The sequence below is a fragment of the Sphingomonas sp. SAFR-052 genome (assembly GCF_051965015.1).
Taxonomy (GTDB): domain Bacteria; phylum Pseudomonadota; class Alphaproteobacteria; order Sphingomonadales; family Sphingomonadaceae; genus Sphingomonas.
In genome coordinates this window covers 395,686-436,162 of record NZ_JBQCMO010000003.1, presented here as the reverse complement: position 1 = coordinate 436,162, position 40,477 = coordinate 395,686, and the positions used below count along the sequence as shown (strand labels likewise).

The window sequence follows — 40,477 nt, the reverse complement described above, 5'->3', positions numbered from 1 at the left end:
GAACAGCAACGGGCGGGGTTAACCCCGCCCGTTGCTTCACCCGCGCTCATGCGCGACAACCACGGTCGGTCTCTGGTTGCCGCTGGTTGAAAGACTGGGGTCACGTCACGAGACGTCGACAAAGCGGCTCAAGCCAGCAACTCGCCCTTGCAACTGGGCCATCAGAAATTTGCGGTCACGCTTGCCGTGACTTGGCACCCTCGCAGCAGACTATACCCCCCCCGCCGGATACGCGCCAGCCAAAGGTGTCGGCGATCACCCATTCCCGAACAAGACGGGCATATTGGCGCGTGCTCATATGCGCCATACAGTCGTTGCGGCTCGGGAAGATGTAGTCGTTGAGTGTGCCACCGCGTCGTTCCAGCCACGCACGTATTGTTTTACGAGCCGTAGCCATGAGTTCGAACTGAACAGGAAGCTTGGTCTTGTGCTGGACGATGATGGCACGGTCATGGACACGTCCGCGAAACCAAATTACCGATGCGAACCTTGACTACATCGCAGCCGCGCCACTTGCTTTCGCTGGCGAAGCCAAACAGCGCTCGATCACGCAATCGCCGATGTTGATCGAGCCAAAAGCGAATAGCCCAAACCTGCTGCTGTTTAAGCGCCCGCTTTGCACCAACTAGGTGTTTGATCCCACGGTTTGATGGTGCGATCCTTTCACTGGAATGGAAGGAAGCCGCATGGGACAAGTTCGTCATGGGTGCGCCACGACCACGCACGCCGTCCGAGCAGCAATACAGCATGTCGCAGGCTTCGCTCGCGACGCTGGAGCCGAGAGCTGGGGATCAACCCGAAGACGGTTGCTAAGTGGCGCAAGCGGGCGACGGTTGAGGACCTGAAGACCGGGCCGAAGGCCCCTCATTCCACCACCCTGTCCAAGGAGGAGGAAGCAACGGTTGTCGCGTTCCGGCGGCACACACTGCTTCCGCTCGACGATTGCCTCTACGCGTTGCAGCCGTCGATCCCGCATCTGACGCGGTCAGCTCTGCACGCTGCCTCCAGCGACACGGCATCTCCCGTCTGCCGGACATCGAAGGCGACAAGCCGAAGCGGCAGCGTTTCAAGCGTTATCCGATTGGTTTCTTCCACATCGATATCGCCGAGGTACAGACTGCCGAAGGCAAGCTTTACCTGTTCGTCGGCATTGACCGCACCAGCAACTTCGCAGTCACTCAGCTGGTCGACAAGGCTGCCAGGCGAACTGCGTGGAAGTTCTTGGAACACCTGCTGACAGCCGTGCCCTACCGTATCCACACTATCCTAACCGACAACGGCATCCAGTTCGCCGAGCAGCCCCGCAACCGGAACACCGCCTGGTCGCGCCAGATGCGCTTCGCCATGATCTGCGAGGCCAACGACATCGAGCACCGGCTCACTAAACCGAACCATCCCTGGACGAACGGACAAGTCGAGCGGATGAACCGCACCATCAAGGAGGCGACCGTCAAACGCTTCCACTACGACAGCCACGACCAGCTGCGGACGCACCTCGCCGACTTCATGGCGGCCTACAACTTCGCCCGTCGGCTCAAGCGCTCATTGGGGTCACACCCTACGAATACATCGCCAAGATCTGGACGTCAGAGCCAGACCAGTTCATCGTCGATCCGATCCACCAGATGCCGGGACTGAACAACTAATGCGACTTCGCCGAACAGGGTTCGATAGTGGTTCGTGTCGCCTGGGAATATGTCAATAAGCCGCACGGGCCATGCGGGCGCTAATGACGTCGCCATTCACGGAATCATACGGTGACGAGTTCCCTGCGGACGATCGCCGCGCCCGCGCCCAACGCCCTCAACTTGCCTTGCGCTATGTCACGGGACAGTGGCGCCATGCCGCAGTTGGTGGCAGGAATGAGCTTGTCAGCGTCGACGAACCTAAGCGCCGCGCGCAGCGTTTGGGCAACCTGTTCAGGCGTTTCTACGACATCGGTTGCGACGTCGATCGCACCGACCATCACCTTCTTGCCGCGAATCAGCTCGATCATGTCCATGGGCACGCGCGAATTCCGGCATTCGAGCGAGATGATATCGATCTTCGACTTCCGGAGGTTTGGAAAGGTTTCCTCATACTGGCGCCATTCGGAGCCGAGCGTTTTCTTCCACTCGGTATTGGCCTTGATACCATAGCCGTAGCAGATGTGGACGGCGGTCTCGGCCGTCAGCCCCTCGGCCGCGCGCTCCAGCGCAGCGATGCCCCAGTCGTTCGCCTCGTCGAAAAACACGTTGAAGGCCGGCTCATCGAACTGGATGATGTCGACGCCGGCTGCTTGCAGCTCGCGGGCTTCCTCGTTGAGGATGCAGGCGAACTCCCATGCCAGCTTCTCGCGGCTCCGATAATGCGCGTCGTAGAGGGTATCGATCATCGTCATCGGCCCGGGCAGCGTCCACTTGATCGGCTGATCGGTCTGCGCCCGCAGGAAACGGGCGTCGTCGACGAAGACCGATTTCGGGCGCGATACGGCCCCGACGACCGTCGGCACGCTCGCATCGTAGCGGTTGCGGATGCGCACCGTCTCGCGCTTCGCGAAATCGACGCCGTCGAGATGCTCGATGAACGTCGTGACGAAGTGCTGGCGGGTCTGTTCGCCATCCCCCAGGATGTCGATACCCGCCTGCCGTTGGTCGTCGACCGCCAGGCGCAGCGCGTCCTGCTTGCCCGCGGCCAGCTCGTCGCCCTCCAGCTTCCACGGCGACCACAGGGTCTCAGGCTGGGCCAGCCAAGTGGGCTTGGGCAGGCTGCCCGCGGTCGTCGTCGGCAACAGTGTCATCATGATGCAAATACCTTCGTATCGTAGGGATCAGAGGCCACAGGTCGCGGACCAGCGCTGAAGCGCGGCACCGTGCGGCTTGATGAAATGCGCTTCGGCGAATTTGCCCTGCTCGACGGCGAGGCGGCTGCGTTCCTCGCGATCGTAGACGATGCGGGTCAGCGAATAGTCCTGATACCTCAGGCTAGGCTGATAATGCTCCGCCGCCACGGAATTGGCGTTGTAGATCTCCGGACGATAGATCTTCTGGAACGTCTCCATCGTTGCGATGGTGCTGGCGAGTTCGAGGTTGGTGTAGTCGCTGATCAGATCGCCGATGTGGTAGAAGGCGAACGGCGCGACGCTGTGTGGCGGCATGAAATAGCGCACCTTCATACCCATCTTCGCGAAATACTGATCGGTGGGCGAGAATGTATCGTTGCGATACTCGACGCCGAGGATCGGATGCACGTTGGCGGTCCGGTGATAGACCTCTTTGCTTGATACGCTAAGGCAAATGACCGGAGGCTTGCGGAAGTGATCGCGGTAGGCGCTGGACGCGATAAAGTGCTTGAATAGATTGCCGTGCAGGTCGCCGAACCCGTCCGGCACGCCGCCACCGCCGGCCTTCAGGTGATCGGGCAGGACGACGCTGAAGTCGTAATCGCGGATGTACGACGAGAAGTTGTTGCCGATCATGCCGTTTCGACGCTCGCCGCTGATCCGGTCGGTAACGGTGGTTTGCAGTATCTCGATCAGCGGAAAGGCTTCGTCGTCGGCGTCGTCCCCGAGCGTGAGCGTGGCGGAGACGATCTTCAACTCCAGCGAGTAGCGATCACCCCTGGGATTATCCCAGTGCATCAGCGCATTGAAGCGGTGGTCGATCATCATCAGCGTATTGCGCAAATTCTCCTGCCGGATGTCGCCGCGCGCCAGGTTGGCGAAGTTCGTGGTGACGCGCGTGTTGTCGGCCGGACGATACTCCTCGTCGAACGGGATACTGCTGATCGAGAATGTGAAGCCGCTATTCGTCATGACTCACCCAGGCTTTGCGAGCGGAAGGTCAGGCGAAAGCGCGCAAGGCGTGAACAGGCCCGGTAGGCAGCAGACCACGGACCGTCGCATCAAGCGCGATCCACCGGAGGCACCCCCGTCCGAGGAACGTTATGGCGTCGAAAGGCAGGTCTCCTGGCTCACGGGTCAACGCGGTGGCTCCGGCCTTCCCAGGCTCCTTGCGGGAACCCAGTGACACGAAATGGAGCCGCCACTCGCCGCTTACAGTTGCGGGGGCAGCGCCGGACTCTGCCCCACAGGACACCACCGGCTTCCCGTCTTAGCCCCATCGCCATGCCTGGGATGGGGAACCTCGACGCAATCGTTCAACACCGACGGGCGACAAATGTCAATCGAGATATAAAGATATCTTTATATGCTGCCTCGGCTCTATCCCGCTTACGCTGCCGAAAGGTACCGGTTCATTCTTATTCTGGGTGCTGCACGCGGCTGGGCGATCCGGGCAACCGAAAGCGGCCGCTGGAGTACAGAACGGACGGCGGGAGTTCGCAATGCAAACGAGCGGCTTGAACGTCCGTAGCGCTTCAGAGAACGCGGGCGCCGGATCGCGCGACGGGTAACGACCTGATTCTCCTTCCCTCCGCCGCCCACAGGGCGTTCGCAAGCGCTGCGGCGGCCGGTCCCTGCGCGCACTCGCCCGTGCCCAGGAACGGCATGCCGGGTCGATCCACGACGTCGACCACGACGCTGCGCGGCGCATCGTGGAAGCGGAGGATGGGGTAGGTGCTCCAATCGTAGTCGGTACGGCGCATGCCATCATGACCAGCCGTTTCGTAGGCGCTCCAACTGAGCGACTGGACGATGCCGCCCTCCACTTGGTTGCGGATGCCATCGGGGTTGACGGCTTCGCCGCTGTCGACCGCGGCGACGGCGCGATGAACGATCAGGCGGCCTTCGTCGGGCACACGTTCGACATCGAGAGCGACGGCGAGGTATGCACCGTGGTTCTTGTAGCGGGCGAAGGCGAAGCCGCGTCCGCGGTTTGGGGAGGGCCGATAACCGTCCCATCCGAAGCGGGCTGCCGCGCGGCGGATCACCGCCATCGCGCGCGGATCGTCGAGGTGGGCAAGACGAAAGGCAACCGGATCACGCCCGGCTGCGGCGGCGAGCTCATCCATGAAGCTTTCCAGCGCGAAGATGTTCAAGTGCGCGCCGAGCCCGCGCAGCGCGGAGACGCGGATCGGCATGTCGGGAAGGAAGTGGCTGACCACCCGGCTGTTCGGAAAGGCGTAGAGCGGGATTGCGTTGCGGTCTCCGCCGCCGTTCGGCTGCGGAATAGGTTTGGGCGGCGTGGGGGGGAAGGAAGGCGCCATTTCGCGGCCGGCGAGCAGATCGCCCGCCGCGGTTGGCCGCGTGCTGTGCGTGTTGCTCCAGACCTGATGGCCCCATGCGACGATGCGGCCGGAGGCATCGAGGCCAGCATCGAGCTGCGCGATCATTGCGGGACCGAGCGGTTCCCAGCCATGCTCCTGCTCGCGGCTCCATTGCAGGCGGACCGGCACGCCCGGCATGGCGTGGGCGACCAGCGCGGCGTCGCCAGCGACGTCGTCGGCGCCGTTATGACCGTAACATCCCGCACCTTCCCGGTGGACGCAGCGGACGCGCTCGGGCGGCATCGCCAGGAGTTCCGCGATGGATGCGCGGAGAGGCTCCACACCCTGGCTGTGCGTCCAGACGGTGAGGCGCTCGTCCTCGAACAGCGCGACGGCACAGGACGGACCGATCGCGCCGTGCATGAGGTAGGGGCGATCGTAGCGTGCCCACAAGCGCCGCACCGGCCTAGCGGTTGGATCGTCGCGTCGGTTCTCGATCGTCTGGCTTTCACGACGCATCCGCAGCAGTGCATCGGGCAGCGCACCCGGTGCGTTCGCGCCCGCGTCCGCCTCCCAACCGCTCCGTGCCGCCATGTGCAGCGCGCGTTCCAGCGGCCACTCACGCGGTCCGACGATCGCGGCGAAGCTGCCGCGGCGCACGATCCGATCGACGCCGGGCAGCCTCGCAATTGCCGACAGGTCGAAGCGCCCCTTGGTGCCCGAGCTTGGCCCACGTAGCATGCGCGCGTGAATCATGCCGGGTAGCCGCAGGTCGTGGACATAGACCGGGAGCCCGGTGAGCTTCGCGGGTAGGTCGACGCGCGGTACCGGGCGTCCGATCAGTCGGCGGGCCTCTTGACGCTTGCGCGGCACGTCCGGACGTGCGCGCACGGCGAGCGAAGTCGTGGCGGCGAGGTCGGCATAGCTCGCGCTCCGGCCCTTGCCGTCCAGCACCGCGCCATCGCGCGTGAACAGGGCGGTAACAGCCACGCCCCAGCGCGCCGCGGCCGCTTCGGCAAGGAGCAGGCGGACATTGGCGGCGGCGTTGGCGACGGCGGTACCGCTCTGCTCCAACGTCTGGCTGCCGGCAGTCACGCCCTCGTTCGGGGTCAGCCCCGTGTCGGCGGTGATGAGGTCGATGCGATCGAAAGCGACGTCGAGTTCGTCGGCGGCGAGCTGCGCGATGGCGGTTTTGATACCGGTGCCGAGCTCTGCCTTGCCGGTGAATACGGTGACGCGGCCGTCGGGTGCGATATGGATCCAGGCGTCGAGATCGGGGAACTTGGCGAGCGTGCCCGGCAGGTCCGGCGCGACCGTCGGTGGTCCGCCGCTGCCCTCGCCACCGCCCGTCTGCGCGTGCACAGCAGGCGCCAGCGCGAAGGCGACTAGCAGTCCGCCGAGCACCTCGCGACGCGACGGGGTCATGCGACAGGTTCCGCAGGGTCGACGACCCCGCCACCGCGCGCCACAGCCGCCCGGCGAACCGCGCGCAGGATGCGCATATGGGTGCCGCACCGGCACAGCGAAGGTGCCATGGCGGACCGCATTTCGTCCTCGGTTGGGGTCGTCGTACGTCGCAGCAGTCCCTCGGCACGGGCGATCATGCCCGGGATGCAGTATCCGCATTGTCCCGCCTGCTCGTGGAGGAACGCGCGTTGAACGTCCCCCGGCGCTTCGGCGGTGCCGAGCCCTTCGACGGTCGTCACGGTGCGGTCGCCGATCGAGCCGACAGGAAGGAGGCATGAGAACACCGGGCGGTCGTCGATGAGAACGGTGCACGAGCCGCATTGGCCAAGGCCGCAACCGAACTTCGCGGCGTGCAGACCCAGGTCATCGCGCAGGACGTAGAGAAGCGGGGTTGCGGGGTCGACGTCCGCTCGGGCTACACCGCCGTTAACGTTGAATTCAATCACTGGCCCTCCTCCCGCGCTTTGGCCACTTCCTTCTCGAGCTCGTTCCAAGGTGGTCCGGAGCCATGCCGTGCCTTCAGATACCCGACGATTTCGGCGATCTGCCGGTCGGTCAATGCATCGGCATAGGCGGGCATGTAGGGGCCGCTCGCCTCGACAGGCGGGCGCAGCCCCTGCAGAATGATCTGGATGGTATCGCGCGGATTGTCCTCATGGAGTGGCGTGCCGAGCGGCAGCACCGGGCGGCCTGAAACGACCATCGGTGCGCCCGGCTCATGGCAGGCCGCGCAAGCCCCTTCGTAAAGCCGGGCGCCGATGGGAAACTGTCGCTGCGCAAGCGCGCGGCGATCCGGCAGCGGCGGTTCGATCCTTGCCGCCGGGGCGTCGCGCATCCACCAGGTGTAATAGCGCGCAAGTGCCCGCACGTCCGCTGGATCCGCCCGGGCAAGGTTATAGGTCACGGGGCCCATCGGGCCCGCCGCCGCCGCGTGGTGCCGGCTCAGACCGGTGCGGAAATAGGTCTCAAGCCGCTCGGGCGTCCACTCGCGGACGGCGGGCGAGTGGGCGTTGATCGGCGGCGCATACCATCCGCCCGACCATCCTCCGTCATATGTCGCCGATCCATGCTTCTCCTGTTGCAGCAGCCCGCGCGGACTATGGCAGGCGGAGCAGTGTGCCAGCGTCTCGCCAAGGTAGCGGCCCCGGTTCCACTCGGCCGATTGCGAACGATCGGCGCGGACGGGGGCCGGTCGGAAGAACAGCAGTTTCCACCCCGCCAGCAGGGGACGGAAGCCCAGCGGCGGAAGCAGGTCGTTGGCAGGGGGCGTCGCCGATACCGCCGGGCGGGTCATTAGGAAGGCGTAGAGCGCATCCACGTCGCCATCGGTTACACCTGCATAGTGGGTGTAGGGAAAGGCGGGATACAGGTGGCTGCCGTCGCGACCGACGCCCTCCCGCATCGCCCGTGCGAAGGCGGCACGGGACCATAGGCCGATGCCGGTGTCCGGATCGGGCGTGATGTTGCTGCCGTAGATGGTGCCAAACGGCGTCTTCACCGGGTAGCCACCGGAATAGGGGCGGCCGGCCCCGGTCTGGTGACAGCTCACGCAGTTGCCGATCCGCGCGAGGTTGGTACCCCGCGCAACCAGCGTCCGGTCAAACGACCGGGGATCGGGACGGGCAATAGGTGCGATCGCGGGGCGATGGGCGACGGCGAGCAAAAGCACGAACGCCGCCACCGCGAACGCAAGCGCCACACCAGCGACTTTTAGAAGTCGGCCTCGCGTCACAGCGCGAGACTGTGATTGGCGCGGCTCACTTCGGCTCAGCGTATGTGCCGAGTAGTTCGCCGGTCGCGATCACATGCCCGGCTGCGGCGGCAAGGAGCTGGTCCCGTGTCGCACCGAGCGGCAGGTCGAGGTTGCGGTCAAGCGCTAGCACCTGAAAATGATAGTGATGCGGCTTGTCTCCCTTGGGCGGCCGCGGGCCGTACCAACCCACGGTACCACGACCGCTCGCACCCTGCATGATGCCTTCCAGCGGCCCGCCGCTAAGGCGGTCGCGTTCCTGCAATCCCTCGGGCAGGCGGGTGGTACCCGCGGGCACGTTCCAGGCGACCCAGTGGACGACCGGCTTTGCCGAACCGTCGGGGTCCTCGGCCACGATTGCGTAGGAGACTGCGTTGGGAACCTCGGACCAGTTGAGCGCGGGCGAAATGCCCAAACCGTACTCGCTGTGCTCGCGCGGGATCGCGCCATTGGCGTTGAAGCCCCCCGCGCCGACCTTGAACCTCGCCGCGCTGGTTGCCCGTGTCTCCGGACGCGTAAGCGCCAGCGGGACGTTGTTGCCGCGCGCCGCCTGCTCCAGCATCGGGCCAGGCGGCGGGGTAAGCGGTGCGGCCTGCCCGGTCGCGCCATCATAGGTGATACGATAGATCACGCCGTTGGCGTCGTCGGACAGCAGGATCGAACCGTCGCGCATCACCGCCACGCCGCATGGCCGACCATATTGGCCGGTACCGTCGCGGCTCATGAACCCGCTGAGGAAAGTTTCGACGAGGGTCGCCTGACCGTTCGCATCGAAGCGAATGCGTGCCAGTTCATAGCCGGACGCGGGCTTGCGGTTCCAGCTGCCGCGCAGCGCGACGAAGGCGTCACCAGCCACGTCCGGGCCGAAACCACCGCCCGGATGGAAGGCCATCTGCATACCCGCCGAATGGGCGACATGCATCAGTACCGGATTGGTCGATGCCGCGGCCCATTGCGCGGCAGTGAGCCCGCCGGGCGGCTCGTCCTGCGGGTTCCGTTTGCCGTCCTCGAAGACATAGGGCCAGCCATAGCGCTTCCCACGCTCGATCTTGTTGACCTCTTCACGCTGGAGGTCGTTGCCAAGCCAGTCGATCCCCTGGTCCCATCCCCATAGTTCTCCGGTTCGCGGGTGCCATCCGAACCCGATCGTGTTGCGCAGGCCCGACGCCCAGACCCGCCGTGTCTTACCGTCAAGGCTGGCACGGATCAGTGTCGCGTTCTCCTGACTGGATTCGTCGCACGCGTTACAGGTCGATCCAGCGCTGATATAGAGCATCTTGTCCGGGCCGACCGCCAGCGTGCGGTTGAGATGCTGCCCGGCGTCGGGCAGGTCGTCGATCAGCGTTTCGACGCGGCCGATGCCGCCGTCCGGCCGCAGCGGTGCTCGGAACACCTCCTTAGCCGTCATGAAGTAGAGCATGCCGTCGTGGATCGTCAGTCCGTGCAGGCCGGGTCGGTTGACGACGACGGTCGGCGCACCGTCGGCATGCCCATCTCGGTTCGCGTCCACCAGTCTGACGATGTCTGCCTCGGAACGGCGGCTCACATAGACCGAGCCGTCCGGCGCTACCGCAATGAGACGGGTGTTGCCGAGGCCGCTTGCCCAGACCACAGCGCGGTAGCCACGGGGCAGTTTCAGCGAGGCAGCAAAGTCAGGTCCCGGCGTCAAGGGCGTCAGTTCGTAAAAGTGGGCCTGCACCGGGCGCTTGTCGTTATCCTCTGGGCTGCTTTGAGCAACTGCGGGAGCCGCGACGAGGAGGAGCGCGGAAGCGAGCGGTGCGACGTTCATTATGTGCCATCCCCTTGTGTTGGGGCTACAATGCTCGAACTGCGTCGCCGGGCGCACGGGGCTGGGACGGCGCATCGCGATGAACGAATGGACGTATCCGGGAACGGTCGTAGCGCCGCTGAACGGCTTCTCATGGATCTAAGTGACGACTTCGGTACCAGTTCAGCTCAGTCAGTGCTCAGAAACAAAACGTCACCGTGAAATAGCGGAACGCTGATCGGAACGGATGTTTGAAGCGGACTGCGCCTGACACCTCGGCGCTTACACGGACGGATGCGAGAATATGGCGTTTTCGATCACCATCATCGGCATGGGCGCCTGCGGCGTTGCAGCATTTGCCGAAGCCACCATCCGGCTCGCTGCCGCGCCGATCCCAGGTGTCGAACTGCACCTTGTTTCGCGCGATCATGATGTGGGACCGGGCCTCGCGTTCGGTACGGATCAGCCCGGACATCTCCTCAACACCGAGTCCCGCCTGATGGGTCTGTACGCGAACGAGCCATGCCATTTCCGCGAATGGTTGACCGATCGCCGTCCGTTGATGCCCGATGAGGTCGAATATGCGCCCCGTGCGGAATATGGCGAGTATATACGTCAAATCCTTGAGGATGCCCATAACCGGGCGCGCGACGCCCGCATTCCGGTTCATGTCCACCTCGCCGAAGCGGTTGCGATCGACGGTAATCGAGACGCGGCACGGGTCCGTCTGAGCGATGGTACGACGATCGCGAGTCACTATACACTCCTGGCGATCGGTACGCCGAAGCCGATCCGGTTCGAGGAGCTGGACGGAACACCCGGATATTTCGATTTTCCGTGGCCTGCGCAGCGGTTGCGGGATGGTATCGATGCCGAGCAGGATGTGATCGTCCTGGGAAGCAGCCTCAGCGCGATCGACAGTTTCGCGACGCTGATGGATCAGGACCATCGTGGCAAGATCCATTTCGTGTCGAAGGATGGCATGTTGCCGCGCGTCGAGATACCTGCGCCGGAGGACACCTATCCCCGTCGGCACTTCACCCTGTCCGAGATGCACCGGCGTATTCGCGAGCGCGGACCGCGTTTTTCGATCGTCGATCTCTTTCGCCTTTTCCGACGAGAGGCGGAAGAAGCGGCGGCCGCGCAGGGCGACGTGATCGATTGGCAGGCAGAAGATCGCATCAACCGCTCCGCTGTCGATTTGCTCCCGTACGACATCGCGCGGGCGGAAGCCGGCAGGGAAATCTTCCAGCGGATCCTTACCTCCGCCCGGTTCGAAGCATCCGAGATGTGGGATTTGCTAGGCCCTCGCGACCGCGACCGTTTCACGCGCTGGCTGGCGCCGCACTTCGCGACGGCGCGGTTCACCATGCCGATGACGAACGCCTGCCGCCTTGCCGACGCGGCCGGGCGAGGCCAGTTGCAGGTACATAGCGGCGTAATCGAGACGATACGGCATCCGGATGGGGAAGGGTTCATGTCTCGCCTCGCCGATGGCAGCGCGGTATCCGCGCCGGTCGTCATCAACGCGACGGGCACTGCAATGAAGCTGAACGAGATTCCCGACGCCCTCGTGGTGCAACTGGTGGAACGGGGCTGGCTACACCCGCATCCTTCGGGTGGGATCGAAGCCCATCGCCACAGCAGCGCCGTCATCACCCATGACCGTGATGCGCCGCGCCTGTATGCGGTAGGACAACTCGTCAACGGCGTACAGCGCGATACCAACGCCGTATGGTTCAACGTGCAATGCACCGAACGGATCGTGCAGGATATCCCTCATTAAGATCGCGAGTGATCGCCCATGAACGGCGGGGTCGGCGACGTCCTGCTTCAAGTCCTGCCGCTCTACGGCGTGATCCTGCTGGCGTGGGTCGGCGGTCGCTGGATACCGGGTGCGCCGAAACTCATCTCCGGTGTGCTGGTCTATGCACTGATCCCGCTGCTGGTGGTCGACAAGGTGTTGCGGGCTGAGCCGACCGAATTGATGGTCATACCGCCGATGATGTTTGCGGTCGCCGCGCTGATGGCATTGCCGGCACGATGGCTGTCGCAGCGGATCGGCGATGCGTTCGATCCGCAGCTTCTTTCGGCCAGCTTCTCGTTCTTCAACGTGGCGTTCTTCGGCATGCCGGTTGCCAGCGCATTGTTCGGCGAAGCGGCGGTATCGACAATCATCTGCGCGTTCGTCGGTACGGCACTGTATGGTGATACGGTCGGCTATTACCTCGTCGCGCGAACCAAGGAGGGCAAGGCGAAGGCGGCGTCCAAGGCCTTGCGCATCCCGCTGTTCTACGCGTTCGTTCTCGCCGTCGTGTTGAAGGTTTCAGGCGTCCAAGCGCCCGAAAGCGTCCGCGCGCCTGCGGATATGCTGTCGACCCTCGTCTCGATCCTCGGCATGGCGGTGATCGGGTTCAATCTGGCGAAGGTGAAGGGCGGCGATACCGATGGCGCGGTACTGACGCGCATTCTCGCCCTGCGACAGGTCAGTGCGATCATCCTCGTCGCGGCTGCCCTGGCGATCGAAGCGGCGTTCGTTGGCACGCTGGGCGGACGGGAGCGTATCTTGATAGGGTTGATTTCATTGTTCCCGATCGCCGCCAACGTGTCGCTGTTCGCTTCGCTTCTCGGCACGCGCGAGAGGGAAGCCGCGACGCTGGTCGCGCTATCGAGCGTATTGGCGTTGGTCTTTGTAACTGCGACGATCGCAATATTGGGCTTGGTCGGACCAGGTGTCCAGTAAGCACGTCGTCTGAAACGATCTGTGCATATGAGCTACTGCCAGTCTTTCGGACACGAGGTTGAGCTATATGATTCTTCCCCTCGAGCACATCGCCTGGAGAGGCCTATTTGATGCTTATGACGTGAGCGAATGGCAGAAGATGGGAAGCGCGTACGCCCCCCCCGGAATGGCCGGAAGTGGGTCTTATGGACTTTGTAACGGAACGTCGCGCACCTCTGGTCGCTGCGACAGAACGGGCGCTGACGTCCGCGGAGACATCCGATGGCGGAAACCAGAATGGCCGCCCTCTATCGCATGGTACCGTCTAAGCACACCTGTCCGTTCGGCATCCGCGCCAAGCAAATGCTGGAGGCGGCCGGGTTCACGATCGACGATCGCCTGCTGCAATTGCGTAAGGAGGTCGATGTCTTCAATGCGGAGCAGGGCGTCGCGACGACGCGGCAGATGTTCATCGATGGGGAGGTGCAGCGCGACGTGGCGGGGATTCGGGCTGACGACGGCGTCGATGTAGCGGTTAAGGCGGCGGCTGGCCTCCTTGGTCAGTTTGCCGAAGGTGCTGGGGCGGAGGTCCGGGAATAGTAGTTCGCTCCGGGCGTCCTTCAGCGCGCTCACGTAGCGCTCGAAGCCGAGCGTCAGGACATGCTCGTGAATGGGGGATAATCCGCCGCGAACCCATGATCTTCACGCTCTTCTCGGGCAGGTTCGGATCGGCCTCGGTATCCATCAGGTCGTCGATGTCGATGTAGAGGATCCCGCAATCGGCCTTGACGTCCTAGACGCGCGCCTGTCCGACTTCCTCGAGCCCCGCCCCGGAGGTGAGCCCGAGCAGGAACAGATCGGAGGCGAACAACTGCGCCAGTTCGCCGGGCATAAAACTGCGGCGACCCCGCGCCACCCGGCTGAAGTCGGTGATCTTGACCCCGGTACCGACGTTCTGGGAAATCCAGCGCTGCTGATGCGCGAAGCTGAGCAGCGTCCGGATCGATCCGACGCGCTTCTTCAGCGTCGGCGGGCTGACGCGCGGCGTGCCGCTATGCGCATGGCGCACCAGGCGCTCGTTGAAGGGCAGGGTGCGGTCGGCACGGCATGGTCGCGGGCAGATCCTCCGCCTCGTCGCGATAATCCATCAGCATGGGGGTGCGGCGATGTCGGCGCGCAGGCGCTCATTGTCCTCCAAGACGCGGGCGTTCTACGCCTGGATGATAAGGAGGTCGTTGGCCGGGATGCGCTTGATCGGCGGGTCCTGATCCTTAAACACGTTGCCCAGGACCATGCCGCTGGCTTTCAGCCATTCCGCCGGCGGATACATTCGGACCACGTCGAGCCAGCAGTCGCCGGGCACGGGCTGCCCACGCTTCGCCGCCAGCGCTTCCGGACTGTCGTCCATCGGTAGCCCGGCGAGGGGAAAGTCGGTGTTGAAGACACGGCGCGCGGTGTCCTCCAGCCACCAAACGAGACCCAGCGTGGGCCAGCGTGACCATCGACCCGACGAATGCCGGTCGCGGATGAAGTCGTCGACGATGATCTTGGCTCGCTCGGGCGAGATTTCGTCGGCGACCTTCTGCGCGGCGATCCGCGCCTCGGCGGCCGCCATCTCCTGTTCGAGCTCGGCGTGGGCCAGGACGAAGAGCCGCTTGGCCTCCGCCGGATCGCGCGTCTTGAGCGAGCGGCGGACCTGACGCCGGCCCATCTCGCCCCGCAGATGCGGCGGCAGTTCCTTGTAGAGATAGTAGATGCCGGTCTGGGGATGTTTCCAGGGTGTGATCATCTGCACCATGCGCTTCTATACCCGTTCACTATACCTGCGGACGGTGAAGCTGGCGTAAATCCTGGATTTCCGCGCCTCGATGCGAGGATGGTGACCCCTACGGGAATCGAACCCGTGTTTCAGCCGTGAAAGGGCCGCGTCCTAACCGCTAGACGAAGGGGCCGTGAAGGCGTGGAGGGGCTGTTAGGGGAGGGATCGGGATCGGTCAACAGGGTTTTTCGACATTTCGTCTGATCGGCCCGGCGCCACGTGCATCCGGCCACCGCCCGTTCAATCCGCCCACGCCATGTCGTCGATGTGCAGTTCGGCGGCGGGGCGGGTTCCCCAGTCGTCTAGCTTCGCGCGGCCGGCCAGCCACAGGCGGCGGTGCGCGGGGGCGCCGAGCAGCGCCGTGCCGAGATCGGTTTCGGCCTGGCGGAAGGCCACGCCCTTGAACCGGCGGCCGTCGTCGCCGGTCAGGATCGCGCGGACATGGCCGTTGCCGACGATGTCGGCCTTGACGATGCGCACCGGTCCGGCCGCCACCCGTGGCGAAGGCCAGCCCATGCCATAGGGGCCGCCGGCCTCCAGCGCCTCGATCAGCGACGGGCTGACCCCGCCGGGCGCCAGCACCGCGTCGACCAGCAGTGCGCGGTCTTCGCGAGCACGCTCGACCGGTTCGGCCATGCGGTCGTGCAGGAAGTCGGCAAGCGCGGGGATCGCGTCCTCTGCCACCGTCACGCCCGCCGCCGCCGCATGGCCACCGCCCGCGCTGACCAACCCCAGTTCCTTCGCCGCTAGGATCGTCGCGCCCATATCGACGCCGGGGATCGATCGACCCGATCCCTTACCAACGCCATGTTCGTCGATGGCGATCACCAACACCGGCCGGCCGAGCTTTTCCTTCAGCCGCCCGGCGACGATGCCGATGACGCCCGGATGCCAGCCGCGCCCCGCCACGACCACGCAACCGCGTGAGTCCTGTGCCCGCGCCGACAGGTCGGCCTCCGCCTGCACATCGCCCTCGATCAGGCGGCGTTCCTCGTTCAGCCGATCGAGCTCGACGGCGAGCACGCGCGCCTCCTCCGGGTCCTGCGTCGTCAGCAGGCGGACGCCCAGGTCCGACTTGCCGACGCGCCCGCCGGCATTGATGCGCGGCCCCAGCGCAAAGCCGAGATCGGTGCAGGTCGGGGCGCGGGTCAGTCGCGACGCTTCGATCAGCGCGGTGAGTCCGATATTGCGGCGCTGCGCCATGACCTTCAGCCCCTGCGCAACGAACGCCCGGTTGAGCCCGCGCAACTGCGCGACATCGGCGACGGTGCCGAGCGCTACCAGATCGAGCAGGTCGAGCAGCCGCGGTTCGGCGCGGGCAGCAAAATAGCCGCGTGCACGCAAGTTCCGCAGTAAGGCTGCGCCCAACAGGAAGGCAACACCAACCGCTGCCAGATGGCCGTGCGCTGCACCTTCGCCTTCGTCCAGCCGATTGGGGTTCACCACCGCCAGCGCCGGCGGCAATTGCGTCGTGCATTGGTGATGGTCGACCACCAGCACGTCCACCCCGGCCTGTCGCGCGGCGGCCAGCGCGTCGAACGCCTGCGCGCCGCAATCTACGGTGACGATCAGCGTCGCGCCTTCGCCCGCCAGCCGCAGCATCGCCGGGGCGTTGGGGCCATAGCCCTCCAACTGCCGGTCGGGAATGTACGGGCGGGCGGTCAGCCCCAGATCGCGCAACAGCCGCACCAGCAACGCCGCCGAAGTCGCGCCATCGACGTCATAGTCGCCGAAGATCGCGACCGGCTCCCCCGCGATCACCGCATCGGCGAGGCGATCGGCGGCGCGATCCATGTCGCGAAAGATCGACGGGTCGGGCATGAACTGGCGGATGCTGGGCGTCTTGTGCGCGTCTAGCCCGTCGCGAGGACAACCGCGCGCCAGCAGGATACGGGTGACGAGGTCGTCGGCGACGAACCCTTCGTCGCACACATCGCCCTCCAGACCCCGCCAGCGCCAGGGTTGGCCGAGGATCGAGCGATGGACATTGAGCACGGAACGCATCGATGCTTGATAAGGTCGCGGACCCCGCGGGTCCAGCATCGCGGGCGCTGCATCTCCTCTGGAAATTCTCGTCCCGAGCGCGCAAAGACCGTGCCCATGAAGCGCAAGACCGGACAAGACCGCAGCATCACCGCCAATTGGCGTCCCGCAACGCAGGCCGTGCGCGGCGGTACCGCGCGCAGCGAATATGGCGAAACGTCGGAGGCGCTGTTCCTCACCTCGGGCTATGCTTATGACTGCGCAGGCGACGCCGCGGCGCGCTTTGCCGGCGAGCAACAGGGCATGACCTATTCGCGGTTGCAGAACCCGACGGTCGAGATGCTCGAGGAACGCATCGCCCTGCTGGAAGGGGCCGAGGCATGCCGTACGATGGCGAGCGGCATGGCGGCGATGACCGCGTCGCTGTTGTGCCAGTTGTCGGCGGGCGACCATCTGGTCGGTGGGCGCGCGGCGTTCGGGTCGTGCCGCTGGCTGACCGATACGCTGCTGCCGAAGTTCGGGATCGAGACCGACGTCGTCGACGCGCGCGATACGCAGGCGTTCATCGATGCCAGCCGACCCAATACCAAGGTCTGGTTCTTCGAAACGCCGGCCAATCCGACGATGGACATCGCCGACCTGACCGCGATCTGCGCGGCGGCGCGCGAACGCGGCATCGTCACCGTCGTCGACAACGCCTTTGCCAGCCCGGCGCTGCAACGGCCGATGGAGTTCGGCGCGGACGTCGTCGCCTATAGCGCGACGAAGCTGATGGAAGGTCAAGGCCGCGTGCTCGCTGGTGCGGTCTGCGGAACCAAGGCGTTCATCGACGACGTGCTGCTGCCGTTCACCCGCAACACCGGCCCGACGCTCAGCGCGTTCAATGCGTGGGTGGTGCTGAAGGGGCTGGAGACGCTCGACCTGCGGGTGATGCGCCAGTCGGAAAATGCGCTGAAGGTCGCGAGCTTTCTCGAAGCGCGCGTGCCGAAGATCAACGCGCCGGGCCTGCCCAGCCATCCGCAGCACGACCTGTGCATGCGCCAGATGAAGATGGCCGGGCCGATCTTCTCGTTCGAACTCGATGGCGGTCGCGCCCAGGCGCACGGGCTGCTCGATGCGCTGCGCCTGATCGATATCTCGAACAATATCGGCGATTCACGCTCGCTGATGACGCATCCCGCCTCCACCACCCATTCGGGCGTGGCCGAGGAGAAGCGGATCGAGATGGGCATTTCGGAGGGCATGATCCGCATCAATGTGGGTCTGGAGGATGCCGACGACCTGATCGCCGATCTGGATCAGGCATTGCGGGCGGTCGCTCTATGAAGGCGCTGTTCCCGCATGAGGCGACGACCGACGGCATCGCGGTGCGGGTATCGGCGACCTATCTGCCCGAACAGTCGCAGCCCGCACAGGGACGCTGGTTCTGGGCCTATCATATCCGGATCGAAAACGGGTCGGATCGCACCGTGCAGCTGCTGACCCGCCACTGGATCATCACCGACGGGCGCGGCGAACGGCACAGCGTGGAGGGGGAGGGCGTGATCGGCGAATTGCCCGTGATCGAACCGGGCGGCAGCTTCGACTATGTGTCCGGCTGTCCGCTGTCGACCTCGAGCGGGGCGATGCAGGGCAGCTATCACATGCTTGCCGACGATGGCGATACGTTCGACGTGGCGATTCCGCGCTTCGCGCTGCTGGCCCCGGCGGTCGGCGCATGAAGCGGACGCATCTTCCGCTGAACGGTCTGCGTGTGCTCGACGCAGCGGCGCGCCATCTGTCGTTCACGCGCGCTGCCGACGAACTGGCGGTGACCCCGGCCGCCGTCGGGCAGCAGGTCCGCGCGCTCGAGGATACGCTGGGCGTCGTGCTGTTCCGGCGCACGACCCGCGGCCTCGAACTCACGCCTGAAGGTGAGGCGGGGCTGGCGGCACTGCGCGGCGGCTTCCTGCAGTTCGAGGAAGCGGTCCGCGCGATGCAGGCGGGCCAGTCGTCCAAGTCGCTGACCATCGCCGCGCCGCGCGACTTGACCCAGAAATGGCTGTTGCCGCGCCTGTCGCGGATCGCGACGAGCGACCCCGAACTGCGCTTCGCGCTCGTCGCAGCGGACGATGCGATCGACTTTACCGAGGCGAATCTCGACCTCGCCATCCGTTGGGGCGACGGGCCGGGCGCGCATGAGGGCGAGGCGCTGGAGTCGGACGGCATGGTCACGATCGAGCGCGCTGGCGGTGGCGCCGACACGCGGATCGGCTGGGCCGGATGCGAGCCGGAGGACGCGTCGGCGCTCGTGCGCGTGGCCGATGCGGGACTCGCGATCGACGCGGCGGCGGCCGGGCTGGGGCGGGCGACAGTGCCCGAACTGCTCGCGCGTGGCGACATTGCGGCCGGACGGGTGAGCGTGGTCGGCGAGCCGAAGGGCGGGCGACAAGGCTATTGGCTGGTCGCGCCCTTGCCGCAGTGGCGGCAGGCGAAGGTGAAGGCTTTGGTCGACGCGCTGGTGGGGTAGCCCCAAGCCCCCGTTGCCCGCCGCCAATCCATTCTACCGCGCCGCACGCTTGCCCCGGCGGGTGTCCCGCGCCATCTGGAACCCATGCACATCGCCTCCGATACGCTCGCCCTGATCGGCAACACCCCGCTCGTCCGCCTGAAAGGGCCGAGCGAGGCGGCGGGGGCGGAGATTTTCGCCAAGTGCGAATTCGCCAATCCCGGCGCCAGCGTGAAGGATCGCGCCGCGCTGTCGATCGTCGAGGATGCTGAGGCGCGCGGATTGATCCGGCCCGGCGGCACGATCGTCGAGGGGACGGCGGGCAATACCGGCATCGGCCTCGCCCTCGTCGCCAATGCCAAGGGCTATCGCACGATCATCGTCATGCCCGAGACGCAAAGCCGCGAGAAAATGGACACGCTGCGCGCGCTCGGCGCAGAGCTGGTGCTGGTCCCCGCCGCGCCCTATTCGAACCCCGGCCATTTCGTGCATACGAGCCGCCGGATCGCCGAGGAAACGCCCAACGCGATCTGGGCGAACCAGTTCGACAATATCGCCAATCGCCGCGCGCACATCACCGGCACGGCGTCCGAGATCTGGGACCAGATGGATGGCCGGATCGACGGCTTTACCTGTGCCGCCGGGACCGGTGGCACGTTGGCCGGCGTCGGCCTCGGCCTGAAAGAAAAGGACGAATCGGTCACCATCGCGCTGACCGATCCGCACGGCGCGGCGCTGTACGACTATTATGCCTGCGGCGAGCTGCGGTCGGAAGGATCGTCGGTCGCCGAGGGGATCGGGCAGGGGCGGATCACCGCCAATCTCGACGGGGCGCCGATCGACACGCAGTTCCGCGTGTCGGACGCGGAAGGCATGGTCTGGGTCCGTCGCCTGCTGGCCGAGGAGGGGCTGTGCCTTGGCCTATCGTCGGGGATCAACGTCGCCGGTGCGGTGCTGCTCGCGCGGCAATTGGGGCCGGGCAGCCGGGTCGTGACGATCCTGTGCGACACCGGCTTTCGCTATCTGTCGACGCTCTACAACCCCGAATGGCTGGCCGCGAAGGGCTTGGCGGTCGACAGCGCGGAGACTTCGGCGTAACACGCCTGCGAATGTTGCCACGGTCCGATCAATCGCAACTGCTGCAACGCCTGCGCGTCGGCGCGACCGGTCTGGTGCTGGTCGTGTTCCTGATCGTGCTGGCGAGCGCCCTGTTCCGCTCGGCGATCGACGAGCCGCCGATCAGCGAGGATGTCACTGCCGTCGACGAATCGGCCAATGTCGCGCTCGCCAATCTAAGCGCCGGCAACCCCGACGAGCCGCTTGCCGAACTGGGCATCGCGCCCGGCACCGCGCCCGGCAACAACGCGACCACGCCCGAAGCCCCCTGATCGCGCCTGCGCGGCGCTGATCCCCGAAAACCGGCCCCGGATTCGACGCGCCGGGCGGCGTTTCGTCGCCGATCCCATGCCTGCCCAATCGCGTCGTGCCCCGGTGGGGCGTGATCCCATCGTCACGTGCGTAATTGATGTACATCAATGGGTGAACAAACAACGTACAGCCTAGAAACCGCCCGTCTGGTGGGGTAAAATCCCACCGCTACCCAACTTCTCCCATTGTAGCCCATGTGTACTTTTGGTACCTCTTCGGGGGTCACAGGGGGCAGGTCCTGGGATCGTCGAACCTTCTCGCGCGGCGCGTATTTGCCGGGCGCGACGCTTCTCCTGCGTGACCAAACAGGGGCGATGTGTCGGACAGGGAACTCTACCTGAGCTACGGGCTACAGGCGGTCGACGCGAAGGGTCGCGTCGCAGTGCCTGCCAAGCTGCGCTCGGTGCTGGAGAAGAATGCCGACGCCCGCGAACTGCTTATCAAACGCCACGGCAAGCATGTCTGTCTGAGCGCGTTCGACACCGCCTGGCCGAAGATCCTGTACTCGCGCCGGCCGCAGGGCAGCGACGAGGATGTCGACACCGACTATAACGTTGCGGGCAAGGCGTTCGGCAATCTCGAATCGGCGCCGTTCGACAGCGCCGGGCGCTTCGTGCTGCCGACCTTCTATCGCCGCCGGGCGAAGATCGACAAATGGGCGTTCTTCCACGGGCGCGGCGACACCTTCAACATCTGGGACCCGTTCACCCTGATCGCCGATACCGAGATCGACACCGACACGCGTGAGCTGTGCGAATTCCTGATGGAAGAGAAGGGGCTGCAATGACCGCTGCTCCGCATATCCCGGTCCTGCTGACCGAAGCGGTCGCTGCACTCGCGATCCAGCCGGGCGAGACGCATGTCGACGCGACGTTCGGCGCGGGCGGCTATACGCGTGCCATGCTTGCGGCGGGCGCGCGGGTGATCGCGTTCGACCGCGATCCGACCGCGCATGCCGCCGCCACGCCGCTGCTCGACGAAGCCGGTGACCGGCTGACGCTGATCGAAGCGCCTTTTTCGGCGATGGCGGGCGAATTGGCGGCGCGCGGCATTGACGCGGTCGACGGCGTCGTCATGGATATCGGCGTGTCGTCGATGCAGCTCGATCAGGCCGATCGCGGCTTTTCCTTTCAATCGGATGGCCCGCTCGACATGCGGATGAGCCGGGAAGGAATGATGGCGGCGGAATGGCTCAACACCGCCGACGAGGCAGAGATTTCGGACGTGCTCGACCGCTATGGCGAGGAACCGCGCCATCGCCGCGTCGCGAACTTCATCGTCGGCGCGCGGCCGTTGTCGCGCACTGGCGAACTCGCCGCCGTGGTCCGCCGCGCGCTCGGTCATCGCCCGTACGAGAAGAAGGACCCGGCGACCCGCGCGTTCCAGGCGATTCGCATCCACCTGAACGACGAACTGGGCGAACTGACCGCCGGGCTCGACGCGGCGGAGCGGGTGTTGCGCCCGGGCGGGCGGCTGTCGGTGGTCAGCTTCCACAGCCTCGAGGACCGCATCGTCAAGCGGTTCCTGCGCGAGCGGGGTGGGGCGATGCCCGCCGGTTCGCGCCACCGTCCGCTGGTGGTGCAGGGGCCGGCGCCCAGCTTCGGCGATCTCGCCAAGGCGGTGCGGCCGAGCGACGAAGAAGTGACGATCAATCCGCGCGCGCGTTCGGCGACGTTGCGTGCGGCCATTCGCACGGCGTCCGCGCCGTGGAGTTCGAACGGGAGTGCGATGTGATGGGTGCGTTCGGGTTCGGGACGTTGGGCAAGCTGGTGGCGATCGGCGTGATGGCGCCCGCCTTTTACCTCGTCATTTCGCAGGGGGCGGCGGAGCGCGGCCGGGTCGAGGCGGTCGAGCGATCGATCGTGCAGGCGCGCAAGGATATCCGCGCGCTTGAAACCGAATTTGACACCCGCGCCAATATGGCGCAACTCGAACGCTGGAACGGTGACGTGCTGGCGCTGGCCGCACCGCGCGCCGAACAATATGTCGGCGGCGAGCATCAGCTGGCGTCGCTGCCCGGCCGGACCGAGGGCGGCAATGTCGCGCTCGCCTATGTCGTGCCGAGCGCACCGATGGAACTCGTCCCCCCGACCCCGGAGCCCGCGCTCGCCGCCACCGCACCCGTCGCCGCCCCGACCCCCGCCAAGGCTGAGCCGGCGCGCACCCTCAAGCCGGTCGGGCCGGTCCAGACGGCGAAGGCAGATGTGATCCCGGCCAAGGCGCGGGCGGTGGCGATGCTCGACCGAACCCTGCTAAGCGACGCGACGATGGCCGATCTGGCCCGTTCCGCCCGCAAGGAAGCCGCCCGCCCGTGATCGTAGTCGTCGCCCCTCCGCTCAACCAGCAGCGTGCCGACGGCGCGCGCCATACGCTGGTGAACATCGCCCATTACCGGCTGATGGTGCTGATGCTGCTGTTCGCGGCAGGGGTGGCGGCGATCCTCGTACGATTGATGCTGCTGGGCGTCATGGCCGAACCGCGCTCGGCGATTGCCGCCGAATCGGCGCTGGTCCCGCTGCGCGGCGATCTGGTCGATCGCAACGGCGCGCCGCTGGCCCGCACGATCGATGCTTGGTCGATCGCGGTGCGCCCGGACAAGGTGATCGGCGACAAGCGACAACTGGCCGAACAGCTTGCCGCGCTGATGCCCGATCACGACGCGGGCTATTATTACGCGCAGCTCAATCTCGACCGCAGCTTCGTCTATCTGCGCCGCCGCGCGTTGCCCGAACTGGTGCAGCAGGTGAATGCGCTGGGCGAACCGGGCATCGCGCTCGGCCGCGAACCCGAACGCCTCTATCCGCAAAGCGCGATGGCGGCGCATGCGCTCGGTTATCTCGACATGGACGGGCGCGGCGTGCGCGGCATGGAGAAATTCCTGAACGCGCGGCTGGTCGACCCGGCCGAGCGCGGGCGTCCGGTCGCGCTCAGCCTCGACACCAGGGTACAGGCGGCACTGGAAAGCGAACTCGCCAATGCGATGGCGGTGTTCCAGGCGCGGGGTGCCGGTGGCATCGTCCTCGACAGCGATACCGGCGAAGTCATCGCCATGACCTCGCTGCCGACCTTCAATCCCAACCATGTCACAGCCAATACCGGGCAGATGAACACCGTGACGCAGGGCGTGTACGAACTGGGATCGGCGTTCAAGCCGCTGACCATGGCCGCCGCGCTCGACGATGGTGTCGTGCCGTCGCTGTCGAAGCGCTACGACGCGACCGAGCCGCTGCGCGTCGCCGGTTTCCGCATCCGCGACGATCACGCCCAGAAGCGCTGGATGAACGTGCCCGAAATCCTCGTCCATTCTTCGAACATCGGCACCGCGCGCATCGCCGACGAAATGGGGCAGGCGCGCATGGAAAAGCTGTTCCGCTCGCTGCATTTCGACGCCGCACCCGATCTGGAGGTCGAAAAGTCGCGCCCGATCTGGCCGCATTTCTGGGGCCGGACGACGACGATGACCACCGCCTTCGGCCATGGCATCGCCGTCACCCCGCTGCACCTCGCGAGCGCCTATGCCGCGCTGGTCAATGGCGGCATTTGGCGGCCGGCGACGCTGATGAAGCTGAAGCCGGGACAGGCCCCCGCCGGTCGCCGCGTCTTTTCGGAGGCGACCAGCGCCAAGATGCGCGCGCTGTTGCGGCTGATCGTCACCGACGGCACCGGCCGCAAGGCGGAGGCGCCCGGCTTCCGCGTCGGCGGCAAGACCGGTACCGCCGAAACGGTCGGCGCGGGCGGCGGCTATTCAAAGAAGGTCAACGTGTCGACCTTTGCCGCGGTCTTCCCGATGGATCGCCCGCGCTATGTCGTGATCGCGATGCTCGACAGTCCGAAGGGGACGAAGGAAACCTTCGGCTTCACCAGCGCGGCATGGACCGCCGCACCGGTGGTCAGCCGCGTCATTTCGCGTACCGGCCCGCTGTTGGGGGTGATTCCCGACGCCAATGCCGATATCGACGTCGCCGGATTGCGCGGGCTGTTGTGGCGCGCGCCGGGTGACGCGAAGAAGCTGGCGAACGTGGAATGAAATTGGGAACGATTACTGGCGGTGACGAACCGCAGATCGTCACGGGCTTTGCGATCGACCATCGCAAGGTCGCGCCGGGCACCGTGTTCGGCGCGTTCGAAGGGGCGCGGGTCAATGGCGAGGACTTCATTCCCGCCGCCATCGCCGCCGGTGCTGTCGCCATCGTCGCCCGACCCGAAGCAGTCGTCGAGGGCGCGGTACACATTACCGCCCGCGACCCGCGCGAAGCCTTTGCCCGCGCCGCCGCGCAGTTCTTCGCGCCGTTCCCGTCGACCTGCGTCGCGGTTACCGGCACCAACGGCAAGACCAGCACCGTCGAAATGGTGCGGCAATTGTGGCGGATGCAGGGGCATCATGCCGCATCGATCGGCACGCTGGGCGTCACCACCGCCGACGAACGCGTCACGACCGGGCTGACCACGCCCGACATCGTCACCTTCCTGTCGAACGTCGCCGGGCTGGCGCGCGAGGGCGTGACCCATGTCGCGTTCGAGGCGTCGAGCCACGGCCTGTCGCAATATCGCACCGAAGGGCTGCCGGTTCGCGCCGCCGCTTTCACCAATCTCAGCCGCGATCATCTCGACTATCATGGCGACATGGCGACCTATCTGACCGCCAAGCTGCGCCTGTTCGCCGAGGTGTTGGCCGATGACGGAACGGCGGTGGTGTGGGTCGACGATCCGCATGCCGACCGCGTGATCGACCTCGCCCGCGTGCGTGGCAACACGCTCATCACCGTCGGCGAACATGGCGATACGCTCCGCCTGACCGGCCGCGAGCCGAGCCTCCTCGGCCAGACGCTGACGATCGAGGCCGAGGGGCAGGCGCACCAGGTGCAACTGCCGCTGATCGGTGCCTATCAGGCGGCGAACGCGCTCACCGCTGCGGGCCTCGTGCTGGCGACCGGCGGCTCGCTCGCCGCGACACTCGCCGGGCTGGCGCGGTTGCAGCCGGTGCGCGGGCGGCTGGAACGCGCGGTGATCCTGCCGAACGGCGCGCCGGTCTATGTCGACTATGCCCATACCCCTGACGCGCTGGAGGCCGCGATCGCGGCGCTCCGCCCGCATGCCGATGGGCGGCTGATCGTCGTGTTCGGCGCGGGCGGCGACCGCGACACCGGCAAGCGCGCGCCGATGGGCGAGGTCGTCGCGACCCATGCCGATATTGCGATCGTCACCGACGACAATCCCCGTACCGAAGACGCCGCGACGATCCGCGCGCAGGTGCTGGAGGGCGCACCTAACGCTACCGAGATCGGCGACCGTCGCGCCGCGATTCGCGCTGCCTGCGACATGGCGCAGCCGGGCGACATCGTGCTGATCGCGGGCAAGGGGCATGAACAGGGCCAGATCGTCGGCGATATGATCCTTCCTTTCGACGACGTGCAGGTGGCGCGTGACTGTGCGAGCTGACGGTGTCGGTCCGCTCTGGACCTCGGCAGCGATTGCCGCTGCGACCGGCGGTGTCGCTTCGGCCGGTTTCGACGCGAACGGCGTAGCCTTCGACAGCCGCGAGGTCGGCCCCGACGACCTGTTCGTCGCGCTGTCGGGCGAGGCGACCGACGGCCACCGTTTCGTCGCGCAGGCATTCGCGCAAGGGGCGGCAGGCGCGCTGGTGTCGCAGCCGGTCGATGGACCGCACGTGCTGGTCCCCGACACGACCGCCGCACTCGACCAGCTCGCCCATGCCGCCCGCGCGCGCGTGACCGGGCGGATCATCGGCGTCACCGGGTCGGTCGGCAAGACCGGGACCAAGGAAGCGCTGTTCGCCGCGCTCGACCGGGTGACCTTCGGACAGGCGCATCGCTCGGTCAAAAGCTACAACAACCATACCGGGGTGCCGCTGAGCCTTGCCCGCATGCCGGCGACGACGCGGGCGGCGGTGCTCGAAATGGGCATGAACCATGCGGGCGAGTTGTCGCAGCTGACCCGGCTGGTCCGCCCCGATATCGCGATCGTCACCACCATCGCCCCGGCGCATACCGCCTTCTTCACCGGCGAGGATGCGATCGCCCGCGCGAAAGGCGAAATTTTCGAAGGGCTGACCCCCGGCGGCGTCGCCATCGTGCCGTATGACAGCCCACATCGCGACACGCTGATCGCCGCCGCGCAGCCTCATGCCGGCCGCATCGTCACCTTCGGGTTGCGCGACGGGGCCGATGTCCGCGCGATCGAATATGTTCGCCTTGCGAGCGGCGACAGCTTCGTCACCGCGCGCCTCGGCGATCGCGAGGTCAGCTATACGCTGTCCCAACCCGGCGAACATTGGGTCGCCAATTCGCTGGCGGTGATGGCGGCGGTCGATGCGTTCGGCGGTGATCTCGGCGTCGCCGGCCTCGCGCTCGCCGATCTCGACGGGCTTGCCGGACGCGGCGCGCGGCGCAAGATCCGCGTCGGCGACGGCGAGGCGCTGGTCATCGACGAAAGCTACAACGCCAACCCCGCCTCGATGCGCGCCACGTTGAAGGTCCTAGCCGCCGAACGCGCCGAACGGCGCGTCGCGGTGCTGGGCGAAATGCGTGAGCTGGGCGACTCGTCCGATGCCTATCACGCGGCGCTGGCCGTCCCGATCGACGAAGCGGGGGTTTCGCGCGCCATATTGGTGGGCGAGGGCATGCTCCCCCTCGCCAAGGCGCTTGAGGGCCGCGTCGAATCCGTCCATGTGCCCGACGCCGCCGCCGCCGCGCGGGTCCTGTCGGACCTGCTGTCGCCGGGTGACGCGGTGCTCGTAAAGGGATCGAACGGGGTGGGGCTGGCGCGGGTCGTCGCCGACCTGTGGGGCCAGGACTGATGTTGTACGAAATCGCCGAATATTTCGGCTTCCCGGGCGTGCTGAACCTGTTCCGCTATCTGTCGTTCCGCACCGGCGCGGCGACGGCGACGGCGCTGTTCCTCGGCCTCATCATCGGTCCGCGCTTCATCGGCTGGCTGCGCGTGCGCCAGGGCAAGGGGCAGCCGATCCGCCTCGACGGACCGCAGAGTCATCTCGCCAAGCGCGGCACGCCGACCATGGGCGGGCTGATGATCCTGACCTCGCTGGCGGTTGCGGTGCTGTTGTGGATGGACCTCGCCAACCCGTTCGTCTGGGCGTGCCTGTTCGTGACGCTCGGTTTCGCGGCGATCGGCTTCCTCGACGACTATGACAAGGTGCGCAAGGCGAGCACGGCGGGCGTGTCGGGCCGGGTGCGGCTGCTGCTCGAATTCTTCATCGCCGGCGTCGCCAGCTGGATCATCATCCGCCAGACCGGCACGATGCTCTACGTGCCCTTTTTCTCGGGCGTGGCGATCGATCTAGGGCCGTTCTACATCGTCTTCGCCGCCTTCACGATCGTCGCCTTCGGTAATGCGGTGAACCTGACCGACGGGCTCGATGGCCTCGCGACCATGCCGGTCATCATCGCGTCGGTCGCGCTGATGCTGATCGTCTATATGGTCGGCAACGCCAAGTTCGCTGCCTATCTCGGCATCCCGCACGTGCTGGGCGCGGGCGACCTCGCGCTGTTCTGCGGCGCGATCGTCGGCGCCGGGCTGGCGTTCCTGTGGTACAACGCCCCCCCGGCGGCGGTGTTCATGGGCGATACCGGCAGTCTGGCGCTGGGCGGCGCATTGGGCGCGATCGCCGTGTCGTCGCACCATGAAATCGTGCTGGCGATCATCGGCGGACTGTTCGTCGTCGAGGCGCTGTCGGTCATCATCCAGGTGTTCTGGTACAAGCGTACCGGCAAGCGCATCTTTCGCATGGCGCCGATCCACCATCATTTCGAACAGCTCGGCTGGGCCGAGGCGACGGTCGTGATCCGCTTCTGGATCATCGCCTTCGTGCTGGCGCTGGCCGGCCTCTCGACGCTGAAACTGCGGTGATTGTCGCTTCCGCCTGGGCGGGAAAGAAGTTCGCGGTGCTGGGGCTCGCCCGCTCTGGCGCCGCCACCGTCCGCGCGCTGCTGGCCGGCGGGGCGGAGGTCGTGGCGTGGGATAGCGACGAAGCGCGCCGCTCTCCCTCTCTCCGCTTGCGGGGAGAGGGTCGGGGAGAGGGGGTTTCTTCCCTGCCGGCGCCCGGGACTCCCCCTCTCCCAACCCTCTCCCCCATGGGGGACAGGACTTTGGTGTTTGCCGATCCCCTCACCATCGACCTCGCCGGTTTCGATGGCGTCGTCGTGTCGCCCGGCGTTCCGCTCAACCGGCATCCGATCGTCCAGCACGCCGGCGACACGCCGATCATCGGCGACGTCGAACTCTTCGCCCAGGCCCGCGACGACCTGCCGTCGCACAAGGTCGTCGGCATCACCGGCACCAACGGAAAGTCGACCACCACCGCGCTGGTCCACCACATTCTAGAACAGGCGGGCAGCCCCGCGCGGATGGGCGGCAATATCGGCCTGCCGATCCTCGCGCAGGAGCCGCTGCCGGAAGGGGGCGTCTATGTCCTCGAACTGTCGAGCTACCAGATCGACCTTACCTACAGCCTCGATTGCGACGTCGCGGTGCTGCTCAACATCACCCCCGACCATCTCGACCGCTATGCCGGCTTCGAAGCGTACGCCGCATCGAAGGCCCGCCTGTTCGCGATGCAGTCGCCCGGCCACGCCGCGATCGTCGGCACCGGCGACGCGACCTCCGCCGCCATCGCCGACACCCTGCCGCACGCCACTCGCATCGCGGTGCCTGCCGACACGCCCGCCTATGGCCCCGCACTCGCCGGCCCGCACAATGCCCAGAACGCGCTGACCGCCATCGCCGTCTGCGAAGCCCTCGGCCTCGACGCCGACACCATCCGCGCCGGTCTGCAAAGCTACCGTGCCCTGCCACACCGCATGGCGCATGTAGCCGACGTCAACGGCGTCGCCTATGTCGACGACAGCAAGGCGACCAACCCCGATTCGACCGCGCCCGCGCTCAACGCCTTCGGCCGCATCCACTGGATCGTCGGCGGCCTTGCCAAGTCGGACGACCTCGACGCTTGCCGCCCCGGCTTCGGCAATGTCGTGCGCGCCTACACCATCGGCACTGCTGCCGAACGGTTCGCCGACATCCTCGCCCCAGATGTGGCCGTGGAGATCAGCAGCACCCTCGACGCAGCGGTCCGCAACGCCGCCGCCCATGCGCAACCCGGCGACACGGTGCTCCTGTCGCCGGCCTGTGCGTCATTCGACCAGTTCAGCGATTTCGAAGCGCGCGGCCGCGCCTTCGCAGCAGCGGTGGAGGCTTTGCGATGACCGATATGGGACGCGGGCGGGACGTTCGCGCGCTGCGGCAACGGGTCGAAACGCTGCAGGGCCGCAGCGCCCGCTCGCCGATCGGCGCATGGTTTCGTGAAGTCGACCGCGTGCTGCTGCTGATCGCGATGGTCCTGATCGCGATCGGGTTGGTCGCCGTCGCCGCCGCTTCACCGGCTTCCGCCGTGCGTTATTCGGGTGGCGACGTCACCGTGCCGCCGATGATGTATTTCTGGCGACAGGCGGGATGGATCGCCTTCTCCTTCCCGGTGATGATCGCGGTGTCGATGCTGCCGGTCACCTTCGCCCGGCGGCTGTGCCTGCTCGGCACCGCGCTGCTGGTGCTGGCGCTGATGGTCACCCCGTTCGTCGGCGTCGAGGCGAACGGCGCGCGGCGCTGGGTCAGCCTCGGCATCGGGCAGTTCCAGCCGTCCGAATTCCTGAAACCGATGTTCATCGTGACGACGGCATGGCTGTTGTCGCTGCGTGCCAAGGACCCGCAACTGCCGATGCTCCTGGTCACCGGTGCGCTGACCGCGGTCATCGCCGGCTGCCTGATGCTCCAGCCCGATTTCGGCCAGACGGTGATCTTCTGCGGCGTCTGGGCGGCATTGCTGATCGTCGCGGGCATTCCGGTCCGGACCATGGCGCTGCTCGGCGGGGCAGGGGTCGGGCTGATCGCTGCCGCCTACACCTTCTACGGCACGGCACGCGTCCGTATCGACGGCTTTCTGTTTCCCGATCCGGAAAGTGCGGCGACCGACAGCTATCAGGTCGACATGGCCCATGCCGTGCTGACCGCCGGGGGCGCGATCGGAACCGGTCCGGGCGGCGGGCGCGTCAAGTTCAAGCTGCCCGAGGCGCATACCGACTATATCTTCGCCGTGGTGGGGGAGGAATTCGGCCTGATCGCCTGCGGCATCATCGCCCTGATCTTCCTCGCCATCGTCGTGCGCGTGTTCGTGCGCCTGCTGGACGAGGAGGATGCGTTCAAGCTGCTCGCCGCCGCCGGCTTGGCCGTGCAGTTCGGGGCACAGGCGCTCATCAACATGGCGGTCAATGTCGGCATCGCGCCGTCGAAGGGGATGACGCTGCCGTTCATCTCCTATGGCGGGTCGTCGATGATTGCGCTCTCGATCGGCATGGGACTGCTGCTCGCTTTCACCCGCCGGAACCCGTATCTGACCCGCTCACCCTATGGCCAGCAGCGCTGGAGCGGAGCGAAATGAGCAAACATTATGTCCTCGCCGCGGGGGGCACCGGGGGGCATATGGTCCCCGCCGCCGCCCTTGCCGTCGAACTGACCCGGCGCGGCCACCGCGTGGCACTGGTCAGCGACGAACGCGGCGTGCGCTTTCCCGACCTGTTCGACGGTATCCAGACGCACGTCCTGCCCGCCGGGCGGTTGAGCGGCGGCCCGATCGGTTGGTTGAAGGCCGGTCGGCAGATGCTGGCCGGACGATCGATGGCGATCGAGTTATACAAGACGTTCCGGCCCGCCGCCGTGATCGGCTTCGGCGGCTATCCGGCACTCCCCGCGCTGCTCGCCGCTTTCGCGCAGAAGGTGCCGACCATCGTCCACGAACAGAATGCCGTGCTCGGCCGGGTCAACCGGCTGGTCGCGGGCAGCGTCGATGCCATTGCCACCAGCTACGACGCGGTCGACCGGCTGAAGGACAAGCATGTCCCCAAGACGCATCTGGTCGGCAATCCGGTGCGCGACAGCGTCCTTGCCCTGCGCGATCGGCCGTATCCGCATCTCGATGCCGATGGGATTTTCCGCGTACTGGTCACCGGCGGCAGCCAGGGGGCGAGCGTGCTGAGCCAGGTCGTGCCCGACGGTCTCGCGCTGCTCCCCGTCGCGTTCCGCCGCCGGATGCAGGTGACGCAGCAGGCGCGGATCGAGGATATCGACGCGGTGCGCGCCAAATATGCCGAACACGGCATCCCCGCCGAAATCGCGACCTATCTACCCGACCTGCCGGACCGGCTGGCATGGGCGCATGTCGTGATCGCGCGCGCGGGAGCTTCGACCATCGCCGAACTGACCGCCGCCGGTCGTCCCGCGATCCTCGTGCCGCTGCCCGGCGCGACCGACGATCACCAGACCGCGAACTGCCGTGAGATCGTGGCCGCCGGTGGCGCGCGCGCCATCGCCCAGTCGCAATTCACGCCGGCGGAACTCGCCAAGCAGACCCAGAAGCTCGGCCTCGATCCTGCGGCGCTCGCCAATGCGGCGGCGCGCGCGCGGAGCTGCGGCCGGCCTTTCGCGGTGCGCGACATGGCCGATCTGGTCGAAAGCATTGACGCACCAAAGGCGAAAGTGGGCAAGGTCGCCCCTGCCAAACGACAGAAGGAAGCATTTGCGTGAAGGGCGTCGCGACCGATATCGGCACGATCCATTTCGTCGGCATCGGCGGCATCGGCATGTCGGGCATTGCCGAGGTGATGCACAATCTCGGCTATAAGGTGCAGGGATCGGACGTCGCCGAGGGCTATGTCGTCGACGGCCTGCGCGCGCGCGGCATCGACGTGCATATCGGGCACCAGGCGGAAAATGTGGAGGGCGTGGCGGTCGTCGTCACCTCGACCGCGATCAAGCCCGGCAATCCCGAACGCGATCATGCGCTGGCGAAGCGGATTCCGGTGGTGCGTCGCGCGGAGATGCTCGCCGAGCTGATGCGGCTGAAATCGACCGTCGCCGTCGCGGGCACGCATGGCAAGACGACCACGACCTCGCTGATCGCGGCGCTGCTCGATGCTGGCGGCGTCGACCCGACCGTCATCAATGGCGGCATCATCAACTCCTATGGCTCGAACGCCCGGCTGGGTGCCTCCGACTGGATGGTGGTCGAGGCGGACGAGAGCGACGGCAGTTTCCTGCGCCTCGACGGCACGATCGCGGTCGTCACCAACATCGACCCCGAACATCTCGACCATTATGGCAGCTTCGATCGGGCGAAGGACGCCTATGTCGAATTCATCGAAAACGTGCCCTTCTACGGCGCGGCGGTGCTCTGCCTCGACCATCCGGAGGTGCAGGCGCTGATCCCGCGCATCCGCGACCGCCGCATCGTCACCTATGGCTTTGCCGCACAAGCCGATGTGCGCGGTGTCGAGGTGACGGCGGGCCGCGACGGCAACCGCTTCGACTGCGTGGTCCGCGATCGCGACGGCCAGACGCGCACGATCGCCGGCATCCACCTGCCGATGGCCGGCCGGCACAATGTCCAGAACGCGCTGGCGGCGATCGCGGTTGCCGTCGAACTGGGCCTCGACGACGCGACCATTGCGCAGGGCTTCGCCAAGTTCGGCGGCGTCAAGCGCCGCTTCACCCGCGTCGGCGACGTGGCGGGCATGACCGTGATCGACGATTACGGCCACCACCCGGTCGAAATCCGCGCGGTCCTGTCGGCCGCACGCGAAGCGACCGGCGGCCGGGTGATCGCCGTCGTCCAGCCGCACCGCTATTCGCGATTGGGCGCGCTGATGGACGAGTTCGCGCAGGCGTTCAACGATGCCGACGCGGTCCATGTCCTGCCCGTCTATGCCGCCGGCGAAGCCCCGGTCGAGGGCGTCAGCGCCGAGGCGCTGGTCGACGGCATTCGCCTGCGCGGCCATCGTTCGGCGCAGGTCGCCGCCGACAAGGACGCGCTCGCCACCGCTTTGGCGACCGAGGGACAAGAGGGCGACCTGATCGTCTGCCTCGGTGCCGGCGACATCACCAAGATCGCTGCCGGCCTGCCCGCCGCAATTCAGGCGAAGCTCGCATGAGCGACTGGTTCTCCACCGCAATCGAGATGCAGCGCGAAATCCTGCGCGCGCAACAGGCGCAGCTCGATGCGGCGAAGAGGCTGCTCGACACCGCCGAACAGCGCGACCTGACCCAGGTCGGCAAGCAGGTGGCGGATGCGCAGGCCGAGGCGTGGACCGCCTGGGCCCGCTTCTGGGGCGTCGGCAAATGAACTTGCCGCCGGTCCGTGGCCGGCTGACCGCGAATGCCCCACTCGCCCCCCTCGTCTGGTTCAAGGCGGGCGGGGCGGCTGAGTGGCTGTTCGAGCCGGCCGACGTGGACGACCTGTGCGATTTCCTCTGCGCGCTCGACCCCGCCATGCCGGTGATGGGGCTGGGGCTCGGCTCCAACCTGATCGTCCGCGACGGCGGCGTGCCCGGCGTCGTCGTCCGCCTCGGCAAGCCCTTCGCCAAGGTAACGGCGGATGGCTTCACCCTCACCTGCGGCGGCGGGGCGAGCGGTATCCTCGTCTCCTCGACCGCGCGCGACGCGGGCATCGCCGGCGTCGAGTTCCTCCGCTCGATCCCCGGCACGGTCGGCGGCTTCGTGCGGATGAACGGCGGCGCCTATGGCCGCGAGGTCGCCGACGTGCTGGTCGAGGCGCAGGTCGTCACCCGCGACGGCACGCTCAAGACGCTTTCGCCGACCGACCTAAACTACCGCTACCGCCACAGCGACCTGCCCGACGGCGCGATCGTCGTTTCGGCCACCTTCCGCGGTGAAGCGGGTGACCCCCAGGCGATCCAGGCCGAAATGGACCGGATCGCCGCTGCCCGCGAAGCCTCGCAGCCGCTGCGCAGCAAGACTGGCGGTTCGACGTTCAAGAACCCCGACGGCCACAAGGCATGGGCACTGGTCGACGCCGCCGGTTGCCGGGGGCTGCGCAAGGGCGACGCGCAGGTGTCGGAGAAGCACTGCAATTTCCTGCTCAACACCGGCAACGCCACCAGCGCCGATATCGAGGCGCTGGGCGAAGAGGTGCGGGCAAAGGTGCTTGCCGCGTCGGGCGTGACGCTCGAATGGGAAATCCGGCGGGTAGGCGTGGCGTGATCTCCACCTTCCACCCTGTCCCCCATCCGTTCGCTTCGAGCGCAGGTTCGAGCGAAGTCGAGAACCGCAGTCGAGAAGGCGCCGCCCGGGCCACCCCGTTCTCGACGGACGCTTCTCGACTTCGCTCGAAGCTGCTCGAACCGAACGGGTTTGAATTAGTACGAAACAACAAGGAACCGACCGCGTGACCGACCCCTTCCACATCGTCGTCCTCATGGGCGGCTGGTCGTCGGAACGCGAAGTCTCGCTCATGTCCGGCGCCGGCGTCGCGACCGCGCTCGAATCGCTCGGCCACCGCGTCACCCGCATCGACATGGACCGCAACATCGCCGCGCGCCTGACCGAAGCGAAGCCCGATCTCGTCTTCAACGCCCTCCACGGTTCGCCGGGCGAGGACGGCACGGTACAGGGCATGATGGACCTGATGGGCCTGCGCTACACGCATAGCGGCCTCGCCACCTCGGTCATCGCCATCGACAAGGTGCTGACCAAGCACGCGCTCGTCCCCGCCGGCGTCCCCATGCCCGGCGGCCGCATCGTCAAGACCGCCGAACTTCACGAACGCGATCCGCTGCCGCGCCCCTACGTCCTCAAACCCGTCAGCGAGGGATCCTCGGTCGGCGTCGCGATCGTCACCGACGACAGCAACTATGGCAATCCGATCGCCGCCGATGCAAAAGGCCCATGGCAGGAATTCGACGAACTCCTCGCCGAACCCTTCATCCGCGGCCGCGAACTGACCACCGCCGTGCTCGGCGACCGCGCATTGGGCGTCACCGAACTCAAGCCCAAGAGCGGCTTCTACGATTACGACAGCAAGTACACCGATGGCCTGACCGAACATGTCTGCCCCGCCGACATCCCCGACGATATCGCCCAGGCGTGCATGGCCTATGCCGTCACCGCCCACCGCGTGCTGGGGTGCAAGGGCGCATCGCGCACCGACTTCCGTTGGGACGACAGTCAGGGCGTCGAAGGCCTGTTCATCCTCGAAACCAATACCCAGCCCGGCATGACGCCCTTGAGCCTCGTTCCCGAACAGGCGCGCCATGTCGGCATGAGCTACGAACAACTCGTCGGCTGGATCGTGGAAGAGGCGATGCGATGACCCAGACCGGCAAACGCGTCGTCCAGACCCGCACCGTCAAGCCCAAGCGCCGCGTCCAGCAGAAGCGCCCGGTCCGCGCCTCGGTCCTCGATCAGGCGGTGGCCGCCCTTCCCGGCGGAGCCGCGACTGCCCGCCGCATCGTCGGCTGGAGCCTGACCGCCGGCGCGGGTGCGATCGTCGTCGCGCTCGCCAACTGGTTCGGCCTGTTCGGCATGGTCGGCGTGGCGGCGGCCGAAGCGGTCGGATCGGCGGGCTTCCGCGTCGAACAGATCGAAGTGACCGGCTTGAAGCGCATGGACGCCACCTCGGTCTATGCCGTCGCCCTCGATCAGCGGTCGCGGGCGATGCCGCTGGTCGACCTCGACGCCACGCGACAAAAACTGCTCGGCTATGGCTGGATCGCCGACGCCCGCGTCTCGCGCCGCCTGCCCGACACGCTGGTCGTCGATGTCGTCGAACGCGATCCGGCGGCGGTGTGGCAGAACAAGGGGCAGTTGATGCTGATCGACGAGAGCGGCGTCCTGCTCGACGGCGTGCAGCCCAACCGGATGCCGCGCCTGCCGCTGGTCATCGGCGACGGCGCCAATGCGCAGGAACCCGCCTATCGCAAGCTGATGGCCGCCGCCCCCGCGCTGAAACCGGTGGTGAAGGCGGCGGTATGGGTCGGCAATCGCCGCTGGGACATTCTGTTCCAGACCGGCGAACGGCTGGTCCTGCCCGAAGGGGATGCCGAATCGGCCAAGGCGCTGGTCAAGTTCGCGCAACTCGACGGCACGCTCGGCCTGCTCGGCAAGGGCTATGACCGGTTCGACCTGCGCGATCCGACCAAGCTGGTCGTGCGGATGAAGCATGCGACGCCCGAAGTCGATGACGACGGGTCGGACGACGTAGCGGGCAACGCGACCACGGCACCGCCGCCGGTCGACGGCGACTGAACAAGGGGGCAGGGGCATATGGCGAAGACGGCACCGGAAGGAATCATCACCGCGCTCGACATCGGCACGTCGAAAGTGTCGGCACTGATCGCGCGCGCCGACGATAGCGGTGAACTGACCGTGCTCGGCACCGGCCAGCGCGAGAGCCGCGGCGTCAAGCGCGGCTATATCGCCGATATGAAGGCGACCGAGACGGCGGTCCGCGAGGCGGTCGAGCAGGCCGAACGCATCGCCGGCTTCAATATCGAGGATGTGTGGGTCAGCTTCTCGGCGGGCGGGCTGGTGTCCGACATCGTCAAGCTGGAGGTCGACCTCGGCGGCCACCGCGTCGAACAGTCCGACATCGATGCGCTGCTGAAGGCCGGCCGCAACGCGATCGATCCGGGGCAGCGGATGGTGCTGCACGCGCAACCGATGCGCTACACGCTCGACGGCCTGGGCGGGGTGAAGGAGCCCAAGGGGCTGCACGCCGATCGGCTCGGCGTCGAAATCCATGTCGTCGCCACCGAAGGATCGCCGGTCCGCAATCTCGACTTGTGCGTCCGCTCGGCGCATCTCGAAACCAAATCGATCGTCGCCGCGCCCGTCGCGACCGGATTGGCCTGTCTGTCGGAGGAGGAGCGCGAACTGGGCGTCGCGCTGGTCGAAATCGGGGCGGGCATCACCAACGTCTCGGTCTTCGCCAATGGCGTGCTGACCGGCCTCGCCTCGATCGCGATGGGGGCCAGCGACATTACCGATGACGTCGCCTCCGCCTTCGGCACCAACCGCGCCCAGGCCGAGCGGCTGAAATGCTTCTACGGTTCGGCCAACATGTCACCGCGCGACAATCACGACATGATCGATGTCGCCCCGGTCCGCGCCGAGGAGGATTCGGAAGGGACCCGCATCACCCGCGCACAGCTCATCACCACCATCCGCCAGCGGCTCGAACGGCTGGTCGGAGAGATCGGCAAGGAACTGCGCCGGTTGAACTTCGACGATCCGGTCGGGCGACAGGTCGTGCTGACCGGCGGCGGCGCCGAATTGAAGGGGATCGCCGATTATGCGCAACAGGCGCTGGGCCGCCCGGTCCGCGTCGGTCGCGCACGCGGGCTGACCGCCTTGCCGGAGGCGCATTCGGGCCCCGGATTCGCGACGCTCGCCGGACTTGCCATGTTCGCCGCATCGAACCCGGTGGATTTGCGTGCGTTACAACCGACGCAACAGATGGTATCGCGTCCCAGTACGGGAGCGCTGTTCCAACGGCTGCTCACCGCATTCCGCACCAACTATTGACTTTTTATTACCATCTGGCCGCGGGGGACTAGGATCGCTCCGCCGCTTGATGCACAACGGCATGGTAATTGTGCCCGGTGCCGGCCGGGACAGGGAGACCGAGTATGAGCATCGAATTTCTGGCACCCGACGTGGATGAACTGACCCCGCGCATCACCGTGATCGGGGTCGGCGGTGCCGGCGGCAACGCGATCGCGAACATGATCCGTGCCGAGGTGCAGGGGGTCGAATTCCTCGTCGCCAATACCGACGCGCAGGCGCTGAAGCAGTCGTCGGCACCGCAGCGCATTCAGCTGGGTGCCAAGATCACCCAGGGTCTGGGCGCGGGCAGCCGCCCCGAAATCGGTCGCGCCGCGGCCGAAGAGACGATCGAGGCGGTGCAGAAGAGCCTCGAAGGCGCGCATATGTGCTTCATCGCCGCCGGCATGGGCGGCGGCACCGGCACCGGTGCGGCGCCGGTGATCGCCAAGGCCGCGCGTGAGATGGGCATCCTGACCGTCGGCGTCGTGACCCGCCCCTTCGCGTTCGAGGGCAAGCGTCGCGCGAAGTCGGCCGAGGCCGGCATCGAGGAACTGCAAAAATATGTCGATACGCTGATCGTCATCCCGAACCAGAATCTGTTCCTGATCGCCAACGCCAATACGACCTTCAAACAGGCCTTCGAAATGGCCGACGAAGTGTTGCAGCAGGGCGTGCGTGGCATCACCGACCTGATGGTCATGCCCGGCCTCATCAACCTCGACTTCGCCGACGTCCGTTCGGTGATGCAGGAGATGGGCAAGGCGATGATGGGCACCGGCGAGGCCGAAGGTGACAATCGCGCGATCGAGGCGGCGCAGCAGGCGATCGCCAACCCGCTGCTCGACGGCGTGTCGCTGAACGGTGCCAAGGGCGTGATCGTGTCGATCACCGGCGGCGACGACATGCGCCTGCTCGAAGTGGACGAAGCCGCGAACCATATCCGCGAGCTGGTCGACGACGACGCCAACATCATCTGGGGCTCGGCGTTCAACAGCGAACTGGAAGGCAAGATCCGCGTCTCGGTCGTCGCGACCGGCATCGAGGACGAGGCCCCGTCGCAGGCGCAGCCCGCCCCGGCCCAGCCCGAACCGACCCGTGCCTTCTCGTTCAACGCCCAGCGTCGCCCGACTACGGCGGCACCGGTCGCGCCGAGCGGTGCCGCTGCCGAGCATCTGCAGGAAGCACCCGCGCCCGCCCCGATGGAGCGTTTCCCGCAAGGGGTGAGCCAGCCGTCGGTGTCGGAACGGATCGTGCCGCATTCGACCTACGACGCGCCGCAGCACGTCGCTCCGCAGGCACCGGTGCAACCTTCGCACGTCGAAGATGACGAACTGGTGCTCGGTGCCGAAGCCGCTGCCCCGGCACCTGCGCCGACCCCGGCGAGCGATTTTGGTGCCTCGTCGAGCGAAGGCCGCCGCCGCTGGCTGACCCCGGAAGCACCCGCCGAACCGGCACCGCGCGAAGAAGCGGCCCCGACGCGCAAGCCCGGCGGCACGCTGTTCGAACGCATGGCCAATGCCGGCCGCGCCCCCGCGCGCGGCACCGACGATGGCAAGGAACCGCTCGACATCCCGCGCTTCCTCCACCGCCAGAACAACCAGTAAGCCCACCGCCCCGCGACCGGCATCGCGGGGCGAAAGGTCGGCAGGGTGCGCCCTGAAATCCTCCCCGCCCCGCGGGGAGGGGGACCGTCCACAGGACGGTGGAGGGGTATCGCCCCAAGCGAAACACCCGAAACTTTCCTACACGACAAAACCCTGTCAAACTTGAAACCAGCACCCGTTGCGCGGGAAGCTCGGCTCGAAAACGTCGCTACGTGTAACCTTCGTCACCTTCGCCCCCCGTTCGTCGCCACGACCCCTCGCTTCGTCGCCGACCCAGTCCAACCGCCATTCCCGGTTCAGCTCCGACATGGTGTAGCGAAGCCGCCCATGACCCGATTCACGCTCCTGTCCGCGACCGCCCTGCTGCTCGCCACCGCCGCCCCGCTTCCCGTCGCGGCTCAGTCCGGCGCGATCGTCCAGTCGGTGACGACCCCCAATGCCGACCGCCTGTCCGAACAGATGCGCATCCTCGGCCGCAGCCCCAACGACGTTACCGCGCTGGTCGAGGCCGGGCGACTCAGCGGCAAGCTCGGCGACACCGACGCCGCCATGCAATTCCTCGCCCGCGCCGAAAAGGTCGCCCCCAGCGACCCCCGCATCCGCGCCGCCCGCGGCGTCGCGCTGGTCGGCATGGAACGGCCGGGCGAGGCGCTCGCACTGTTCAACTCGGCCGAGCGGGCAGGGGTGGCGATGACGCCCTATCTCGCCGAACGCGGCCTCGCCTACGACCTGCTCGGACAGGGCAGGCTGGCACAGGCGGATTACCGGCAGGCGCTACAGGGCGGGGAAGACGACGAGGTGATCCGCCGCCTCGCCCTGTCGCTCGGCATCGACGGCAATCTGGCGGAGGCGACCAAGGTCCTGAACCCGCTACTTCTG

At 66.7% G+C, this 40,477-nt stretch carries 35 protein-coding genes, 1 tRNA gene, 2 pseudogenes and 1 riboswitch (1 of these 39 cut by a window edge); of the genes and pseudogenes, 27 read left to right on the top strand and 11 right to left on the bottom strand.

Features of this window, described 5'->3' with window-relative positions; all coding sequences use genetic code 11:
- Positions 1–256: 256 nt before the first annotated feature.
- Positions 257–704, bottom strand: a pseudogene (locus ACTHQV_RS07885) (integrase); the annotation flags it as partial.
- On the opposite strand from ACTHQV_RS07885, the pseudogene ACTHQV_RS07880 reads away from it, so the two are divergent.
- A pseudogene (locus ACTHQV_RS07880) lies at positions 687–1,646 on the top strand (IS481 family transposase). The pseudogenes ACTHQV_RS07885 and ACTHQV_RS07880 sit on opposite strands and share 18 nt — an antisense overlap.
- Positions 1,647–1,750: 104 nt before the next feature.
- Here ACTHQV_RS07880 and ACTHQV_RS07875 read toward each other — a convergent pair.
- From ACTHQV_RS07875 to ACTHQV_RS07850, 6 genes are all read right to left on the bottom strand, one after another.
- A complete protein-coding gene (locus tag ACTHQV_RS07875; RefSeq protein ID WP_440489387.1) occupies positions 1,751–2,782 on the bottom strand; it encodes a methionine synthase in 1,032 nt (343 codons plus the stop codon).
- 27 nt (positions 2,783–2,809) lie between these two features.
- Positions 2,810–3,793: a putative oxygenase MesX gene (locus ACTHQV_RS07870; RefSeq protein WP_440489385.1), complete on the bottom strand. Its 984-nt coding sequence runs from the start codon at positions 3,791–3,793 to the stop codon at positions 2,810–2,812.
- 126 nt (positions 3,794–3,919) lie between these two features.
- Positions 3,920–4,140, bottom strand: a riboswitch (cobalamin riboswitch).
- A 216-nt stretch (positions 4,141–4,356) separates the two neighbouring features.
- Entirely contained in the window at positions 4,357–6,570 is a 2,214-nt protein-coding gene (locus tag ACTHQV_RS07865) for a molybdopterin cofactor-binding domain-containing protein (protein WP_440489383.1), read from the bottom strand.
- Complete coding sequence (locus ACTHQV_RS07860; RefSeq protein WP_440489382.1) at positions 6,567–7,058, bottom strand: (2Fe-2S)-binding protein; 492 nt, start codon at positions 7,056–7,058, stop codon at positions 6,567–6,569. The genes ACTHQV_RS07865 and ACTHQV_RS07860 overlap by 4 nt, the downstream gene beginning before the upstream one ends.
- The gene (locus tag ACTHQV_RS07855; RefSeq protein ID WP_440489380.1) at positions 7,055–8,311 is read right to left on the bottom strand and encodes a c-type cytochrome; all 1,257 of its coding nucleotides are present in this window, start codon (positions 8,309–8,311) and stop codon (positions 7,055–7,057) included. The genes ACTHQV_RS07860 and ACTHQV_RS07855 overlap by 4 nt, the downstream gene beginning before the upstream one ends.
- Before the next feature lie 58 nt (positions 8,312–8,369).
- A complete protein-coding gene (locus tag ACTHQV_RS07850; protein WP_440489379.1) occupies positions 8,370–10,151 on the bottom strand; it encodes a YbhB/YbcL family Raf kinase inhibitor-like protein in 1,782 nt (593 codons plus the stop codon).
- A gap of 283 nt (positions 10,152–10,434) precedes the next feature.
- Between ACTHQV_RS07850 and ACTHQV_RS07845 the strand changes: the two genes are divergently transcribed.
- From ACTHQV_RS07845 to ACTHQV_RS07835, 3 genes are all read left to right on the top strand, one after another.
- Positions 10,435–11,916 (top strand): FAD/NAD(P)-binding protein, encoded by a 1,482-nt coding sequence (locus ACTHQV_RS07845; RefSeq protein ID WP_440489378.1) that lies wholly within the window; start codon positions 10,435–10,437, stop codon positions 11,914–11,916.
- An 18-nt stretch (positions 11,917–11,934) separates the two neighbouring features.
- Positions 11,935–12,873, top strand: a complete 939-nt coding sequence (locus tag ACTHQV_RS07840; RefSeq protein ID WP_440489377.1) for an AEC family transporter — start codon at positions 11,935–11,937, stop codon at positions 12,871–12,873.
- 276 nt (positions 12,874–13,149) lie between these two features.
- Entirely contained in the window at positions 13,150–13,452 is a 303-nt protein-coding gene (locus ACTHQV_RS07835; RefSeq protein ID WP_440489376.1) for a hypothetical protein, read from the top strand.
- Between the two features lie 193 nt (positions 13,453–13,645).
- Here the strand turns inward: ACTHQV_RS07835 and ACTHQV_RS07830 are convergent, their stop codons facing one another.
- From ACTHQV_RS07830 to recJ, 4 genes are all read right to left on the bottom strand, one after another.
- Positions 13,646–13,921 carry a hypothetical protein gene (locus ACTHQV_RS07830; RefSeq protein WP_440489374.1) on the bottom strand — a complete coding sequence of 92 codons (276 nt, stop codon included), beginning with the start codon at positions 13,919–13,921 and terminating at the stop codon, positions 13,646–13,648.
- A gap of 141 nt (positions 13,922–14,062) precedes the next feature.
- Positions 14,063–14,650, bottom strand: a complete 588-nt coding sequence (locus ACTHQV_RS07825) for a DUF6538 domain-containing protein (protein WP_440489373.1) — start codon at positions 14,648–14,650, stop codon at positions 14,063–14,065.
- 79 nt (positions 14,651–14,729) lie between these two features.
- Positions 14,730–14,804: transfer RNA gene (locus ACTHQV_RS07820), tRNA-Glu, on the bottom strand.
- A 107-nt stretch (positions 14,805–14,911) separates the two neighbouring features.
- Positions 14,912–16,675 carry a single-stranded-DNA-specific exonuclease RecJ gene (recJ, locus tag ACTHQV_RS07815; protein ID WP_440489372.1) on the bottom strand — a complete coding sequence of 588 codons (1,764 nt, stop codon included), beginning with the start codon at positions 16,673–16,675 and terminating at the stop codon, positions 14,912–14,914.
- 96 nt (positions 16,676–16,771) lie between these two features.
- Between recJ and ACTHQV_RS07810 the strand changes: the two genes are divergently transcribed.
- From ACTHQV_RS07810 to ACTHQV_RS07700, 23 genes are all read left to right on the top strand, one after another.
- Entirely contained in the window at positions 16,772–17,980 is a 1,209-nt protein-coding gene (locus ACTHQV_RS07810) for a trans-sulfuration enzyme family protein (protein WP_440489371.1), read from the top strand.
- Positions 17,977–18,375, top strand: coding sequence for a Co2+/Mg2+ efflux protein ApaG (gene apaG, locus ACTHQV_RS07805; protein WP_440489369.1), 399 nt, complete (start codon positions 17,977–17,979; stop codon positions 18,373–18,375). The genes ACTHQV_RS07810 and apaG overlap by 4 nt, the downstream gene beginning before the upstream one ends.
- On the top strand, positions 18,372–19,163 hold the full coding sequence (locus ACTHQV_RS07800) for a LysR family transcriptional regulator (RefSeq protein ID WP_440489367.1): 792 nt from the start codon (positions 18,372–18,374) through the stop codon (positions 19,161–19,163). The genes apaG and ACTHQV_RS07800 overlap by 4 nt, the downstream gene beginning before the upstream one ends.
- 84 nt (positions 19,164–19,247) lie before the next feature.
- The gene (locus ACTHQV_RS07795; RefSeq protein ID WP_440489366.1) at positions 19,248–20,240 is read left to right on the top strand and encodes a cysteine synthase A; all 993 of its coding nucleotides are present in this window, start codon (positions 19,248–19,250) and stop codon (positions 20,238–20,240) included.
- An 11-nt stretch (positions 20,241–20,251) separates the two neighbouring features.
- Positions 20,252–20,530 carry a hypothetical protein gene (locus tag ACTHQV_RS07790; protein WP_440489364.1) on the top strand — a complete coding sequence of 93 codons (279 nt, stop codon included), beginning with the start codon at positions 20,252–20,254 and terminating at the stop codon, positions 20,528–20,530.
- 356 nt (positions 20,531–20,886) lie between these two features.
- On the top strand, positions 20,887–21,357 hold the full coding sequence (locus ACTHQV_RS07785) for a division/cell wall cluster transcriptional repressor MraZ (RefSeq protein WP_440489362.1): 471 nt from the start codon (positions 20,887–20,889) through the stop codon (positions 21,355–21,357).
- On the top strand, positions 21,354–22,304 hold the full coding sequence (rsmH, locus tag ACTHQV_RS07780; protein WP_440489361.1) for a 16S rRNA (cytosine(1402)-N(4))-methyltransferase RsmH: 951 nt from the start codon (positions 21,354–21,356) through the stop codon (positions 22,302–22,304). The genes ACTHQV_RS07785 and rsmH overlap by 4 nt, the downstream gene beginning before the upstream one ends.
- On the top strand, positions 22,304–22,885 hold the full coding sequence (locus ACTHQV_RS07775) for a hypothetical protein (protein WP_440489416.1): 582 nt from the start codon (positions 22,304–22,306) through the stop codon (positions 22,883–22,885). Before rsmH ends, ACTHQV_RS07775 begins: the two co-directional genes overlap by 1 nt.
- Positions 22,882–24,597 (top strand): peptidoglycan D,D-transpeptidase FtsI family protein, encoded by a 1,716-nt coding sequence (locus tag ACTHQV_RS07770; RefSeq protein WP_440489359.1) that lies wholly within the window; start codon positions 22,882–22,884, stop codon positions 24,595–24,597. Before ACTHQV_RS07775 ends, ACTHQV_RS07770 begins: the two co-directional genes overlap by 4 nt.
- Positions 24,594–26,009, top strand: a complete 1,416-nt coding sequence (locus tag ACTHQV_RS07765) for a UDP-N-acetylmuramoyl-L-alanyl-D-glutamate--2,6-diaminopimelate ligase (RefSeq protein ID WP_440489357.1) — start codon at positions 24,594–24,596, stop codon at positions 26,007–26,009. The genes ACTHQV_RS07770 and ACTHQV_RS07765 overlap by 4 nt, the downstream gene beginning before the upstream one ends.
- Entirely contained in the window at positions 25,993–27,387 is a 1,395-nt protein-coding gene (locus ACTHQV_RS07760; protein ID WP_440489355.1) for a UDP-N-acetylmuramoyl-tripeptide--D-alanyl-D-alanine ligase, read from the top strand. The genes ACTHQV_RS07765 and ACTHQV_RS07760 overlap by 17 nt, the downstream gene beginning before the upstream one ends.
- A complete protein-coding gene (gene mraY, locus ACTHQV_RS07755; protein ID WP_440489353.1) occupies positions 27,387–28,457 on the top strand; it encodes a phospho-N-acetylmuramoyl-pentapeptide-transferase in 1,071 nt (356 codons plus the stop codon). Before ACTHQV_RS07760 ends, mraY begins: the two co-directional genes overlap by 1 nt.
- Positions 28,454–29,809, top strand: coding sequence for a UDP-N-acetylmuramoyl-L-alanine--D-glutamate ligase (gene murD, locus ACTHQV_RS07750; protein ID WP_440489352.1), 1,356 nt, complete (start codon positions 28,454–28,456; stop codon positions 29,807–29,809). The genes mraY and murD overlap by 4 nt, the downstream gene beginning before the upstream one ends.
- Positions 29,810–29,814: 5 nt before the next feature.
- Positions 29,815–31,038: an FtsW/RodA/SpoVE family cell cycle protein gene (locus ACTHQV_RS07745; protein ID WP_440489415.1), complete on the top strand. Its 1,224-nt coding sequence runs from the start codon at positions 29,815–29,817 to the stop codon at positions 31,036–31,038.
- Entirely contained in the window at positions 31,035–32,180 is a 1,146-nt protein-coding gene (murG, locus tag ACTHQV_RS07740; RefSeq protein ID WP_440489350.1) for an undecaprenyldiphospho-muramoylpentapeptide beta-N-acetylglucosaminyltransferase, read from the top strand. Before ACTHQV_RS07745 ends, murG begins: the two co-directional genes overlap by 4 nt.
- A complete protein-coding gene (gene murC / locus ACTHQV_RS07735; protein ID WP_440489348.1) occupies positions 32,177–33,583 on the top strand; it encodes a UDP-N-acetylmuramate--L-alanine ligase in 1,407 nt (468 codons plus the stop codon). The genes murG and murC overlap by 4 nt, the downstream gene beginning before the upstream one ends.
- Positions 33,580–33,774 carry a hypothetical protein gene (locus ACTHQV_RS07730; RefSeq protein WP_440489346.1) on the top strand — a complete coding sequence of 65 codons (195 nt, stop codon included), beginning with the start codon at positions 33,580–33,582 and terminating at the stop codon, positions 33,772–33,774. The genes murC and ACTHQV_RS07730 overlap by 4 nt, the downstream gene beginning before the upstream one ends.
- Positions 33,771–34,652, top strand: a complete 882-nt coding sequence (gene murB / locus ACTHQV_RS07725; RefSeq protein ID WP_440489344.1) for a UDP-N-acetylmuramate dehydrogenase — start codon at positions 33,771–33,773, stop codon at positions 34,650–34,652. Before ACTHQV_RS07730 ends, murB begins: the two co-directional genes overlap by 4 nt.
- A gap of 184 nt (positions 34,653–34,836) precedes the next feature.
- On the top strand, positions 34,837–35,760 hold the full coding sequence (locus ACTHQV_RS07720) for a D-alanine--D-alanine ligase (protein ID WP_440489343.1): 924 nt from the start codon (positions 34,837–34,839) through the stop codon (positions 35,758–35,760).
- Positions 35,757–36,695, top strand: coding sequence for a cell division protein FtsQ/DivIB (locus tag ACTHQV_RS07715; protein WP_440489342.1), 939 nt, complete (start codon positions 35,757–35,759; stop codon positions 36,693–36,695). The genes ACTHQV_RS07720 and ACTHQV_RS07715 overlap by 4 nt, the downstream gene beginning before the upstream one ends.
- Before the next feature lie 18 nt (positions 36,696–36,713).
- Complete coding sequence (gene ftsA, locus ACTHQV_RS07710; protein WP_440489341.1) at positions 36,714–37,973, top strand: cell division protein FtsA; 1,260 nt, start codon at positions 36,714–36,716, stop codon at positions 37,971–37,973.
- A gap of 104 nt (positions 37,974–38,077) precedes the next feature.
- A complete protein-coding gene (ftsZ, locus tag ACTHQV_RS07705; RefSeq protein WP_440489339.1) occupies positions 38,078–39,598 on the top strand; it encodes a cell division protein FtsZ in 1,521 nt (506 codons plus the stop codon).
- A 327-nt stretch (positions 39,599–39,925) separates the two neighbouring features.
- A protein-coding gene (locus ACTHQV_RS07700; protein ID WP_440489338.1) for a tetratricopeptide repeat protein crosses the window boundary here: on the top strand, positions 39,926–40,477 show its beginning. 1,311 nt of this gene lie beyond the right edge of the window; the window shows 552 of its 1,863 coding nt (coding positions 1–552); it begins with the start codon at positions 39,926–39,928; its stop codon lies off the right edge, out of view.

What these genes read in the sequence shown, in the direction of transcription:
- ACTHQV_RS07875 (WP_440489387.1), bottom strand. Translation starts at nt 2,782, where the DNA reads ATGATGACACTGTTGCCGACGACGACCGCGGGCAGCCTGCCCAAGCCC.
- ACTHQV_RS07870 (WP_440489385.1), bottom strand. Translation starts at nt 3,793, where the DNA reads ATGACGAATAGCGGCTTCACATTCTCGATCAGCAGTATCCCGTTCGAC.
- ACTHQV_RS07865 (WP_440489383.1), bottom strand. Translation starts at nt 6,570, where the DNA reads ATGACCCCGTCGCGTCGCGAGGTGCTCGGCGGACTGCTAGTCGCCTTC.
- ACTHQV_RS07850 (WP_440489379.1), bottom strand. Translation starts at nt 10,151, where the DNA reads ATGAACGTCGCACCGCTCGCTTCCGCGCTCCTCCTCGTCGCGGCTCCC.
- ACTHQV_RS07845 (WP_440489378.1), top strand. Translation starts at nt 10,435, where the DNA reads ATGGCGTTTTCGATCACCATCATCGGCATGGGCGCCTGCGGCGTTGCA.
- ACTHQV_RS07840 (WP_440489377.1), top strand. Translation starts at nt 11,935, where the DNA reads ATGAACGGCGGGGTCGGCGACGTCCTGCTTCAAGTCCTGCCGCTCTAC.
- ACTHQV_RS07835 (WP_440489376.1), top strand. Translation starts at nt 13,150, where the DNA reads ATGGCCGCCCTCTATCGCATGGTACCGTCTAAGCACACCTGTCCGTTC.
- ACTHQV_RS07825 (WP_440489373.1), bottom strand. Translation starts at nt 14,650, where the DNA reads ATGGTGCAGATGATCACACCCTGGAAACATCCCCAGACCGGCATCTAC.
- recJ (WP_440489372.1), bottom strand. Translation starts at nt 16,675, where the DNA reads ATGCGTTCCGTGCTCAATGTCCATCGCTCGATCCTCGGCCAACCCTGG.
- ACTHQV_RS07810 (WP_440489371.1), top strand. Translation starts at nt 16,772, where the DNA reads ATGAAGCGCAAGACCGGACAAGACCGCAGCATCACCGCCAATTGGCGT.
- apaG (WP_440489369.1), top strand. Translation starts at nt 17,977, where the DNA reads ATGAAGGCGCTGTTCCCGCATGAGGCGACGACCGACGGCATCGCGGTG.
- ACTHQV_RS07800 (WP_440489367.1), top strand. Translation starts at nt 18,372, where the DNA reads ATGAAGCGGACGCATCTTCCGCTGAACGGTCTGCGTGTGCTCGACGCA.
- ACTHQV_RS07795 (WP_440489366.1), top strand. Translation starts at nt 19,248, where the DNA reads ATGCACATCGCCTCCGATACGCTCGCCCTGATCGGCAACACCCCGCTC.
- ACTHQV_RS07790 (WP_440489364.1), top strand. Translation starts at nt 20,252, where the DNA reads ATGTTGCCACGGTCCGATCAATCGCAACTGCTGCAACGCCTGCGCGTC.
- rsmH (WP_440489361.1), top strand. Translation starts at nt 21,354, where the DNA reads ATGACCGCTGCTCCGCATATCCCGGTCCTGCTGACCGAAGCGGTCGCT.
- ACTHQV_RS07775 (WP_440489416.1), top strand. Translation starts at nt 22,304, where the DNA reads ATGGGTGCGTTCGGGTTCGGGACGTTGGGCAAGCTGGTGGCGATCGGC.
- ACTHQV_RS07765 (WP_440489357.1), top strand. Translation starts at nt 24,594, where the DNA reads ATGAAATTGGGAACGATTACTGGCGGTGACGAACCGCAGATCGTCACG.
- mraY (WP_440489353.1), top strand. Translation starts at nt 27,387, where the DNA reads ATGTTGTACGAAATCGCCGAATATTTCGGCTTCCCGGGCGTGCTGAAC.
- ACTHQV_RS07745 (WP_440489415.1), top strand. Translation starts at nt 29,815, where the DNA reads ATGGGACGCGGGCGGGACGTTCGCGCGCTGCGGCAACGGGTCGAAACG.
- murG (WP_440489350.1), top strand. Translation starts at nt 31,035, where the DNA reads ATGAGCAAACATTATGTCCTCGCCGCGGGGGGCACCGGGGGGCATATG.
- ACTHQV_RS07730 (WP_440489346.1), top strand. Translation starts at nt 33,580, where the DNA reads ATGAGCGACTGGTTCTCCACCGCAATCGAGATGCAGCGCGAAATCCTG.
- murB (WP_440489344.1), top strand. Translation starts at nt 33,771, where the DNA reads ATGAACTTGCCGCCGGTCCGTGGCCGGCTGACCGCGAATGCCCCACTC.
- ACTHQV_RS07715 (WP_440489342.1), top strand. Translation starts at nt 35,757, where the DNA reads ATGACCCAGACCGGCAAACGCGTCGTCCAGACCCGCACCGTCAAGCCC.
- ftsA (WP_440489341.1), top strand. Translation starts at nt 36,714, where the DNA reads ATGGCGAAGACGGCACCGGAAGGAATCATCACCGCGCTCGACATCGGC.
- ftsZ (WP_440489339.1), top strand. Translation starts at nt 38,078, where the DNA reads ATGAGCATCGAATTTCTGGCACCCGACGTGGATGAACTGACCCCGCGC.